The following is a 56,185-nucleotide window of genomic DNA, read 5'->3' on the forward strand; positions in this document are numbered from 1 at the left end:
CGGCAGGCTGCGCCATGATCGCGGTCGCGTACATGCTGGTGTCCCGCGTGGTGGACTGGCTCCAGGCCCGTGACGCCGCCCGCGAGGCGGCACGCGCCGCGGAGCGGGCACGGGAGATCCGCGAAGCCCACGAACGCGGCTGACCGCGAACGGGACGACCGAGAGCCGAGAACCGAGGAAGGACCGCAGCATGGCCAGAACGGACCGAGCCAGCCGAACGATCGCGGCGCCGCCGCCCGCCGTCTACGCGGCGCTCACGGACCGCGAGGCCCTGGAGAGCTGGCTCCCTCCGGACGACATGAGCGGCCGGATCGACCACTGGGACCTCCGCCCCGGCGGCGGATTCCGGATGACCCTCACTTACCTCGACCCCGCCGACAGCCCCGGCAAGACCTCGGACGCGACGGACGTCGTCGACATCGGCTTCGCCGCCCTGGTCCCGTCCGAACGCGTCGTCCAGCGCGCGGTCTTCGAGGCCGACGACCCCGCGTACGCGGGCACCATGACGATGACCTGGCACCTCGCCCCGGCCCCCGACGGCACCGAGGTGACGGTCACCGCCGAGGACGTCCCCCCGGGCATCGACCAGCCCACCCACGAATCCGGCCTCGCCTCGTCCCTGGCCAACCTGGCGGCGTACGTCACCGGCACACGCCCCTGACTCACTCCCGCTCGCGCACCCGCATCGCCCACATGCCCGCGAGGACGGGACCCACGCTGAACAGCACCGCTTTCGTGGCCGTCTCCGGCCACGAATCCCCGGTGACCCAGTGGTGCAGGCCCATCGCCCCCACCAACCCGACGCCGTACCCCACGACTTCCCCCACACGCTTCCCCACGAGCCCCGCCCCTGCCTCGTCCCCACCCAGCGTCCCGCGCCGATTCATGATCCCGTAATCCGACACGTCCGAGCACATCCCCCCGATATTGCTGTATCCCTTTGTGTCCGTCTCATCCCCCGATAGCATCCCGCTCTCATATCCCAGGGGGGACACCTGACATGAATCAGCACGGCCAGCCGTACCAGCCGCACCAGAACCAGCAGTACCCGCCGCAGCAGCAGTACCCGCCGCACCCTCAGTACGAGCAGCATCCGTACCAGCAGTACCCGCCGCAGCAGGGATACCGGCCGCACCCCCAGCAGATACCGCCCCAGCCGCCGAAGAAGAAGAGACGCGGCGTCTGGATCGCCCTCGGCATCGTCGCCGGGCTCGTCGTCATCGGTGCCGCCGTGGGCGGCCAGGGGGAATCGGACGCCGAGGCGAAGGACAAGGCACCCGCCGCGGAGGGGGCGAAGGAGGCCAAGGGCGGCGGGACCGAACAGAAGGCCGCGGACGAGAAGCCCGCCGCGGAACCGGAGTCCGAGCCCAAATCCAAGCCCAAGTCCAAGTCCAAGTCCAAACCCAAGGGTCCGAAGACCTACGGGGACGGGGACTACGTCGTGGGTGAGGACATCCCGGCGGGCACCTACCAGAGCGCCGGTGCGAGCAGCGACGTCTTCGACTTCTGCTCGGTCACCACCGAGCCCCCGAGCGAGACGAAGATGCCGCAGCTGAAGAGTGCCAACAAGGGCGAGCGGATCATCATCACCCTCACCAAGGCGGACGGCACCGTCACCGTCCAGGGCTGCAAGCCCCTCACCCGACGCTGACTCCCGACTCCGACAGGGGAACGGCCCCCGGACCGAGGGTCCAGGGGCCGTTCGCGAGGTTCATCCGTAAGGGATCCAGTGGGCACAACTGGGATCGAACCAGTGACATCCTGCTTGTAAGGCAGGCGCTCTACCGCTGAGCTATGCGCCCGGGAAGGGAGCTGACAGCGTACCTTGCCGCTGCTGCCCGTACGCAATCACCTCGTGAACTAACTAGCTCGTGTGTTCGTTGTCCCCGGGTGGGAGAATGACCACCGATCCACATGACGGCACACGGGAGAGGGTTCGTGACGGCGATGAACGGCGGCGGGACCCGCCGCTGGGGCTGGGGGAGCGGTCGTGCGGATAATCTGCGGGCCGACGCGCAGAGCGCCAAGGACGCCGCAGCCGCTGCCTTTTACGAGCTCGACACCGCCCAGCGCGATCTGCGGATCTCCATCGAGACGATCAGCGCGGTCGACAACTCGCCGGGCGCGCGGAAGGCCGTGAGCGACTTCGCCGAGTTCGGCACCCGTATCGACCGGGTCAGCCACGACTACATCACCGCGGTCGACGCGCACGACCTCGACAGGGACGACCTCGACTCCGGTACGGCCGCGCGGGCCCGCGCCGAGCTGGACCGGACGCGGCAGGACCTGGAGCGGGTCAAGGCGGAGCTGGACCGGTTCGGGCAGAGCCTGGGCCCGCTGCTGACCCAGGCGGAGAACCAGCTCGCGCGGCTCGCGCCCGCCGTGGAGCGCGCCCGGCAGGGCCTGCTCGCGGCCAGCGAGGCGCTGGACCGGGTGCGGGCGACGGGCCTGAAGGCCGACGATCTCGCGGCCCGCCTCGCCGCCCTCTCCCCCGACCTCACCAGGCTGAACGAGGGCGCGGGGCAGCACGGCGTGCAGGAGACCGTGCAGCGCGCCGACCGGGTCGTGCGGGAGGCCGAGGCCATCCGGGGCGAGGCCGACCGGCTGCCCGAGCGGGCCGCGGAGATCGACAAGCGCCTCTCCTCGCTCCGTACGCGGGCGCAGGCGCTGCACACGCGCGCCGGGCAGGTCGAGCCGGTCCTCAGCGAGCTGCGGCGCCGCTTCAGCGCCGCGTGCTGGCAGGACCTCCAGCCGGTGCCGCAGCAGGCCGAGCGTTCGGTGGCCCAGGCGGAGGAGAAGCTGCGCGAGGCCCGTACGGCACGTGAGGAGCAGCGCTGGGCGGACGCGACGGCCCTGCTGTCGACCGTACGGGCGCTGCTGAACCGGACGGACGAGGGCGTGAAGGCCGCGGGCGAGCGCCTCCAGCGGCTCAACGAGGTCTCCTTCGACCACACGAAGGAGGTCGAGCGGACGCGCTTCGCGATCCGGGACGCGCAGCGGCTGGCGATGGCCGGGCGCAGCACGCCCGACCCCCGCCACGCGACCCCGCTGGACAACGCCGTCGAGCGGGTGGACCGCGCGGTCGCCTCGCTCACGGGGCGCCACCCCGACTACTGGCACCTGCTGACCGAGCTGGACGCCGTGAAGGAGTCGGTGCAGCAGGTCGTGGAGCAGATCAGGCAGGACCGGGCGAGCGGGCGCTGAGCGCCGGAGCGCAGGGGGCGTACGGCCCCGGTTGAGGGGTCGCCCCGACGGGCGGATGCTGGAGGGGAGAGCTGGGCGCCTCCAGAACCGCACCCCTGGGAGGCCGGATCATGGCTGTCCTACACCACCCTCTCGACCACCACCCGAAACGGCATCGCTTCGTCCTCGACGAGCACCTGCCCGTGGATCACAAGCTGAGCCGGATCTACCGCGTCGGCGCGGGCCTCGTCGGGCTGCTGCTGCTCGCGTTCGGGGTCATGGGCCTGCTCGACAAGATCGGCTTCTTCGACACGAGGGGCGACACCGTCGCGGGCCTCAGCACCAACGGGGCCCTGAGCGTGCTGTCCATCGTCGTCGGGCTGCTGCTCTTCTCCGGCATGGTGCGCGGCGGGAACTTCGCCTCGTCGCTCAACATCGTGCTGGGCGCGCTCTTCCTGATCAGCGGTTTCGTCAATCTCGCCCTGCTGGACACGGGGCTCAACTTCCTCGCGTTCCGCATCCAGAACGTGCTCTTCAGCTTCGTCGTCGGCATCCTGCTGCTGATCTTCGGGATGTACGGGCGCGTGGGCAGCGCCCTGCCGCACGACAACCCGTACTGGCGCCAGCGCCACCCCGAGCAGGCCGAGCGTGAGCAGCGCGCCGTGGCCTCGGCCCGGGGCGAGGAGCTGCGGCAGCGCGCCTCGGTGCACGGCGGACGGCTGGAGGGCCCGGGACACGGCAGCGGCGGCTAGGCACCCGCGCGCAGCGCGCCCCTCACCTCGTGCAGGATGCGCTCGCCCGCGAGCACGCCGCGCTCGGGCAGCGCCCGTACGTGCGGCGCGTCCCAGCCGCTGTCGGCCAGCTCGCCGTGGCCGGGGCGCCAGCCCCGGTCGGCGGCGAGCAGCAGGTCGGCGTCGAGCAGCGCGTCACCGGCCGCGTACGTGTACGGCGCGTCCGTACGGCGCGCGACCTCGGCGACGGCGGCGCTCTTGGTGAGCGCGAGCGGCACGGCGTAGATCTTGCGGCCCTGGAGCGAGACGCCCCAGCCGCGCGGCTCCGCCCAGTCGGCCAGCTCCTTGAGCCAGGTGTCGGGGAGCAGCGCCCGGTCGACCACGAGGTAGGCGAACAGGTCGTCGGCCGTCCGCTCCTTCAGCAGCCAGTCGGGGTGCGCGGTGCGCCGCAGGTGGGCGCTGACCTCGGCGAGCGGGGCGCACTCGCCGAGCGAGCGGCGCACCCGCGCGTGCCAGTCCGCGTCGCTCTCGCCGTCGACCAGCAGGTGGCCGCCGTTCGCGCACACCGCGTAGCGCGGCGGCGGGCCTGGCAGCCGGACGCGCCCGTACTGCTCGCGGGTGCGGGTGGTCGTCGGGACCAGCAGGGCGTGGTCCGCGAGCCCGGCCAGCAGCCGCGCGGCGTCCTCGGTCATGAAGGAGAGCGGCTTGTGCTCGTACGTCTCGACGCACAGCAGCCGGGGCGCCACGGCGTCGGGCATCGTGAGCGCGAGGGCCGCCGCCGAGTAGATCAGCGTGCGGTCGAGATCGCTGGCCAGCAGAGGCAGAGGCAGGGGCAGGGGACGGGTCAACGGGCTGCCTTTCCGTCGGCGCCCGTGGCGCCTCTCGTGTAGCGGGGGTGGATCAGTCCGACGCAGGTGTACGGCAGCCCGTCGATCTCCTCGACCGGGACGCCGCGCTGCTCCGCGAGCAGCCGGACGTGGTCGAGGTCGGACCCGGCGCCGCGCCGCGCGAGGACCCGCCAGGGCACCCGGCGCAGCATCACGCGCGTGGTCTCGCCGACGCCGGGCTTGACGAGGTTGACGTCGCCGATGCCGTACTCCTCGCTGATGCGCTCGACGGCGCGCCAGCCCTCCCAGGTCGGGGTGCGGTCGGTGGCGCGCAGGGCGCGCACCTCGCCGTTGACCTCCTCGCGGACGGCGCCGAAGTGCTGCTCCACGGCCTCCAGGAAGAGCCCGGAGACGTCCGCGCCGGACAGCTCGCGGTAGAACTTCGCGCCGTGGAAGTCGTCGGGCCCGACCAGTCCGTCGCGCAGGACGGTGCGCGAGATCAGTCCCGACACCGTGGAGTTGAGGCAGGCGGAGGGGATGAGGAAGTCCTCGCGCGTGCCGAACGTACGGACGCAGGAGCCGGGGTCAGCGAGGACGGCCAGCTCCGGGTCGAAGCCGGGGAACTCCTCCACCGCCTCCGCCAGCTCGCGGGTGATGGCGCCCTTGCCGGTCCAGCCGTCGACGAACACGACGTCGGCGGGGTCGTGGTGCGCGGCGAGATAGCGCAGCGCCGTCGTGTCGATGCCCTTGCCGCGCACGATGGAGACCGCGTAGTGCGGCAGCCGCAGTCCGTGCGCCGCGCGCGCCCAGCGGCGCATCAGTACGCCGACGGGCGTACCGGCGCGCGCGAGGGAGACCAGCACCGGGCGCGGGCCGCGCTCGGCGAGCACCGTCTCGGTCACGGTGCCCACGGCCCGCGCGATACGGCGGGCCGAGGCGTCCAGGGCGCTGTGGAAGAGCCGCTGGTACTCCTCGCTGGGCTGGTACTCGACGGGCAGCGACTCGGCGTAGTGCGCGCCGCCGCTCTGGATCGCCTCCTCGCGCTCCTCCGTCGGCGCCTCCAGCTCGACCCCGGAGAGATCCTGGAGCAGCCAGGCGACGTCCTCCGCGGGGTACGAGGAGAAGGCGGGCCCGTACAGCGGGCGGGGCAGCGTGCCGCGAGGGTCGTGCGGCGTGCTCTCTTCGGGCTCCCCTTCGGCGGGGCACTGCGAGGCGTACGGCGGGACGTACGACGGGACGACCGCGAGGAGGACGCGCTCCGCGCAGCCCGTCAGCGCGTCCAGCAGGCCGCCCGGCGCGTGCAGCTCGTCCCGGTCGCCCTCGCTGTCGACGACGGCGATCACGGTGTCGAAGCCGCCGCCCGCGACGTTGTACGCGAACCGGTCCCCCGCGCCGTCGGCCGCGTCCCCCGCGCCGCCGGCCGCGTCCGCCGGGGCGTCGTGCGCGTCCGCCGGGGCGTCGTGCGCGGGGAAGCGCAGGGCCGTCCGTATCGCGTAGCCCGGGTCGTCCACGGGGAGCACGGGCGAGCGCGTCGTGGTGGAGAAGCGCACCTCGGCGCCCTCCCCGAGCCGCTGCTCCAGCTCGTGCGCGAGGCGCAGCGGGGCGTACATCAGCTCCTCGGTCCCGAGCACGAGCACACGCCGCGCGCCCTCGCCGCCACTTTCGGCCAGCCCGTCGAGGAGCCGCTCCGCCATGTCCGGGAGGGCCGCGTCGAGCGCCGCGCGGTGCTCGGGGCCGAAGCCGTGGCGCCCGCCGTCGGGGAGCCCGTCCGGCCAGCCGAGGTCCACGCGCAGGGCCGAAGCGCCGGAACCGTCCCCTCCGCGCGCGGGGGACGCGGCGACGGCCGCGCCGTACCGCTCCACCAGCTCCTGGCCGCGCTCCAGCACGTCGTCGGGCAGCTCCACGCGGCCCTCCGCCAGCGCCACCACGTCCAGCCGGGCCCCGAGCCCGGCCGCGAACTTCTCCATCCCGGCGATGTCGGCGGCCGAACGCATGTCCACCAGCGCGACCACCACGTACCGCTCACGGGGGTGGACGGCGTGCAGCGCGGCGATGGTGTTCCGCACGGTACGGCCCGTCGAGAACTCGTCGTCCACCAGCACCAGCGGCCCGTCCCCCGCGAGCAGACCCGGGTCCTCGGGCAGCAGCAGGTGCGAGCTCGCGTGGCTGTGCTCCTCCTCGAAGCCGCCGACCGGGGCGACCCCGGCCACCGGCCGCCGCGTGGAGTGGAGGTACGGCGCCGCGCCCCCGGGGCCTCTGCCGAGGCCGTCCGCGACGCTGTGGCCGAGCGCGGTCGCCGTCTCCGCGTACCCGAGGACCACCGCGCGGTCCGCCTCCGCGTCCCCGAGCAGGTCGCGCACCCGGCGCCCGAGCCTGGCCCCGGCGCCCAGCACCACCATGGGGCGCTGCGGCACGTGCTTGCCGAGGAGCGTGGAGACGAGCAGATGCGCGCGCTTGGGGTTACGGCGCAGGGCCAGCCCCAGGAGCCGGTCCGTCCCCTCGCCGCTCAGCCGGACGCCGAGCCTCTCGGTGACCCAGGCGCCGGACCAGACCCGGCCCCCGCCCGTACCGACGTCCGTACGATCCCTACCGCTCACTTGACTCCCGCCGCCAGCAGTTCCACGAAGCTCACGCCCTCGCGCGCCACCCCGAAGACCTCGCCGCGCAGCAGCGTGCGCTCGGCCCAGGCGCGGTGGGGCTTCACCTCGTTCATCTTGTTCGTGTAGGCGGAGCGCATCACTCCGCCTCCGTCGCGCTCGGGGCGGAGCACGTCGGTCGCGTCGCAGAACTCCTCGTGACTCACGACCGACAGCGCGTGCACCGCCGTGACGTGCGAGGGGTGGATGCAGGTCTTGCCCTGCAGCCCGTTGGCCCGGTCGAGCTCGATCTCGCGCAGCAGCCCGTCCATGGCGTGCTCGATCAGGGCGGTACGGATGCCCTCCGCGCGGCCGCTCAGGAACGGGCTCTGCCGGAGCTGGGGCTTGAACATCCGCTCCTGCGGCCGGAAATACTCCCACACGGGCCCCGTGACGGTGAATCCGGTGCCGTCGGCCCTGCCCAGCACGTTCACCACATCGGCGATGACGGAGGCGACGAGCTGCACGTCGTACGCCGTCATCTCGGGCGTACGCCGCAGGCCGTACGCGGAGCAGAAGTCGGTCACGCCCAGGCGCAGCGCGAGCACCCGGTCCCGGTACTTCTCCACGGTCCTGGCGATCCCCGCGAGGGTCTCGGTCCGCGACTCCAGGTGCAGCAGCTCGGGCGACTCCAGGACGGGCATCCCGAAGAGCCGCACCCCGTGCGCCGCCTCGGTCTCCGCGAGCACGTCGAGGAAGGGCACGCCGCGCTCCTCGGTGAACTTGGGCAGCACGAAGCCGGAGAGCAGCCGGGCCGCGTCGCCCATCCTGGCCACCAGCCCCGCGATCTGGGCGGGCTCGCGCACCCGTACGAAGAGCAGGGGCAGCTCTCCCGGCGGGCCGTGGTCGCCGCGCGCGAGCTGCTGGAACTGCCGGACGAGGTTCGTCTCGGCGCCGTCCACGTCGGCGTCGGCTATCGAGTCCTCCAGGCAGAGGACCATCGAGACCACGCCACGGGCGGCCTGCTTCACCACGTCGGCCGCGAGCCCGGGTCGGGTCGCGGGACTGTACAGCGTGGCGCCGAGCGCGACCGCGAGCGTCCGCGCGGGCGCGTCCGCCGTGAACTCGGCCGGCTCCCGGTGGAACAGCGCGCTCCGGCGCTCAGGCGCGAGGTGCCCGAAATGCCGCATGATTCTCCCCGTCTCGGCCCGTCTTGACTCGTCTTGACCCGTCTCACCGTCAGAAAACGGCCGCACGGACCCCTGTCTGGCCGAATCCGAACGCCGTAGGCCGTTCATCGTACGTACGGGAGCGGGTCAAGAGTTCCCCAAACCCCGAGAACCCGGCTCGTACGCCTTGTAGGAACGCCCCCTCCGGGCCCATCCGTGCGCCTCCCCGCGTTGTCGTGCCCCGCGCGCGGAAGGCAGGATGAATCCATGACGCACGCGATGACGAAGGGATCGAACATCCGGCTAGAGGCCACGGCGGTGCGTGCCGTGCTCTGCTGGACGCCGGGTGCGGGCGTGCCGGATGTCGACGCCTCGGCCCTGCTGCTCGGCGAGGACGGTCAGGTGCGGTCGGACGACGACTTCATCTTCTACAACCAGCCGCGCCACCCGTCCGGACTGGTCAGGCACCTCGCCAAGACCCGCGAGCCCGAGGGCCTGCGGGACACGGTCGAGGCCGACCTCACCGCGCTCGACGCCTCGGTGGACCGGGTGCTGCTGGCCGCCTCGGCCGACGGCGGCACCTTCGCGGACGTCCCGGAGCTGCGGCTGCTGCTGCACGACGGGGCGAACGGCTCGGGCGCGCCCGTCGCGCGCTTCGACATCGAGCCCGAGACCGGCTCAGAGACGGCGATGGTCTGCGGCGAGCTGTACCGGCGCGGCGACGGCTGGAAGTTCCGCGCCCTGGGCCAGGGGTACGACACGGGGCTGATCGGCCTCGCCACCGAGTACGGCATCTCGGTCGACGAGAGCGAGCCCAGCCAGGAGACGCCCCCGCCCGCCACGGACCCGGGCCCCGACCTGGACGCGACGATGGCCCACGTACCGGGCCCCGACACGCTCGACGCCGACGACTACGCGCTGCGCGCCCCCTCGGCGCCACCGTCGGCGCCGCCCCTGCCCACCGCTCCCCCGGCGGCTCCCGCGACCGCACCGGCGGCGGTAACCGCAGCTGCGGCCGCGGCCGCGCCTACGGCTTCGGTGCCCCAGCCGCCCTCGGAGCCCGACTTCCCGGAGCCGAGCCCGGTCCCGGACCCGCATCCGGGCCCGGCTCCCGGCCCCGGACCCGCGCCGGGCCCCGGTCCCGGACCCGGTCCTGGCCCCGAGCCGATGCCCGACCCGGGCCCGCTGCCGCCCTCGCCGCCGGAGCCGCAGCCGGACCCGGCGGGGGCCGGGGTGGCCGGGGCAGCCGGGGGGCCCGCAGGGGCCGCGCCGGGGTACGGGTATCCGCAGCCACCCCAGCCCCAGCAGCCCCCGACGACACAGCCCGCCTACGGATATCCGCAGCCCGCCTACGGCTACCCGCAGCCGGACCCCGCGTTCACGCTGCCGCCCCAGGGCCCGCAGTTCCTCAACCGCTGAGCCCTGAGGCGTACGGCGGGCGGGGTCCTCAGACCTTGCCCGCCTTGTAGCCCCGGCCCCACTGCAGGCCCCAGCCGTAGAGCCGGTCCAGCTCGGCCTGGAAGCCGTAGACGTACCGCACCTCGCGGCGGACGCTCAGCTCGCCCTTGTTGTTCTCCATCAGCAGCACCGCGCACGAGCGGGCCTGGGGCGCCCGCTCGTCCAGCGCGACCTCGACGCGCGGCCCGTTGCTCGGGAAGAGCGAGAGGATCGCGTGCGTACGGTCGAAGGCGGGCGTGCCGTCGTAGATGTAGACGAAGAAGAGCAGCCGCTTGATCTCGTCCTTGTGGTCGAGGTTCACATAGATCGTCTCGCCCGACGGCGAGCCGAACCTGTCGTCGCCGCTGAGCTTCACGTACGGCGGCGCGTTCATGTCGCCCATGAAGCCGCCCAGCGGCTGGACGACGCCCTTGCTGCCGTCCACCAGCTCGTACAGACAGGCGAGGTCCAGGTCGACGTTGACCACGCCCTGGGTGTGCGCCTGCACCACGTCCGGCTTGAACATCTGGAGCGGGTGCCGGAGCGAGCCGGTCCGCCTCCGCCGCCCCTCCAGGTCCGAACTCCTCATCCGCCAGGAGAGGTTCACCCGCATGCTGCCGGAGTCCGCGCTCTGCTTGGTCAGAGAGAGCTCGGAGTTCCGTTTCGTCAGCTCCACCGCGTACGTCGACGGACCGCCGACGGTGTCGAACTTGGGTCCGCGCCGCCCCATTCCCACGCCGCTCCGCCAGTTCTCCCACAGGGAGACCATCACGCACCCCCACTCAAGTGCTCCGGATACCCGCCGCGGGGCGGCGCCCGCTCCGGAACGGGCCTGAGCCCGCGCCGGGTACGGATGCCGCCCCGCTGGGAGCGTTCCTCATTCAGGAGACGGTCACACTCCGGACGTGACCTCTGATTCCTTGGATTCGTCCTCGCCGCCCCCGGAGTCCCCATCTCCCCCTTCAGCCTCCAGACGGCGGTTGCGCCGCACCGAGGACCAGAAGGAGAAGGCGATCAGGAGCACGCCGATGGAGCCCGTGATGACCTCGTGGATCTCGTACTTGATCGTGATGAGCAGGATCGCGGCGAGCGCGCCGATCGCGTAGTGCGCGCCGTGCTCCAGGTAGACGTAGTCGTCCAGCGTCCCCTGGCGGACCAGGTAGACCGTGAGCGAACGGACGTACATCGCGCCGATGCCGAGGCCGAGCGCCATCCAGAAGATGTGGTTCGTGATGGCGAAGGCGCCGATGACGCCGTCGAACGAGAAGGAGGCGTCCAGCACTTCCAGGTACAGGAACATGAAGAAGGCCGCCTTGCCCGCGAGGCCGACCATGCTCGGGTCCTTGCCGGCCCGCTTGGCCGCTTCCTCCTCCTCGTGCTCGCGCTCCTCCTCCTCTTCGAGCTTGTCCTCGAAGTGTCCGGAGAGACCGCCGACGATGAGATAGGTGATCAGTCCCGCGATGCCGGAGAGCATCACCGTGCCGGACTTGTCGGCGTGCATCCCGCCGTGCTGGTGGGCACCCGTGGCGATGGTCACCGCCACGACGAGCAGCACGATGAGCGCGAGGCAGACCGAGAGTCCGTTCACCTTGCCAAGCCGGGAGAGCGGGCGCTCCAGCCAGCCGATCCACTTGTGCTCACGCTCGTCGAAGATGAAGTCGAGGAAGATCATCAGCAGGAACATCCCGCCGAAGGCCGCGATGGCCGGGTGGGCGTCGGTGACGAGCTGCTCGTACCTGTCCGGATTGTCCAAAGCCACTTCGACGGCTTCGATCGGACCCACCTGGGCGGTGATGGCGACGATGACGACCGGGAAGACCAGTCGCATGCCGAATACCGCGATCAGAATGCCGATGGTGAGGAAGATCTTCTGCCAGAAGGCATTCATCTTCTTCAGCACGCCGGCGTTGACGACCGCGTTGTCGAAGGACAGCGAGATCTCCAGGATGGAGAGCATCAGCACGAGTACGAACGCTTCCCACCCCCAGAAGAACGCGGCGGCGGCGAGTCCGACGGCGGTGACGCCGAAGGACCAGCCGAAGGTTTTCAGGACCACTGGCTTCCCAATCAGGTATCCGGTCTACGCATGACGTTGATGTCGATGTCGTGACGCTGGCTTATGCGACATTGACGCCGAAGTCTAGGGCGATACCCCTCAGCCCCGACGCGTACCCCTGGCCGACTGCACGGAACTTCCACTCTCCGCCGTAGCGGTACAGCTCCCCGAAGATCATCGCAGTCTCCGACGAGGCGTCCTCGGTCAGGTCGTAACGCGCCAGTTCGGCACCGTCCGCCTGATTGATCACACGAATGTACGCATCGGTCACTTGGCCGAACGTCTGGTGGCGCGAGTCGGCGTCGTAGATGGAGACGGGGAAGACCACCTTCTCGATCTGCGTGGGGACCAGCGTGAGGTCCACGAGAACCGTTTCGTCGTCGCCCCCGGAGCCCCCGACCAGCTCGTCACCCATGTGCTCGACCGAGCCCTCGGGGCTCTTGAGGTTGTTGTAGAAGATGAAGTACTCGTCGCCGAGCACCCGGCCGTTCGCGCCGCAGAGCAGCACGCTCGCGTCCAGGTCGAAGTCGGCGCCCGTGGTGGAGCGGGCCTTCCAGCCCAGCCCGATCTGGACCTGTGTCAGATTCGGTGCGGCCTTCGAGAGGGAGACGTTTCCCCCCTTGGCGAGCGTCACGCTCATGTTCCTGGTTCCTCTCCCCGGTTCATGTCCCCGACCCGTGTCCCCGATACGTGCACTCACGGTGCCCCCAGTGTCCCCGCACCACCAAGCGCCGCACACCTCCAGGTGACGGAAGTCTGCGGCGCCCGTGATTGCCGGTCTGTGACAGCGCGAGGACGCGCACCGGCTGCTTGCTGGCGTGTACTGGCGGTGGAATCAGACGTTCACGCCGAAGTCCTGCGCGATGCCGCGCAGGCCCGAGGCGTAGCCCTGGCCGATGGCCCGGAACTTCCACTCCGCACCGTGCCGGTACAGCTCGCCGAAGACCATCGCGGTCTCGGTGGAGGCGTCCTCGCTGAGGTCGTAGCGCGCCAGCTCGTTGTTGTCGGCCTGGTTGACGACGCGGATGTACGCGTTCCGCACCTGGCCGAAGCTCTGCTGGCGGCTCTCCGCCTCATAGATGGAGACGGGGAAGACGATCTTCTCCACGTCGGCCGGCACCCCCGCGAGGTTCACCTTGATGACCTCGTCGTCGCCCTCGCCCTCACCGGTGAGGTTGTCACCGGTGTGCTCCACGGAGCCGTCGGGGCTCTTGAGGTTGTTGAAGAACACGAAGTTCTGGTCGTTGCCGACCTTCCCCTGCTCGTTCGTCAGCAGGGCGCTCGCGTCGAGGTCGAAGTCGCTCCCTGTGGTGGTGCGCGCGTCCCAGCCCAGACCGACGATCACGGCGGTCAGGTTCGGCGCCTCCTTGGTCAGAGAGACATTGCCGCCCTTGCTGAGGCTGACTCCCACGAGTCCTCCTGAATAATTGTTCGTAAGGAGCACTGCGTGCCCCCGTATTACGGATGCCGTCAGATCAACGATTCGATCCTAGTGAGCGGTTCCCTCCCCTACATCCCTCTGTCGGGAGTGACCGCAATTTTCTGTTACGCGGTTCGGCGCACGTTTCGGTGCGCGGCTCAGCGGGGCGGAGACTCAGAGGGTCCCGAGGGCCTTCACGTACTCATCGAGGTCCCGGGCGTCGGGCAGCCCGTTGACAACGGTCCAGCGCACGGTGCCCTCCTTGTCGATGATGAAGGTGCCGCGCAGCGCACAGCCCTTCTCCTCGTCGAAGACTCCGTACGCCCGCGAGGCTTCGCCGTGCGGCCAGAAGTCCGACAGCAGCGGGTACTCCAGCCCCTCCTGCTCCGCGAATACGCGCAGCGAGAACGGCGAGTCGTTGGAAACCGCGAGCAGCTGGACGTCGTCGTTCACGAACTTCGGCAGCTCGTCCCGGAGCGCGCACAGCTCGCCGGTGCACACACCGGTGAACGCGAAGGGGTAGAAGAGCAGCACGACGTTCTTCTCGCCCTTGAAGTCCGAGAGGCGGACGGTCTGGCCGTGGTGGTCCTTGAGCTCGAAGTCCGGGGCCTTGGTGCCGACCTCGATCGCCATGGCGGTGTTCCCTTCGGTGGGCGGGACTGGGTCGCTCCCACCCTATGCACCGAGCCCCCGCCGGCCGGGGCCGGGCGGGGGCTCGGGGGAACTCTCGGGGAACCCTGCGAAGGGCCCGCGATCAGTGCTTGCCGGAACGGGCCCCCTTGGGGGTGACCAGCCTGCTGCCCGTCCAGTCCTTGGCCGCGTTGAAGCTCTTGGTCTGGGACAGGCCGGCGGTCTGGGACGCCTCGCCGATCTCGCTGGGCTCGACATAGCCCTCACGGCCCGTCTTCGGGGTCAGCAGCCAGAGCGGGGCGCCTTCGTCGATCATCGTGGTGGCGTCCACCAGCGCGTCCGTCAGGTCGCCGTCGTCCTCTCGGAACCACAGCACCACGGCGTCGGCCACATCGCCGTAATCCTCGTCGACGAGCTCCTGGCCGGTGATTTCCTCAATGGACTCGCGGAGCTCCTGATCGACATCGTCGTCGTAGCCGATCTCTTGGACCACCTGCTCGGGCTGGAAACCCAGCCTCTCGGCGGGGTTGGTCCGCTCCTCCGCGTGGCCCGCGGTCGCGCTCACGGATTGCCTCCTGTCATGTTTCTCGAATATGGCTTGCGCCCCGCGCGCACGTGGGGCATTGGCCGTAGTCCACACGGGCGGGGCGGATCACGCAAGTACCCGGCCGCCGATCCCGCACAAACGTTGACGTGTCATCCCACAATGCCTGATCGAGAGTGATTCGCACCACATTGAGTCCGCCAGGATCCACCAGGTTTGCCCCGGCTGGACCGGGGGAGCCGTACGGGTGCACCTGGCAGCCGAACGGACGTTTGTCCAGCAATCCGGGATCCCCGGGGGCCGTCCGCCATGAGCGTAAAATTGCGGTTTGGGCATCTTTGCGGCGCGATCCGGGCGGCCATCCTCCGGCCCGCCTCAAGCAGGTCCGGGTTACCTCTCGGTAGAGATGACGTAATCGCGGCAGCGGTACACGATGGAGGCGGCGCGAGACCTGCCGAGACCGCTCCGCGACCGACAGAGACCGACCGCGACCGACAGAGCACGAATCCACCGGCGTGCGCTGCCTTCATTGCGCGCAGAGCACGACACGACCGAAACAGCGAAGGAACAGCGTGGCTTCCGGATCCGATCGCAATCCGATCATCATTGGCGGCCTTCCCAGCCAGGTCCCGGACTTCGATCCCGAAGAGACCCAGGAATGGCTCGACTCGCTCGACGCGGCTGTCGACGAGCGCGGAAGGGAACGAGCCCGTTACCTCATGCTCCGGCTGATCGAGCGCGCCCGCGAGAAGCGCGTCGCCGTCCCGGAGATGCGCAGCACGGATTACGTCAACACCATCGCGACCAAGGCCGAGCCCTTCTTCCCCGGCAACGAGGAGATCGAGCGCAAGGTCCTCAACGCGACCCGGTGGAACGCGGCCGTCATGGTCTCCCGCGCCCAGCGCCCGGGCATCGGCGTGGGCGGACACATCGCCACCTTCGCCTCCTCGGCCTCCCTCTACGACGTGGGCTTCAACCACTTCTTCCGCGGCAAGGACGAGGGCGACGGCGGCGACCAGGTCTTCTTCCAGGGCCACGCCTCCCCCGGCATCTACGCCCGTGCCTTCCTCCTCGACCGCCTGAGCGAGGCCCAGCTCGACGGCTTCCGCCAGGAGAAGAGCAAGGCCCCGCACGGCCTCTCCAGCTATCCGCACCCCCGGTCCATGCCGGACTTCTGGGAATTCCCGACGGTCTCCATGGGCCTCGGCCCGATCGGCGCGATCCACCAGGCCCGGATGAACCGCTACATGGAGGCCCGCGGCATCGCCGACACCTCCAAGTCCCGCGTCTGGGCCTTCCTCGGCGACGGTGAGATGGACGAGCCCGAGTCCCTCGGCCAGCTCTCCCTGGCGGCCCGCGAAGGGCTGGACAACCTCACCTTCGTCATCAACTGCAACCTCCAGCGCCTCGACGGCCCGGTGCGCGGCAACGGGAAGATCATCCAGGAGCTGGAGTCCTACTTCCGCGGCGCGGGCTGGAACGTGATCAAGCTCGTCTGGGACCGCTCCTGGGACCCGCTGCTGGCCCAGGACCGCGACGGCGTGCTGGTCAACAAGCTCAACACCACGCCCGACGGCCAGTTCCAGACCTACGCCACCGAGAGCGGCGACTACATCCGCGAGCACTTCTTCGGCGGCGACCAGCGGCTGCGGAAGATGGTCGAGGGGATGACCGACGACCAGCTCCTCCACCTGGGGCGCGGCGGCCACGACCACCGCAAGGTCTACGCGGCGTACAAGGCGGCGGCCGAGCACAAGGGCCAGCCGACCGTCATCCTGGCGCAGACCATCAAGGGCTGGACCCTGGGCCCCAACTTCGAGGGCCGCAACGCCACCCACCAGATGAAGAAGCTGACGGTCGACGACCTCAAGGGCTTCCGCGACCGGCTGCACCTCCCGATCCCGGACAAGGAGCTGGAGTCCGGCGTTCCGCCGTACTACCACCCGGGCCGGGACTCGGAGGAGATCCAGTACATGCACGACCGGCGCCAGGAGTGCGGCGGCTATGTGCCCACCCGGGTCAACCGGTCGAAGCCGCTGAACCTCCCCGACGACAAGGCCTACGCGGCGGTGAAGAAGGGCTCCGGGCAGCAGCAGATCGCCACCACCATGGCGTTCGTCCGGCTGCTCAAGGACCTCATGCGGGACAAGGAGATCGGCAAGCGCTTCGTGCCGATCGCGCCCGACGAGTACCGCACCTTCGGGATGGACTCCTTCTTCCCGTCCGCCAAGATCTACAACCCGCTGGGCCAGGCCTACGAGTCGGTGGACCGTGAACTCCTGCTCGCCTACAAGGAGTCGCCCACGGGCCAGATGCTCCACGACGGCATCTCCGAGGCGGGCTGCACCGCCGCGGCGATCGCCGCCGGGTCCGCCTATGCGACGCACGGCGAGCCGCTGATTCCGATCTACGTCTTCTACTCGATGTTCGGATTCCAGCGCACCGGCGACCAGTTCTGGCAGATGGCCGACCAGCTCTCCCGGGGCTTCGTGCTCGGCGCCACCGCGGGCCGCACGACGCTCACGGGCGAGGGGCTCCAGCACGCCGACGGCCACTCGCAGTTGCTCGCCTCGACCAACCCGGCCGCCGTCGCCTACGACCCGGCCTTCGGGTTCGAGATCGCGCACATCGTCCAGGACGGCCTGCGGCGGATGTACGGCTCCAGCCCCGAGCACCCGCAGGGCGAGGACGTCTTCTACTACCTGACCGTCTACAACGAGCCCATCCACCAGCCCGCCGAGCCGGAGAACGTCGACGTCGACGGCATCCTCAAGGGTCTCTACCGCTATCAGCAGGGCGAGAGGGGCACCCACCGGGCGCAGATCCTCGCGTCCGGCGTCGCCCTGCCGTGGGCCATGGAGGCCCAGCGGATCCTCGCCGACGACTGGGACGTCCGGGCCGACGTCTGGTCCGCGACCTCGTGGAACGAGCTGCGCCGCGAGGCCGTCGAGGTGGAGCGGCACAATCTGCTCCGCCCCGAGGAGGAGCAGCACGTCCCCTACGTCACGCGGAAGCTCCAGGACGCCGAGGGGCCGAAGGTGGCCGTCTCCGACTGGATGCGGGCGGTGCCGGACCAGATCGCCCGCTGGGTGCCGGGCGCCTACCAGTCGCTGGGCGCGGACGGCTTCGGCTTCGCCGACACCCGGGGCGCCGCGCGCCGCTTCTTCCACATCGACGCGCAGTCGATCGTCCTCGGCGTGCTGACCGAGCTGGCCAAGGAGGGCAAGGTCGACAGGTCCACGCTGAAGCAGGCTGTGGACCGCTACCAGCTGCTGGACGTGGCGGCGGCCGACCCGGGCGCCGCCGGCGGCGACGCGTAGCCGCCTGAGCGCCTCACGGCCGAGGTCCCGCACCTTCCGGATCCTCCGGCCGAGGTCCCGTGGCCGCCGCTCGCGGCGGCCACGGGCCGGGTCGCGGCCCCGCTCGCGGGCCGGGGCCATCTCAGTTCTCCCACACCTTGAACGCCCGTCCCCGGTATGCCGTCTCGGGCGTCCAGGAGCCGGTGGGGTGGGTGACGAACTCGCCCGTCTCCGCGCACTCGCGGCTCTGATACAGCGTGACGGGCCGTCCCGTCCTGTTCCCCAGCGAGGCGGCGGTCGTTCCCTTGGGGAGGGGCACGCAGCTCTCGATGTCGATCCCGCTCAGCTCATACGTCCTGCGCTCGCCGCGGAATCCCGTGCGGTCCCAGAGGCACAGTTCTCCCGCCGCGCACTTCCCCAGCTTCGGCTGCCCTGCCGCGTGCGCTGCTCCGGGTGCCGCCCCGGGTGCCGCCTCGGGTACGGAGCGGGGAGCCGACGCGGCGCCCGCAGGCGGGATCACGGCCGCCAGCGCGGCGACCGCCAGGACTCCGGCCGCCACCGAACCGAGCGCGACGGGCGAGCCCTTGGAACCTCGCGCGGACATGTGCTTGGGCATGCTGATCACAGCAGATCACTTCCCCCGATTCGGGCCGGACGTGAGGTCGACCGGCGTGTGATCAGCATGTCCAGCGCCGATGTGCCGCGCCAAGAGCAAACGGCCCGGTTCACCGGGACAGGTGGCGGAGTTGTCCACAACTGGCGCGTTGTCCACAGGAGTTCGCGCTTCCGCTTCTGTCCCGGTCAACCGGGCGTCAATATCGGAGGCTTCAGGCGCCCCTGCTGCCTCTCTTGTCCCTGCCGCCTCAGATGTGCACGGAGGGGCCCGCGTCGTTGCTGCCGCGGCTGGTGAAGAAGGCGACACCGGCGGCCAGGACCGCGACGATGCCCGCGCAGGTGAAGGCGAGCCCCATGCCGGACATGAAGGAGTCGTGCACGACGTCCCGCGTGGCCTCGATCATCTGGGAGGGGGTGCCCTTCGGCGCGGGCGGCGCCATGCCGACCTCCGCCGCGCTCTTGAGCCCGGCCTCCTGCTCCGGCGCGAGCGGCGGGAGCTTGGCCTCGTGCCACTTGTCGGAGAAGACGCCGTTGACCTTGGACGCCATGACGGCGCCGAGCACGGCCGTACCGAGGCTGCCGCCGACCTGCATGGCGGCCTGCTGGAGGCCGCCCGCGACGCCCGCGTGCTGTATCGGGGCGTTGCCGACGATGACTTCGGTGGCGCCGACCATCACGGGCGCCAGGCCGAGGCCCAGCAGGGCGAACCACACGGAGGTGATCCCGGCGCCGCTGTCGGTGCTCAGCGAGGAGAGCCCGAACATCGCGACCGCGGTCAGCACCATCGCGCCGACGAGCGGCACGCGCGGGCCGATCTTGGTGATCACGGCGCCCGCCAGCGGCGAGGCCACGATCATCATCGCGGTGAGCGGCAGCAGCCTCAGGCCGCTGTCGACGGGGCTCAGTCCGTTGACGTTCTGGAGGTAGAAGGTCACGAAGAAGAGGCCGCCCATGAAGCCGAAGGCCATCAGCACCATGAGCACGGTGCCTGCGCTCAGCGGCACGGAGCGGAACATGCTGAGCGGCAACAGCGGTTCCTTGGCCTTGGTCTCCCAGAACGCGAACCCGGCGAACGAGAGCAGCGAGACGGCGAGGAAGCCCAGCGTCTTGGGGTCGCCCCAGTGCCATTCGGGGGCCTTGATGATGGCCCAGACGAGGCAGAACATCGCGACCGAGAGCAGCACGATGCCGCCGAGGTCGAAGGAGCGCGGGGCGTTCTCCACCGGCTTGGCGAGGAGGATCACCAGGCCCATGCCCAGGGCCAGCGCCCCGACCGGGACGTTGATGAAGAAGACCGATTCCCAGTTCACGTGCTCGACGAGCAGGCCGCCGATGATCGGGCCGGCCGCCGTCGAGGCGCCGATGACCGCGCCCCACATGCCGATGGCGGCGTTGAGCTTCTCCGGCGGGAACGACGCCCTCAGCAGGCCGAGGGCAGCGGGCATCAGCAGCGCACCGCATATGCCCTGGAGCACCCGGAAGGTGATGACGAGGGAGACGGACCCGGCGAAGCCGATCGCCGCGGACGCGGCCGCGAAGCCGATGACGCCGACGAGGAAGGTCTGGCGGTGGCCGAAGCGGTCACCGAGCTTGCCCGCCGTGATCAGGGAGACCGCGAGGGCGAGCAGATAGCCGTTGGTGATCCATTGGACGTCGGCGAGCGAGGCGCCGAGGTCCTTCTGGATGGCGGGGTTGGCGATAGCGACAATCGTGCCGTCGAGCGCCACCATCGCGACGCCGAACGCGACGGTGACGAGCGTCAGCCAAGGGTGCCCGCGAACCCCCTTACGGGTGTCCGGTCCGGCATCCCGTGGACCTGACGGTTCCGGCGCGTCGTGCGCGACGGTGCTGGTCTGGGAACTCATGGCGCGAGAATAGTGACAGTCGCTGACAATTGACAAACCGAATTATTCGCCGGTAAATGTCAGCCCAGCACCGCCCCGACCAGTGAGAACTTGAGAGGTTCGGACGTTGACAGGTCTGCGTGAACGGAAGAAGCAGCGCACCAGGGACGCGCTCATCCTGGCCGCCCACGAACTCTTCGTCACGCAGGGTTATGACGCCACGACCGTCGACCAGATCACGGAGGCCGTCGAGGTCTCCCAGCGCACCTTCTTCCGCTATTTCTCCAACAAGGAGGACGTGGCCCTCGCCCTTCAGCAGATGTTCGCGGAGCGGTTCTTCGCGGCGCTCAGCGGACGCCCCCTGGACGAGGCCCCGATGGACGCGCTGCGCCACACACTGGAGGTGTCCTGGGGCGAGCTGGGCCCGGCGATCGAGGAGATCGTCCCGCTCGACCTCCACATGCGGATGTGGCAGGTCATCGAGGTGACGCCCGCCCTTCTCGCCGCCCACCTGCGGCAGTCGCTGGTCCTGGAGGAGCGGCTCGCCGCCGAGATCGCGCGCCGCACAGGGCTGGACCCCGAGAGCGACCCCAGGCCGCGCGTCCTGGTCGCCGCCTTCTGCGCCGTCATGGGCATCGCCGGGCGCCACTGGGCGATGCGGGGCAACGCCTCCCTGGAGGAGGCCCGGAGGGTCATCAAGTCCTACGTCGACCATCTGACGCCCGCACTGAGCGCCAACTGGGACGATCGCGGAGCGTGACGGGCGTACACATCCGCGCCCGGATTGCCACGAGTATCCAGTCCGAAACGTGAGATGACTCACGGGGACCTCGTGAGCGCGTGGATGCCCGTCGGCATCTCCTAGGGTGGCGCCCCAGTGACTTACTTCTCCGCTCTCGGCAACCCGTTGTCCGGTTCGGGCTCCCCATGGTCGGGGGTCCCCGGCACCACCGCGTGGCGCGCGCTGCTCGCGCTGGCGGTGGTGTTCGTGCTGCTGGTGACCACCGGATGGACAGCCGTCCGCAAGCACGAGCTGGCGGAGGGGCCACGCGACGCAGCGCTGCTCGCCTGGGAGAAGAGCACCTTCGCCGGGCGGCAGCTGCCCGACCCCGACTCCCGGCCCTCCGTGATCGCCCGTTTCTTCAGCTCCCTGAGCGCCGGACAGCAGCACCGTCTGGCCACGAGCCATCCCCTGGTCGTCGGAAACCTGGGAGGCACCCCGCTGAAGCTGCGTTACGAGGCCAACCGCGCGGCCCTGGTCGACGCCCGGGACGTCGAGCGCAAGAGGATGGTCGACGACAGGCTGACGGACGAGGGCCGCCAGGAGGCGGGGCGCCGCATGCACCGCTTCGAGGCGATGCTCCGTCCGGGCCGTCAGATCCTCGCGTTCGACCCGACGGCCCGTGGCCGTGCCGCCGAGGTCTTCGGGGACCTCGGCCGGGCCCAGCGGGTCTCCGTCGTCGTCCCCGGGGTCGACACGGACCTCCTCACCTTCCAGCGGACCTGGCGTCCGTACTCGGCGCCCGTCGGCATGGCCGGGGCGCTCCAGAAGGAGCAGCGCCGCACGGCGCCGTACGTGCACACGGCGACCATCGCCTGGGCCGACTACACGGCGCCCGTGGGGCTCGGGGTGGACGCGGCCTCCGGCGGTCCCGCCGAGGACGGCGCGAAGCGGCTCAACAAGCTGGTACGGAGCCTGCCTTCCACCGTGCGCGACCCCCAGGTGGAGGTCGCGCTCTTCTGCCACAGCTACGGCTCGGTCGTCTGCGGGGTCGCCGCCGACGACCTGCCGCGGCGGGTCACCGACATCGCCGTCGCGGGCAGCCCCGGGATGCGCGTGGACAGCGCCGGGGAACTCGGCACCGCGGCGCACATCTGGGCGATGCGCGACCGGGACGACTGGATCGCGGACGTGCCCCACATGAACTTCGGCGGACTCGGCCACGGGGCCGATCCGGTCTCGGACAGCTTCGGCTCGCGCCATCTGTCGGCGGGTGCCGCCGTGGGGCACACCGGATACTTTGTGCCACGTACTCGCAGTCTGACGAACTTCGCGGCTGTTGGTACCGGCTCGTACCGAAACGTCGACTGCGACTCGTCCGACCCGGGGTGCGCAGCCGTCACGGAATAACGCGCGTAGCGTTTCGGAGGGGGACGTGAAGGCGACCGCCGCATACGATGGCCCACATGGGTGACGTACTGGCTGGAATTCACTCCACCTGGGAGTTCGACACGGACTCCGTGCTCATCCGCTTCGAACGGGGGATCCGCACACCGAAGCTCTTCCACGTGCTCGGGGAGCGGCGCGTCCCGTACGAGGCGCTGAGCTCTGTCGAACTGGCACCGGGTGGACGACGCGGCACCGTGGCGCTGCGCGTCACTCCGCGGGAGGGCGCCGATCCTCTGCTGGAGGCTGCCGCGGGGCAGCTCAAGGAGGGCAACGACCCCTACCGGCTCGTCATACCCGCCGACCGCGAGACCCTGGCGGACTACTACGCGACGGAGCTGAGTTCCGCGCTCCCCGCGGACGCCGACAAGCCCGTCGAGGGCTACATGGTGGCCGCGCCCTCCGCCCCGCAGAGCTTCAAGGCGTACGACGGCAAGGCGTCGTTCGACGGGAAGGTCGTCACCTTCCGCTGGTTCTGGACCGGCGCGTCCTCCGCGAAATGGAAAGCGGGCGACCAGTTCTTCCCCGTGGGCGAGCTGGAGGACGTCGAATGGCGCTCGCCCGAGGTCTTCAACGGCCATCTGCGGCTCCGTCCGCGCGGTACGGAGGCCATGAGCGAGGCCGATCAGGACCCCGCCTCCGTGGTGTTCGGCCTCGGCTACGGGCCGGTCTACGAGTCGCTGCCGTTCGCGGCGGCCGTCCTGGAGGCGGTGCGCGGCGCCGAGCCGGTCCTCAAGCCCGAGACGCCCGTGTCGCCGCCCCCTTCCGCCGCCAAGAGGCGCTCCGACCCCGCCGATGTCGCCGAGCGCATCCGGCACTTGGGCGAGCTGCACGACGCGGGACTGCTGACGGACGACGAGTTCACGGCGAAGAAGGCGGAGCTGCTGGCGGAGCTGTGAGCCCGCCGCTCCGTACGCTGGGCACGCGATGTCTTCCTCCGGATCACCACCCTCGTCTCCCCCGCCGTCTCCCCCGCCCGGTTCCTCCCAGGCGCTGCGGACCGCCCGGCACGAACTGCGTGCCCTGGGGACCGCGCTGACCACTCCCGCACCGCCTTCCCCTCCGCCGCTCGCACGCGCCTCCTCGCGGAAGGTGCGGCTGATCCCGTACGTGCTCGCGTTCGGCTTCACCGTCGTGCTGCTGCCCTCCACCACCCAGATCCTCGTCAACGACTACGGGCTGGCGGGCGGCGTCGCGGGCGCCCTGGGCGTCGCGCAGGCGGCCCCGCTGCTGCTCGTGGTCACCAGGCCGCTGCTCGCCTGGTGGATCGTCCTCCTCGCCGATGTGGCCGGTGCCTTCGCGCTGCTGGGCGCCTCCGGTCTGTCCGACCGCTCCTGGCCGTGGACGCCCATGGTGATCGTCGGCTATCTGGTGGTCTGCCTCGGCCTGGCCCTGCGCGAGAGCCGTCGCACCCTGGTGGCCGTCTGGCTGGCCACGGTGGTCGCCTCGCTCGTCCTCGGCTTCGTCTCGACGGAGCACAGCGACGGCAGCAACGTCCTGCTGATCGTGCTGAGCGGCGCCGTTCTGCTGCTCGGCGCCGCCCTGCGCGAACGGTCGGAGGCACAGCGGCGGCTGGCCGAACAGGAGACGATCAGCGAGGCCGAACGCGCCCAGAGGACGCTCCTGGAAGAGCGCGCCCGTATCGCCAGGGAGCTGCACGACGTGGTCGCGCACCACATGTCCGTCATCACCGTGCAGGCCGACAGCGCTCCCTACCGGATCGAGGGCATCCCTGAGGAGGCACGGGAGGAGTTCGGCACCATCGCCGCCACGGCGCGCGAGTCCCTCTCCGAGATGCGCCGCCTGCTGGGCGTGCTGCGCAGCGAGGAGGCCCAGGGCGAACGCGCCCCGCAGCCCGGCCTCGACCGGCTGGGCCAGCTCGTCGAGGCGACCGTACGCGCGGGCGTACCCGCCGAGCTGACGGTCGAGGGGCCGCACGCCGAGGAGGCGGACGGGGACGGGTCGGCGCTCCCCCAGGCCGTCACCCTGTCCGCGTACCGCATCGTCCAGGAGGCGCTCGCGAACGTCGTACGGCACGCCCCCGGCGCGACCACACGGGTCTCGGTGACGGGCGGGCCGGACGAGCTGACGGTGCTCGTCGTCAACGGGCCCTCCCCCGAGCCGGAGGGTCAGCCCCTGGAGACGACGGGGACGGGGCACGGCCTGGTCGGCATGCGGGAGCGCGTACGGCTCGTCGGCGGCGAGCTGGACACCGGGCCGCTGCCGGACGGCGGGTTCCGCGTCGCCGCACGGCTGCCCCTCACGCCGTCCGAAGCACCTCAGGACCCCCAGGGCCAGCAGGCCCAGCAGGACGCGCAGGGCCCGCAGGACCCCGACCGTGACGGAAAGGACCCGACGACCGCATGAGCGGCACCGCTGCCTCCTCCTCGCCCCCCGGCGTGACCAAGGTGGTCATCGTCGACGACCAGGCCATGGTGCGCGCCGGTTTCGCCGCGCTGCTCGCCGCGCAGAGCGACATCGACGTCGTGGGCGAGGCACCGGACGGCGCCCAGGGCGTCGAACTGTGCCGCCGTACCCACCCGGACGTGGTCCTCATGGACGTCCGTATGCCCGAGATGGACGGCCTGGAGGCCGCCCGCCGGCTGCTCGACCCTCCCGCGGGCGTCACCCATGTGCCGAAGGTGCTCATGCTCACCACCTTCGACGTGGACGACTACGTGTACGAGGCGCTCCGCGCGGGCGCCAGCGGCTTCCTGCTGAAGGACGCGCCGCCCGCCGACCTGATCGCGGCGGTACGGGTGGTGGCCGAGGGAGAGGCGCTGCTGGCGCCCTCGGTGACACGGCGGCTCATCTCCGAGTTCGCCCGGCAGCGGGGCGGCACCGCTCCCCGCAGGTCACGTGAGAAGCCCGCGCTGCGCCTGAACGGGCTCACCGAGAGGGAGACCGAGGTACTGGAACTGCTGTCGCGGGGCCAGTCCAACGGGGAGATCGCCGAGTCGCTCTTCCTGGCCGAGCAGACGGTGAAGACCCATGTCAGCCGGATCTTCTCCAAGCTCGACCTGCGGGACAGGGCGCAGGCCGTGATCTTCGCGTACGAGTCGGGGCTCGTCGCACCCGGCGACCAGTAGCACGAGGAAAGCACCAGGGAAGCACGAGAAAACCGTGGGGCGCGCGGAACCATTCGGTACCGATCGGTTCCGTACGCGCCGCGCGCCCCGCTGACCTCCCCCACCCCCTACTCCGGTATCACCGCGCAGTTGGCTCCGTGGTGTGACGCCCGTGCACAAGGCGTCACCGCACTCTTCCTTCTGTCGCGCCGTCGGACCTCCCGGCGGCGCGGCGCGAGGAGGGAGAGCAGCCATGAAGCGCCGTCTCAAGCGCGCTCTGATCGCCGCGACGCTCGCCGCTGCCACCGTGGGCGGGACGACCGGCCTGGCCCTGGGCAACGAGCAGACCCCGGTGACGGGCCCCGCGCCCGGCGCCGCCGCGTGGCGGGCCGACGGCTCCCTGGGCGAACCGCTCCCCGACCCGGCGACGGCGAGCCCGAAGCGGATCGCCTCCTTCTTCGCCGGTCTCACCCCGCACGAGCGCCGGACGCTCGCCCACCGCCACCCGCTCACCGTCGGGAACCTCGACGGCGCACCCGTGAAGCTCCGCTACGACGCCAACCGGCGCGCGCTGAAGGCCGAACGCGCCTCCGCGCTGCGCACGGCCACCGATCCCGCGCGCACCGTCCAGGACCACCGCCGGGCCGACGAGAAGGCCGAACGGTACGGACAGTTGCTCGCCCCGGGGCGGCAGATCCTGGCGTTCGACCCGCGCGGCAGGGGCCAGGTCGCCGAGGTCTTCGGCGACCTGCCGCACGCCGACCGTACGGCCGTGATGGTGCCGGGCTCCGACATCGACCTGGCGACCTTCGACGGCGGGGGCAAGAACCGGTACGGCAAGCCCGTCGGGATGGCGAAGTCCCTCCGGGCCGGGATGGCGGAACGGCAGCCCGGCACGCGGACCGCCGTCATCGCGTGGGTGGGCTACACGACGCCCGTGGGCCTCGGCCCGGACGCGGCCACCGGGCGGCTCGCCGAGGCGGGCGCTCCGCGCCTGGAGCGCTTCCTGCACGGCCTGGCACGGACCGGGGCACCCGCGCCCACCGTCTTCTGCCACAGCTACGGCTCGGTCGTCTGCGGCGGGGCGGCCGACGGGCTCACCCGGCGCGATGCCGCGAACCTCGTGGTCCTCGGCTCCCCCGGGATGCGCGCGGAGTCGGTCTCGGCGCTCCGTACGCCCGTACCGGTGTGGGCGACGCGCGACCCCGGCGACTGGATCGGCAAGGTGCCGAACGTCCAGGTCCTGGGCCTGGGCCACGGCACCGACCCGGCCTCCCCCGGCTTCGGCGCCCGCGTCGTCACCTCCGCCAAGGCAGACGGGCACGCGGGCTACTTCGCGCCCGGCACCGACTCGCTCGCCAACTTCTCGTCCATCGCGCTCGGTTCGTACGGCTCCGTCCACTGCTCCGCCGCCTCCGAGGAGTGCAGCCATGCCCATGCCCACTGAGACACGGCCCCGGCCCGGGACCGGGACCGGGATCCGGCGGAAGGCCAGTGCCGCCGTCGCGGCGATCGAGGAGCGCACCCCCGCGCACCGTGACCGCGCCGTCGACGGGCTGCGCGCCCTGGCGCTGCTCGCCGTGCCGACCGGGCACTGGCTGCTCGGCGGCTTCACACGGGACGCGGACGGCACGCTGCACAACGCGAGCCCCCTCGCCACGCTCGACTACTTCGCGCCCATGAGCTGGGTGCTGCAGATGCTCGGAATCTTCTTCCTGGTGGGCGGCTACTCGTCGGTGCTCTCCTACCGGCGCTCGGCCGCGCGGGGCGAGTCCACGGGCCGCTGGCTCCGTGGGCGGCTGGTCCGGCTGGGCCGTCCCGTCCTGGGCGTGACCGCCGTATGGGCGGCGCTCGTCCCCTTGCTGTCGGCCATGGGTGTTCCGGGCGGGACGGTGCGTACGGCCGCCGTACTGGTCGTCCAGCCCCTGTGGTTCGTCGGGATCTACGCGGGCGTCACCGCGCTCACCCCGTACTGCGTCAGGGCCTGCCAGAAGCTCGGCGCATGGGCGGCGGCGCCGCTCTTCGGCACGGTCGCCGTGGTCGACCTCCTGCGCTACGGGCCGTACGCGGAGGCCATGCCGTCCTGGCTCGGCATGGTCAATCTCGTGCCCGGCTGGCTCTTCGCGTACCAGATCGGTGTCTGCTGGGGTGAGGGAAAGCTGCGCAAGAGAGGCGGCGCTTTTCTGCTCGGCGCGGGTGCCGCCCTGTTCGCGCTCCTGCTGCTCGTCTTCCACTACCCGGCGTCGATGGTCGGAGTTCCCGGGGAGGCGCGGACGAACTCGCATCCCCCGTCCCTCCTGGTGCTCGCCCTGGCCTCGGTCCAGTGCGGCGCGGCCGTACTGTTGCGCGACCGTCTGGCGAGGGCGCTGCGCCGCCCCGCGCTGTGGGCGCCCGTCGTGGTCGTCAACCTGTCGGCGATGACCATCTTCTGCTGGCACCAGTCGGCGATGCTGACGGCCGCCGTGCCGAGTTCGTTCCTGGGGACGTTCGCCGGGCTGACGACGGCGCCGGACTCCCTGGGCTGGCTGCTCGCCCGGCTCGCCTGGATGCCGCTCTTCGCCCTCGCGCTCGTCGCGATCGGGAGCGTCGCGCGCCGTTTCGACGCTCCCTGGAAGGGCGTGAACCGGGGGCGGAGGGCCGTGGCGGCCGTCCTGGCCGGGGCCTTCGCGTGCTACGCGTTCGCCGTCGTATAGATGTCGATCTTGTGGTTGAGGACCGCGAGGGTGTCCTGGAGCTCCGTGATGCGGCGCAGGACGTCCTCGCGGGTGGCCAGGAGCAATTCCTTGCGCTCCCCGAAGGTGCTCTCGCCCTCCCGCACGAGCTCGGCGTAGCGCACCATGTCGGCGACCGGCATGCCGGTCAGGCGCAGCTTGCCAACCAGCCGGAGCCAGTCCAGGTCCTTGTTGCTGAAGCGCCGCTGGCCCGTGTGGGACCGGTCGACGTGCGGCATCAGCCCGATGCGCTCGTACCAGCGCAGCGTGTGCGCGCTGAGGCCGCTGATGGCGGCCACCTCACTGATCGTGTATCGGTCGTCACCATCCGGACGGGGGTGAGCTCCGGCGTCGCAGTTCAGTGGCTCCGTGTCCGCGCCCGTGTCCGCGCTCGCTGTTTCCATCACGGTCATAAGTGAACGCTACGAAGTTCGAGCGCACTCCAAGCAAGGGCAAAAACGGTGTGAAATCCCGGACGTTAGGCTCGGGGACATGGACAGCCTGCGGATGATCGAGACCTGGCCGGTGCCCACCGCCGCCGCTGCCGTCGTACGTGCGGACGGCACGGTGGCCGGTACCCACGGCCCCATGGAGCGCCGTTTCGAGCTGGCTTCCGTCACCAAACCGCTGGCCGCCTACGCGGTGCTGGTCGCCCTGGAGGAGGGCGCGGTCGAGCTGGACGAGCCCGCGGGGCCCGAGGGCGCCACCGTCCGGCACCTGCTGGCCCACACCTCCGGGCTGGCCTTCGACGAGCACCGCGCGATGGCGGCGCCCGGCACCCGGCGGATCTACTCCAACGCGGGCTTCGAGACGCTGGCCGACCATGTGGCGAAGGCGACGGAGATCCCCTTTCCGCAGTACCTGCGTGAGGCGGTCCTCGATCCGCTGGGCATGGCGGACACCGAGCTGCCGGGTTCGGCCGCCAAGGACGCCGTCTCGACCGCGGCCGACCTCGTGCGCTTCGCGGCCGAGCTCCAGGCGCCGCGCCTGCTGCACCGTACGACGCTCGACGAGGCGACCTCCGTGGTCTTCCCCGGGCTCGGCGGGGTGCTGCCGGGGTACGGCAACCAGAAGCCGAACGACTGGGGGCTGGGCTTCGAGATCCGGGACTCCAAGTCGCCGCACTGGACGGGCGCTTCCTCGTCCCCCAGGACGTTCGGGCACTTCGGCCAGTCGGGCACGTTCCTGTGGGTGGACCCCGACGCGGGCGCGGCCTGCGTGGCGCTGACGGACCGCGCGTTCGGCCCGTGGGCGGTGGAGGTCTGGCCGGTGTTCACGGACGCGGTGCTGAGGGACCTCGGGGCGGTACGCCCGTAGCCGCACCCCGGGCGGAACCGGACGGTACCGGTCGGTGCCGTCTTCAGCCGTAGCTCGGCTCGGCGTGCATCTCCCAGATCAGCAGCTCCGCCGAGCCCTGCCCGCGCACCTCCAGGTCCCTCGCGTCGGCGATCCGCGCGGCGTCCCCGGTCCGCAGGGTCGCTCCGTCCAGTTCGGCCTGTCCTCGCACCATGTGGACGTAGGTCCAGGCCGCGTCCGGCACGGCTGTCCGTTCCCCGTCGCCGAGCCGCCGTAGGTGCAGGACAGCCTCCGTACGGGGCAGCGCGAAGGGCGTGCCGTCGGCGATGCCCCGGACGATCTCGTACTCCGGCTCGGTCCCGAACGTGCCCGGGACGAGCCACATCTGCACGAAGCGCAGCGGCTCGTCCCCCGCGTTCCGCTCGACGTGCCGTACGCCGCTGCCCGCGCCGAGGCGCTGCACGTCCCCGGGGCGTACGAGCGAGACCTCTCCCGTGGAGTCCCGGTGCTCCAGCAGTCCTTCAGCGACCCATGTCACGATCTCGACGTCCCGGTGCGGATGGAGCGGGAATCCGGCGCCGGGGGCGAGCCGTTCCTCGTTGCAGGCCACCAGCAGGCCGAAGTTCACGTTGTCCGGGTCGTAGTGACCCGAGAAGGAGAAGGCGTGCCGGGTGTCGATCCCGGCGTCCGCGTCCCCGCCCCGGTACCGGTCGTCCGCTCGCCACACCTGCGTCATGGCCCCACCGTAGACCGCGGCCGGGGGCCGCTGTCCGCCCCAGCGCCCTGCCGCGCCTTCCGATAAGGCAGGCTTGTCCCGTGCCAGAACCCACAGACCCCTCTCAGCATCCGCATACCGCCACACTCCGCAGACTGGAGCAGTCCTCCGGCAAACTCGCCGCCGCCGCCATCGCGCGCATGGACGAGCAGCTCCCCTGGTACCGCGCGATGCCCCCGGAGAACCGTTCGTGGATCGGGCTGGTCGCGCAGGCGGGCATCGCCGCGTTCACCGAGTGGTTCCGGCACCCCGAGACGCCGCAGGCGATCAGCACGGACGTGTTCGGCACGGCGCCCCGCGAGCTGACCCGCGCGATCACCCTGCGGCAGACCGTCGAGATGGTGCGTACGACGATCGAGGTCGTCGAGACCGCCATCGACGAAGTCGCGGCCCCCGGGGACGAGTCGGTGCTGCGCGAGGCCCTGCTCGTCTACGCACGCGAGATCGCCTTCGCCACCGCCCAGGTCTACGCGCAGGCGGCCGAGGCGCGGGGCGCGTGGGACGCCCGGCTGGAGTCCCTGGTCGTCAACGCGGTGCTGTCCGGCGAGGCCGACGAGGGCGCCGTCTCCCGCGCCGCGGCGCTGGGCTGGAACTCCCCGGAGCATGTCGCCGTGGTGCTCGGCACCGCACCGGACGGCGACAGCGAGCTGACCGTCGAGGCGATCCGCAGGGCCGCGCGGCACGCCAAGCTCCAGGTCCTGACGGGCGTGCTCGGCAGCCGTCTGGTGGTGATCGCGGGCGGCTCGGACGATCCGCTGCGCTCCGCGAAGTCCCTGATCGGCCCGTTCGCGGCCGGTCCCGTGGTGGCGGGCCCCGTGGTGGGCGACCTGCTCGCGGCGACGCGCTCGGCGCAGGCGGCGATGGCCGGGCTGAAGGCGTGCGCGGCGTGGCCGGACGCGCCCCGTCCGGTCCTCGCGGACGATCTCCTGCCGGAGCGCGCGATGGCGGGCGACCCCGTCGCCCGCGAGCTGCTGGTGGAGGAGATCTACAGACCGCTCGAGGAAGCCGGGTCGGCGCTGCTGGAGACACTCAGCGTCTATCTGGAGCAGGCGAGTAGCCTGGAAGGCGCCGCACGGATGCTCTTTGTGCACCCCAACACCGTGCGCTACCGGCTGCGACGTGTGACAGACGTCACGGGCTGGTCGCCCTCGGATGTGCGCTCCGCCTTCACACTGCGTATCGCGCTCATCCTGGGACGTCTCGCGGACTTCGGGAGCCGCCCGTAGGCTTACGCCCGCCTTTTGTCGAGGGCCCACAATTCCCCTCACCGTTCTTCGTCCCGGTCCTCACCGGCGGGGACCACAGCTCACAAGAGAGAGTGAGAGAGTGCTCGTACTCGTCGCTCCCGGCCAAGGCGCCCAGAAGCCTGGCCTTCTGACCCCCTGGCTCGAACTCCCCGGTTCTGCGGACCGGCTCGCGGAGTGGTCGGCCGCGATCGACCTCGACCTGGCCCACTACGGCACCGAGGGCGACGCGGACCAGATCCGCGACACAGCCGTGGCGCAGCCGCTGCTCGTCGCCGCGAGCCTGCTGTCCGCCGAGGCGCTGCTCGACTGGCGCCCGGGACAGGAGTCCCCCGGTTCGCTGGACGCCGCGGGCGCGCTCGCCGGCCACAGCGTCGGTGAGCTGGCCGCCGCGGCCCTGGCGGGCGTGCTGACGCCCCTGGACGCCATGAAGGTCGTCCGGGCCCGTGGCAAGGCCATGGCGGAGGCGGCGGCCGTCACCGAGACCGGCATGGCAGCGGTCCTCGGGGGCGACTCCGAGGCCGTCGTCGCGCACCTGGAGAAGCTGGGCCTGACCCCGGCGAACATGAACGGCGCGGGCCAGATCGTCGCCGCGGGCACAGCCGAGCAGATCGCGGCCCTCGGGCAGGACAAGCCCGAGAAGGCCCGCGTGATGCCGCTCAAGGTCGCCGGCGCCTTCCACACGGAGCACATGGCCCCGGCCGAGCCCGCGATGAGCGAGGCCGTCAAGGACATCGAGCCCGGCGACCCCGCCGTGCGCTACGTGTCCAACCTCGACGGACAGGTCGTCGACACGGGCCCCGAGGTCGTTCGACGGCTGGTCCACCAGATCTCGGCCCCCGTGCGCTGGGATCTGTGCATGGAGACCTTCCAGGAACTGGGTGTCACCACCCTCATCGAGCTGTGCCCGGGTGGCACGCTCACCGGGATCGCCAAGCGTGCCCTCCCGGGTGTCCGCACGCTGGCGCTGAAATCCCCCGACGATCTCGAAGCGGCTCGTGCGCTCATCGCCGAGCACGCGTCGTCCTGAACCCGAGGAGTCCCTGAGTAGCATGACCGCGAAGATCAAGCCCGCACAGGGCTCCCCGTACGCCCGTATCCTCGGCGTCGGCGGCTACCGGCCGACCCGCGTCGTGCCGAACGAGGAGATCCTCAAGCACATCGACTCCTCGGACGAATGGATCCGCTCCCGCTCCGGGATCGCCACCCGGCACTGGGCGGGCCCGGAGGAGACGCTCGCGGAGATGACTCTGACCGCCGCGGGCAAGGCCGTGGCGGACGCGGGCATCACCGCGGACCAGATCGACGGGGTCATCATCGCGACGGTCTCGCACTTCAAGCAGACCCCGGCCATCGCCACCGAGATCGCGGACCGTATGGGCGCGGGCAAGGCCGCGGCCTTCGACGTCAACGCGGGTTGCGCGGGCTTCGGCTACGGCCTGACGCTCGCCAAGGGCATGGTCGTCGAGGGCAGCTCGAAGTACGTGCTGGTGGTCGGCGCCGAGCGGCTCTCGGACCTCACGGACCTCACGGACCGCTCCACCGCGTTCCTGTTCGGCGACGGCGTGGGCGCCGTCGTCGTCGGCCCCTCGGAGGAGCCGGCCATAGGGCCGACCGTCTGGGGCTCGGAGGGCGACAAGGCGGACGTCATCTCGCAGACCGTCCCGTGGGACGACTACCGCGTGGGCGACGTCTCCGAACTCCCGGTCGACGAGAACGGCGAACTGAAGTTCCCCGCGCTCCGGCAGGAGGGCCAGACGGTCTTCCGCTGGGCCGTCTTCGAGATGGCGAAGGTCGCGCAGCAGGCCCTCGACGCCGCCGGACTGGCGCCGGAGGACCTGGACGTCTTCATCCCGCACCAGGCGAACATGCGGATCATCGACTCGATGGTGAAGACCCTCAAGCTGCCGGAGCACGTCACGGTCGCCCGTGACGTGGAGACCACCGGCAACACCTCGGCCGCCTCCATTCCGCTCGCCATGGAGCGGCTGCTGGCGACCGGGCAGGCGAAGAGCGGCGACACCGCCCTCGTCATCGGATTCGGGGCGGGTCTCGTTTACGCGGCTACGGTCGTTACTCTCCCTTAGTCAAGATCCAAGCAGCCCCGTACAAAGGCGTCGGGCGCTGCGGAATCACCCGCACATACCGAAGGAGCGCCGAATGGCCGCCACGCAGGAAGAGATCGTCGAGGGTCTCGCCGAGATCGTCAACGAGATCGCCGGAATCCCGACCGAGGACGTGAAGCTCGACAAGTCCTTCACCGACGACCTGGACGTCGACTCGCTGTCCATGGTCGAGGTGGTCGTCGCCGCCGAGGAGCGTTTCGGCGTGAAGATTCCGGACGACGACGTCAAGAACCTGAAGACCGTCGGGGACGCGACCAACTACATCCTCGACCACCAGAACTGAGACATCCGTTGACGCGTTTGTCGCCACCCGGCCGACGGGTGGCTCAAACGAGGTCACCCCTACCAGTGGAGAAAGAATTCCAGTGAACGCGACCAATCGCACCGTGGTCGTCACCGGTATCGGCGCAACCACACCGCTGGGTGGCGACAGCGCATCGACCTGGGAAGGTCTCGTCGCGGGGCGCTCCGGCGTCCGTCTCCTGGACGAGGAGTGGGCTGCCGACCTTCCCGTGCGGATCGCGGCCCGGGTCGCGGTCGAGCCGACCGAGACCATCCCGCGCGCGCAGGCGAGGAAGCTGGACCGCTCGGCCCAGTTCGCGCTGGTGGCGGCCCGTGAAGCGTGGGCCGACGCGGGCTTCAGCGGCCGTGCCGGTGAGGACACCTCGGTCGATCCGGACCGGCTCGGCACCGTCGTGGCGTCCGGTATCGGCGGTGTCACCACTCTGCTCAACCAGTACGACACGCTGCTGCAGAAGGGTTTCCGCAGGGTCTCCCCGCACACGGTGCCGATGCTCATGCCGAACGGCCCGGCCGCCAACGTCGGCCTGGAGGTCAACGCCCGCGCGGGCGTGCACACTCCGGTCAGCGCCTGCGCCTCGGGCTCCGAGGCCGTGGGCTACGGCATCGAGATGATCCGCACCGGCCGTGCCGACGTGGTCGTCGCGGGCGGTACGGAGGCGGCGCTCCACCCGCTGCCCGTCGCGGCCTTCGCCAACATGATGGCGATGTCCAAGAACAACGACGACCCGCAGGGCGCTTCGCGCCCGTTCGACGTCGACCGCAACGGCTTCGTGCTCGGTGAGGGCGCGGGTGTGATCGTCCTGGAGTCGGAGGAGCACGCACGGCGGCGCGGCGCCCGGGTCTACGCGGAGGCGATCGGCCAGGGCATCTCCGCCGACAGCCACGACATCGTGCAGCCCGAGCCCTCCGGCAACGGCATCGCGCACGCGCTCCAGAACCTCATGTCGAACACCGACACCGACCCGTCGGAGATCGCGCACATCAACGCGCACGCGACCTCGACCCCGCAGGGCGACCTCGCCGAGCTCAAGGCGCTGCGCAAGGTCTTCGGCGAGGACGTGGACCACATGGTCATCTCCGGCACCAAGTCGATGACCGGTCATCTGCTGGGCGGCGCGGGCGGCGTGGAGACCGTGGCCACGGTGCTGGCGCTGCACCACCGCACGGCTCCGCCGACGATCAACATCGACAACCTGGACCCCGAGGTGGACGCCGACATCGTGCGCGGCGAGGCGCGCGCCCTCCCGTCGGAGGGCCGCATCACCGCGCTGAACAACTCGTTCGGCTTCGGTGGCCACAACGTCGTGCTGGCGTTCCGCAGCGCCTGATCGCTCCGGTCGCGTACGCACGTCAGCGTGTGCGCGCGTAAGCGCATGTGTAAGGGGCGTCCTCCCTTGGAGGGCGCCCCTTACACATGCGCGGGATGGCTGGACGGTGTCGTCAGTCGAAGCTGGCGAAGTACGAGGCAGCCGCGTCCTCCCTGCCGTGCCCCTGCTCCTCCGCCCGGCGCAGCCGTTCGGCACCCGCGGGGGCGAGGTCCAGGCGGACACCGGCCTCCTCGGCGGCACGGGTGATCAGTTCGGCGTCCTTGCGCGCCCCGGCCAGCGGGAAACTGGCGGCGTAGTCGCCGTCGAGGATCAGCCCAGCCTTGAGCCGCAGGTACGGCAGGTCGAGCGGGCCTCCCCCGACGGCGTCCAGGAACGCACGCGGGTCGAAGCCGAACCCCTCGGCGAGGGCGAGAGTTTCCGCCGTCCCGTTGATGACGGTGAGCACCCAGTTGTTGACGACCAGCTTGAAACGGCTGGCGGCGCCCGGTTCGGTGCCGAGCCAGAGCGTCTTCTGCCCGATCGCGTCGAACACCGGCTCCGCATCGGCCCGTACGTCCTCCGGGGCGGCGGCGAGCACGGTGAGCTGACCGGCCTCGGCGGGCGCCTTGGTGCCCAGCACCGGGGAGTCGACGAAACGGAGCCCGTGCTCCCCGGCGAAGTCCGTCAGCGGCGGGACGCCGTCCGGCCCGACGGTGCTGGCCTGCGTCCAGAGCGCGCCCTCGGCGAGGCCGGGCGCGGCGGCCCGCATCGCGTCCAGGACGGAGGGCGCGTCGAACAGCACGGTGAGCACCACGTCGGCGCCGCGCACCGCGTCGGCCACGTCCTCCGTGACACGGATCCCGTCACCCGCGAGGGGCAGGGCCTTGGCGTGGGTACGGTTCCAGGCGCGGACGTCGAGCCCGGCGCGCGCGAGGTTGCGCGCCATGGCGGCACCCATGGTCCCGGTGCCGAGGACGGCTACTGAAGTTCGGTCAGACATGTCCGGCACGGTACGGCTTGGAGCACGCTCCAGGGCAAGAGCGACGCCCCGCGGGCCCGCCCCTGGGCCCAGGCCTCGCACGGGGCCGTGAACCGTCCCGTACGGGCCTCTGAGCCGCCTATACGACCTGGTGCAGCCAGCGCACGGGGGCACCCTCCCCCGCGTACCGGAACGGCTCCAGCTCGTCGTCCCAGGGCTTGCCGAGCAGCCGGGAGATCTCGGCCTCCAGGTCGCCCTCCCCGCGCGCGGCACGGGCCAGCGCGGCTTTGAGGCGGTCCTCCGGGATGAGGATGTCGCCGTGCATGCCGGTCACGGCGTGGAAGATCCCCAGCCCGGGCGTCGAGCTGTACCGCTCGCCCTCGGCCGTCGGGCAGGGCTCGGCGGTGACCTCGAAGCGCAGCAGGTGCCAACCGCGCAGCGCGGAGGCGAGCTTGGAGGCGGTGCCGGGATCGCCCTGCCAGGAGAACTCGGCACGCCAGGTGCCCGGGGAGGCGGGCTGTCTGATCCAGTCGAGGTTCACGCGCGCGCCGAGGACACCCGCCACGGCCCATTCGACGTGGGGGCACAGCGCGCGGGGCGCCGAGTGGACGTACAGAACTCCACGTGTCGTCACCGGGACCTCCAGTGCGGTCCGAGGGTCGCCTCGCCGAGCGGCCTCGATCACCTACCGGTCATGCGCCGGTTCAGCGCCTGACATTTTTGCACCATCGGTCACTTCCCTACCAGCTCCCGAGGTTACGAATAGTAAACACCACTGCGCTCAAATATCCCCGAAAGGGACAGGAAGTGACGCGAGGTAATATTTACCAGCCGCTGTGCGCCCCCGCGTCAGCCAGTCACGGCCAAGCTACCGTGCGACGGCGCACGGTGCGTGACGTACCGTCGGATGGGGACCAGCGAACAGGGGGCCGGATGACGGACAGCCGCAGCGAGACCGACGACCCGTCCCACCGGCCTACCCGCTCCTCCGGCCGGACACGCGCCCGTACCGTCACCATCTGCGCCTTCGCCGCGATGATCGCGGGAGGGCTGGGGCTCGCCGCCGCCTGCGGGGATCCCGGCGGCGGAGGCAGCGACAGAGCCGCACAGCGCGCCGACGCCTCCGGGCGCCCCAAGCCGTCGCCGTCCCCCACCCCGATCTGGGACAGAAAACCCGAGTCCATGGCCGCCGTGGGCGACTCCATCACGCGCGGCTTCGACGCCTGCTCGGTGCTCTCCGACTGCGTGAAGGTGTCCTGGGCCACAGGATCCGAGCCGCAGGTCGACAGCCTCGCCAACCGTCTCCTCGGCGACTCGCGGGGCAAGAGCTGGAACCACGCGGTGAGCGGCGCCGTCATCGCCGACCTGCCCGGGCAGATGCGCAAGGCCGCCGCCACGGGCCCTGACATGATCACCGTGATGAGCGGCGGCAACGACGCGTGCAGGAAGACCGTCGGGGAGATGACGTCCGTCGAGGACTTCCGCGCGAGCTTCCGCGAGTCCCTGCGCGTCCTGCGCGCGGACCGGCCCAAGACGCAGGTCTACGTCTCCAGCGTGCCCAACCTCAAGCGGCTGTGGGAGCAGGGCCGGAAGAACCCCATAGGCCAGCGGATATGGAACCTCGGGATCTGCCAGTCGATGCTCAAGGATCCCAACGCGATGGACAAGGCCGCCCAGGACCGCCGGCAGCAGGTGTACGACCGGGTGGTCGCGTACAACTCCGTGCTGAAGGAGGAGTGCGCCAAGGACCTGCGCTGCCGGTACGACAACGGTGCCGTTTTCCGCTACCGCTTCACCGGTGACGAACTGAGCAACTGGGACTGGTTCCACCCGAGCAAAAAGGGGCAGCACAGTCTCGCGGAGCTGGCCTATCGGGAGATCACCTCTCCTCGCACCGCGCGCTGAGTGGGTGAAGGGAGCCGTCAGTGACCACTGCCGCAGGACCGGCCGGGACGACCGGCCGGGCGGGAGCGCCGGCGTCCGGGAGCGCCCGCGCCGTCGTCGTCGACCGTCCGGGAGAGCACCGGATCGTGAGCGGGCCGCAGCCCCTTCCGGGGCCCGGCGAGGTGCGGATCGCCGTGCACGCGGCCGGGATCTGCGCCAGCGACCGGGAGTTGTACGACGGCACCCGGCACCCGGACTTCGTGCGCTATCCCGTGACACCCGGACATGAGTGGGCGGGCACCGTGGACGCCGTGGGCGAGGGCGTGGACCCGGCGCTGACGGGGCGGAAGACCGTCGCGGAGGGCTTCCGCGCGTGCCTGTCCTGCGAGCGGTGCCGGGAGGGCGCCACCAATCTGTGCGCGAGCGGGTACGACGAGACGGGCTTCACCCAGCCGGGCGCCTTCGCCGACCGGCTGGTGCTGCCCACGCGGCTGCTCCACCTCCTGCCCGACAGGGCCGATCTGCGCGCCGCCGCGCTGCTGGAGCCCGCGGCCGTCGCCGCCGCCGCGGTGCTCGCGGGCGCGCCCCGGCCCGGCGACAGGGTGGCCGTCGTCGGCGGGGGAACGCTCGGCCTGCTCGCCGTCCAGCTCCTTGCCGCCTCGTCCCCCGCCGCCCTCCTCACGGTGGAGCCGCGGTCGGCCCGCGCCGAGCAGGCGCTGAGCCTGGGCTCCGACCGTGCCTGCGCGCCGGAGGAGACGGGCAAGGAGGCGGGCGGCTACGACGTCGTCCTGGAGACGGCGGGTGCGGACGGGTCGGCCCAGGACGCCTGCCTGCTGGCGCGGCGCGGCGGCCGTGTCGTCCTCACCGGCATGTTCGACCCGGGAGCGCTCGGCGTCGACCCGCTGCACCTGGTCCTCAACCAGCTCACCGTCGGCTCCGTGTTCGGCGCCTCGTCCGCCGCCTGGTCCTTCGCCGTACGGGCGTTCACCGGCGGGCTGTTGGACCCCGCGCCCCTGATCACCCACGAGTTTCCCCTGCCGTCCTTCGGCGAGGCGATGGCGGCGGTCGGCGGCCCCGAGGGCGCGGACGCGGGCAAGGTGCTGCTGCGGCCCTGACGCACCGACGCCCTGAGGCTGAGGCGCCGTGGTGCCGTGGTGCCGTGGTGCCGGACAGCCCGTGGGGGCCGCTCCGCCGATCCGGCGGGGTGGCCCCCACGGTTGGTCCTGCCGCGTCGGTTACTTGACGCTGAGCGTGACCTCGATGTTTCCCCGGGTGGCGTTGGAGTACGGGCAGACCTGGTGGGCCTTCTCCAGAAGGGACTTGGCGGTGTCCGCGTCCACGTTCGGGATGGAGGCCGAGAGGGCGACGGTGAGACCGAAGCCGCCTTCGGGGGTGCTGCCGATGCCGACCTCCGCCGTCACGGTGGAGCCGGAGATGTCGGCGCCCTCCTTGCGCGCCACGACGCCGAGCGCGCCCTGGAAGCAGGCGCTGTAACCGGCGGCGAAGAGCTGCTCGGGGTTGGTGCCCGCGCCGCTGCCGCCCATCTCCTTGGGCGGGTTGACGACAACGTCGAGCTTGCCGTCGTCGGTCGCGACGCGGCCGTCCCGGCCGTTCTCCGCGGTGGCGACGGCCGTGTACTTGACGTCTATGGGCTGGATTGCCATGGATCCTCCTGTCGGTGGCACGACCGGGGGACTCGCGCCCAAATCCCACCGGCCGATGCCGAGCCTAATGGCCTCCGACGAGGGCGTGCCCGGGTGGTCAGTCCGCGAGACTGACGATCATCTTGCCCGTGTTCTCCCCCTTGAGGACGCCGAGGAAGGCGTCCACCCCGCTCTCGATCCCCTCGACGATCGTCTCGCGGTACTTCAGCTCGCCGGAGCGGACCCAGGCGGAGACCTCCTCGAAGAACTGCGGCTGGAGCGCGGTCTCATCGCTCACGAGCATCCCCTGGAGGCGCAGGCGCTTCCCGATGATGAGCGCGAGGTTGCGCGGCGCGGGGGTCGGCTCCGTCGCGTTGTACTGCGAGATCATGCCGCAGATGGTGGCGCGGCCGAAGGTGTTGAACGAGGAGAGGGCGGCCTCCAGATGGTCGCCGCCGACATTGTCGAAATAGACATCGATGCCGTCAGGAGCGGCCTCGCGGAGCTGCTCTGCCACGGGAGCCGACTTGTAGTTGAACGCGGCGTCGAATCCGTACTCCTCCTTGAGGACGCGGACCTTCTCGTCGGAGCCCGCGCTGCCGATGACACGGGCGGCGCCCTTGAGCTTGGCGATCTGGCCGACCTGGCTGCCGACCGCGCCCGCGGCGCCGGAGACGAAGACGGTGTCGCCCTCCTTGAAGGAGGCGGACTTCAGCAGCCCGGCGTAGGCCGTGAGGCCCGTCGCGCCGAGGACGCTGAGGAAGGCGGTGAGCGGAGCCACCTCTTCCGAGATCTTGGTGGCGTGCTTCGCGGGCAGCGTCGCGTACTCCCGCCAGCCCACGAAGTGCGCCACATGGTCGCCCGGCGCGAAGCCCTCGGCGCGGGAGGCGACCACGACGCCGACCGCGCCGCCGTCCATCGGCTCGTCGAGCTTGAAGGGGGCGATGTAACTCTTCACATCGTTCATCCGCCCGCGCATGTACGGGTCCACGGAGAAGTGGAGATTCCGCACGGCGATCTCGCCCTCGGCGGGCTCGGCGACGGGCACCTCGCGCAGCGCGAAGTCCTCGGGGGTGGGCCAGCCCGAGGGGCGGGCGACGAGATGCCAGGCCCGGGCGGTGGCCGGAAGGGACGCGTCGGCGGCGTGGGGCGATGCGGATGCGCTCATGATGACGATGCTGCCTCTCAGAACATTTCAGTTACTGAAACAACCATGCACCTCGATATTTCACCTTGTCAAGCATTCGAGTACCCTGGAGGCATGGCAGACCGCTCTTCAGCCCGCACCCGTCCCGCCGACGCGCTCACCCTCGAAGTCCTCGAGCTGGTCGGCACGGTCGTCGCGCGCTATCACGAGGAGTACGAACTGGCCGCGGCGGAGCACTCGTTGACCGGCTCCCAGGCGCGCGTGCTGGCGCTGATCTCCCGCGAGCCCACCCCCATGCGCAAGCTGGCCCAGCGGCTCAAGTGCGAGCCGTCGAACGTGACGGGGATGGTCGACCGGCTGGAGCAGCGCGGCCTGGTGGAGCGGCGGGCCGACCCCGCCGACCGCCGGGTCAAGGTCGCCGCCGCGACCGACGAGGGCCGCACCACCGCGTCCCGTCTCCGCAGCGCTCTCGACTTCGCCGGTGAGCCCCTGGCCGAGCTGACGCCCCTGGAGCGCACCCTGCTGCGCGATCTGCTCAAGCGGATGCTCGGACAGGCGCCGGAAGAGGAGGGCACCCCGCAGGGCGTCGGTACCGGGGCTGGCACCGGTACCGGCCCCGGGGCCGCTCAGCCCGCGAAGGCGGACTGAGCCACCCCCTCGCCCGCGCCGGGCAGCACCAGCAGGGCGCCCGCCAGGGGCTCCGCCGCCGGTTCGACGCCCACCCTCGCCGAGGTGACGTACAGGTCGGTGAGATCCGCGCCGCCGAAGGCGCACGAGGTGGGCCGCCGCACAGGAAGCCGCAGCTCCCGGTCGAGCGTGCCCTCGGGCGTGTAGCGCCGCACGGCGCCACCGTTCCAGAGCGCGACCCATACGCAGCCCTCGGCGTCGACGGTGAGCCCGTCGGGGCGCCCCTCCCCCTCGGCCATCCTCACGAGGGTGCGCCGCCCGGCGACGTCGACGCCTCCGCAGCCGCCGCCGTCACCGCACACGTCGAAGACGTCGATCCCCTCGGTCTCCGTGTCGACGAAGTACATGAACCGTCCGTCGGGGCTCCAGCCGATCCCGTTGCTGAGGGAGACCTCCGGCAGCACCGTGACCGCCGTCCCGTCGCCGCTCACGCGCGTGAGCGTCCCGGCGCCCGGAGCGTCGGCGTCGGTGATCGTGCCTGCCCAGAGGGCCCCGTCGGGCGCCACGGCCGCGTCGTTGCCGCGCCTCCAGGGCCGCGGGTCGTGGTGCAGCCAGGCGAAGGAGCGGCCGTCCGGCCCGTAGAGCCCGACGCCGTCGCGCAGGTTGACCACCAGGCCGCCGCCCTTGCGCGGTTTGGCCGCGCCCACGCGCTGTTCGGCCACCATGACCGTACGGGCGCCGCTCGCGGGGTCGTAGGTGTGGATGCGCGCCTGGGGGATGTCCACCCAGAGCAGTCGCCGTTCCACGGGGTCCCAGGTCGGGGCCTCGCCGAGCAGCGCCCCCGGGTGGGCCGCCACCTCCGGTACGACTCGTTCCGCCCGCACCGGCAACGCCCTCCCCTGGTCGATGGATCCGTACGGCCACGCCTCCACCCGTACGGGGACGTTATCCCAGCTCGCCGCGGAGCCTCATCGAGCGCAGGACCAGCTCCAGTTCGAAACGGCTGTCCGGGTCGTCGATGTCGTCGCCCCACAGCTCACGGATCTGGCGCAGCCGGTAGCGCACCGTCTGCGGGTGGACTCCCAGCCGCCCCGCGACCTCGGGGGCGCCGCCCCGGGTCTCCAGCCAGGCGAGCAGGGTCTCCGCCAGGCGGCGGCTGTGCGTGGGCCCGCATTCGGCGAGAGGGGCGAGCCGGTGCCGGGTCAGCCCGGCGATGAGTTCCTCCGGGGGCAGCAGGACGAGCGCCTCGGTGTGCTCCGTGCAGTACAGGAGCTCGCCTCCGGGCAGCAGTCCTCGCTCCATCAGGGCGACGGCGGTCTGGGCCCACCGGAGCGACTTGACCGCGTCGGCGAGCGGTACGGGCGGACCGACCGCCCCGGCCCATCCGGTCGTCGCCCTGCGCAGCAGTTCCGTGCGGCCCGGGGCCTCGGGTTCGGGCACCACCATGCGGGGCTGTTCGCAGTCCATGTCGAGCAGGACCTCGTCGCCGACGGCGGGCGGTACGGCCGACCGCGCGGGCCGTACGAGCACGGCGACGGCGACCGTACGGGGCACGCGCCAGCCGATGCGTGCCGCGCGGTCGGCGAGCAGGTCGGAGGGCTCACCGGCGGAACGGTGGTGATGGTGCTCGGAGAGCAGCAGGTCGAGCAGGCGCCGCTGGAGGCGCAGCCGCTCCCCCGCCTGCCGGGCCGCCGCCTCGGCGTAGCCCCGTACGGACTCGGCGACGAGCCCGTCGAGGTACTGGAAGCCCGACTCGGCCAGTTCGTACATCGCGGGCGGCGGGATCTCCATCTGGGTGCCGATCTCGGCGAGCCTGCGCCAGGCGAGGCGGATGCCGAGGCGGTAGATGGCCTGGAGGGAGTCCAGACTGCGCCCCTGGAGCACCTCTCCGCGCCCGAACTCCTGGAAGACCTGCGGCGGCACGTGCGGGGCCTCCAGGCCCGTCGCCAGGTGCTCGACGAAGTGCTCCAGGGCGCGGCGGATGCCGATGAGGGCCATCGGTTCGCCCGAGTCGTCCAGGACCAGCGGGAGCCCGGGGTACTCGCGCCGGATGGCGCTCAGGATGTCCTCGGCGAGCACGGGCACCTCGGCCATCGCGCGCTCGGAGAACTTGCGCACGCGCAGGGGCGGGACGTCCTGCCAGGCCGATCGGACCGGAGCGGCCTTCACGGATCACTCCCCCGGTTCGGGCGAGGAGCCGGAGCCGGATGCTCCGCCTCCGGGCTCATCCGGGGAGCCGCTCCCCGAGGGGTCCGCCGAGTCTCCGGCCGCCCCGCCGGGCGAGCTCTTCGGCGAGCCGCCGGGAGACGCGCCGGGGGAGCCGCTCGGCGACGCACTGGGCGACCCGCTCCGCGACGGCGAGGCCGACGGCAGCGCGGACTCCAGCCCGGGCACCTCGTCCGGCGACGAGTGGAACTGCACCAGGGGAACATTGGGCTGGTCGGGAGTCGCGTTCAGCGCGGCGACTATGCCGAGGCCCGCGCCGACGGCCAAGGCCGCGGCGACCACACTCGTGAGTGTGGCGGCGAGGAGTCTGTGCATGGCGGCGGCGAACCTCTCTTCGTGAGTGCCGTGTGTGCCGTGACGGCCGTGTCGGTCGTGCTGGCCAATGCGGGCCGCGCGCACACGGCCCTGCGACTCCGCCCCCGGAGCCAACCCCTCTTGAGTTGCCGAGTGTCGGTAACCATTGACTCCGTGTCAAGGGACGGCCTACGGTTTCCCGCCCATAAGGACCGTACCCACGAGTACCCCACGCTCTCCACGGCCCGTCCTTCGTTCGCGCACTTCTCTGCCGCAGCACCGCACCTGCCCCAGGACCACCCCTGACGCAGGACAAGACCACCCTCGGAGTGCCCCGCCATGCGCCGTCACGCTTCGCCCCTCGCCCTGGTTCTGCTGGGCCTGGGTGTCTTTCTGCTCGTGCTCGCACCGATGCTCGCCTACTACGTCGAGCCACGTGCCAAGCGGAATCCCACGGACATCAACATCACCTCGATCTTCAAGGGCAAGGGGAAGTACTTCGACCAGGGTGAGCTGAAGACCAAGAACGACCAGAAGCTCACCGTCACGCGGCGGGTGCTCGGCAACGTCTCGGAGAGCGAGAAGAGCGGCCACGCGGTGTGGGACGTCTCACAGACGATCGACAACCCGAAGACGGTCAAACTGGATGATCCACGCAAGTCGTTCCAGTGGACGACGGAGCGCTGGGTGACCGACCGGAAGACCAACCTCCCGGTGCGCTGCTGCAAGGCGAAGCCCGCCGAGGGCAAGGAGTTCAGCGGCGAGGCGTACCTGAAGTGGCCCTTCGACGTCGAGAAGCGCGACTACACCTGGTGGGACAGCACCCTGGGCGGCACCGTCCCCCTGCACTACAAGGGCAAGGCCAAGGTCCGCGGACGTGAGGGCCTGCGCTTCACCGGGACCGTCAAGGCCAAGCGGGCGGGCTCCCGGCAGGTGCCCGGGATGCTGGTGGACCGCCCCAAGAGCGGCCAGGTCTTCGCCGAGCAGTGGTACTCGAACTCCGGGCTGGACTTCGTCGTGGACGAGCGCACGGGCCGCATCCTGTACGCCGCGACGGGCCCCCGGATGACGCTCCGCGCGCCGGGCGGCAAGAAGGACAAAGTGACCCTGCTCGACAGTGACAAGCTCGCGTTCACGGCCAAGACCCAGCAGGAGGCGGTGGACCTCGCGAAGGACGACAACGACCGCCTGGAGCTGGTCAGCAGCACAGCCCCGCTGGGCGCCGTCATCGCTGGTGGCCTGTGTGCCGTGGCCGGTGCGGTGCTGGTGATCAGGGGCAGGCCGGCCCGTGGCACGGCCCCCGCTCCCACGGGCCAGATGTGACGGGGACATGTGCGCGGAGCACTCCGTGAACCACGAGGAGAACCACGGAGAACCGAACATGTCGCTTACACGGACATCCCTCGGAGCGCGAAGTGATGAAGTATCAGTCCAATTCCGCGCCAAAATTGTCACTCCGGTGAGTAGCCACCCGCGAACGGCGCGACCAACACTGAGCCATCCAACGTGCACCGCCCCCGCACACCCCCTGCGCACAGCCCCCGCACCGCGCACGCAAGGACTGGTCCCTACCGCACCCTGAGAACGAGTTGGAGCACGCATGCCCCAGCACGTACGACACTCCCTGGTCCCCCCACACGGCCCCCACGCCGCCTCCGCGCCCGTCGCGTCCGTCCCCACCGGCGCGTCCCACCGCAGGCAGCGTGCGGCCGATCCAGGGTCCCCGCGCCGCATCGTGTTCCTGGCACGGCGTGATCTCGGCAATCCGGCCGCAGGCGGCTCCGAGCTGCTCATCGACCGGATAGCCGACGGACTCACCGCTCACGGCCATCAGGTCACCCTCCTGTGCGGCGGACCCGCCGCCTACCGCGACTACCGCGTCGTCTCCGCAGGGAGCGACGCGGGTCACTTCCTGCGTGCCCGCAAGGCGTTCGCCCGGCAGATCGGCGACTGCGACCTGCTGGTCGAGGTCTGCAACGGCATGCCGTACCTGGCGCCCCTGTGGCACCGGGGGCCGACGCTCTGCTTCGTCAACCATGTGCACACCGACCTGTGGGGGATGCGCTATCCCGCACCGGCCGCCCGCCTGGGGCGCCAGCTGGAGCACTGGGCCCTGGCGCACAACCACCGCGACAACCTCAAGGTCGCCGTCTCCGGGTCCACCGCCGAGGCGCTGAACCATCTCGGCGTCCCCTCGGACGAGATACGCATCGTCCACAACGGCGTCGAGGATCCGGGCCCGCTGCACCCCAAGTCGTCCGAGCCGCTGTTCCTCGCCATGGGCAGGCTCGTCGAGTACAAGCGCATAGACCTGCTCCTGCGGCTCTGGGAGCGCGTCAGGCCCGTCACGGGCGGCCGCCTGGTCATCGTCGGCGACGGGCCCGAGAGAAGCCGTCTGGAGGCCATGGCGGGCCCCGACGTGACCTTCACGGGGCACATCAGCGAGGGCGAGAAGCATCAGCTCCTGTGCCAGGCGTGGATGCTCCTGCACCCCTCGCTCGTGGAGGGCTGGGGCCTGGTCGTGACCGAGGCCGCCGCGCGGGGCACACCCGCGATCGGCTTCGACATCCCCGGGCTGCGCGACTCCATCGAGGACGGGGCCACCGGGCTGCTCGCCCGGGGCGAGAGCTCCTTCGCCGCGCACTGGTGCGCGCTCGCCCTGTCCACCGAGCGGCGCGAGGCCCTGGGCCGCGCCGCCGAGCGCAGAGCCGAGCGCTACCGCTGGGCGAACACGGTACGGAGCTTCCGTGCCGTCGCCGCCGAGGCGTACGCTCGTGCCTCGTCGGCCAAGGCGTCCCCCCACGCTTCCCCCCAACCGATCTCCGTTGGGCGGTGATACGACCGTGCGGGACCCCTCTATCCGAAGATCTGTCGCGCTGTTCCGTGCCTTCATGCAGGAACAAGCCGACCCGGAACACTGCTACGGCCTGCTCGCGCGTGACGCCGCGCAGCAGGTCGAGAAGTACGTACCGCTGAAGGACGCCACAGTCGTGGACATCGGCGGCGGCAGCGGGCACTTCACCCAGGAGTTCCGCCGCAGGGGCGCGCAGTCGTTCCTGTTCGAACCGGACCCGGACGAGCTGTACGGGCACGGGCGTACACCCGAGGGCGCGGTGGTGGCCGACGGCTATCTGCTGCCCCTCGCCGACGGCACGGCGGACGTGACCTTCTCGTCCAACGTGCTGGAGCACGTGGCCGACCCGCAGACGTTCCTGTCCGAGATGGTGCGCGTGACGCGCCCGGGCGGGCTCATCTACGTGTCGTTCACCAACTGGTACTCCCCCTGGGGCGGTCACGAGACCGCTCCCTGGCACTATCTCGGCGCCGAGCGCGCCCGTGACCGCTACGAGCGGCGCACGGGCCGCGCGGCCAAGCACACCCTGGGCGAGAACCTCTTCGCCGTGCACATCGGGCCCACACTCCGCCACGTCCGCTCGCGTGACGACGTGCAGATCGTCTCGGCCCGCTCCCGTTACTGGCCCTTCCTCGCCGGTGCCATCACCCGCGTACCGGGGCTTCGGGAGTTCGCCACCTGGAACCTCCTTCTCATCCTCCGGCGGTGTCCCTCATGACCACGACCGTCCAGGCGCCTCCCCAGGCCCCGGCTCCCGCCCCCGAGCCCGCTCCCCCTCCGGAGCGGCCGCGGAGCCGACGCTGGCTGATCGGCTTCTGGGCGGTCGTCCTCGTCGCCTTCCTGGCCAAGTCGCCGGGGAAGATGACGTTCGAGACCAAGCTGGGGGTCGCCACCGACCCCTGGCAGTTTCTGGGCGACCTGGGGCAGCTCTGGCACGACAGGGGCGGCTTCGGCGGGATCGCCGACCAGTACGTCGGCTATCTCTTCCCGTCCCTGCCGTACTACGCCCTGACGGACCTGCTCCAGATACCCACCTGGCTGGCGGAGCGGCTGTGGATGTCGCTCATCGTCGCCGCCGCCTTCTGGGGCGCGCTGCGGCTCGCCGAGCGGCTCGGTGTGGGCACGGCCCAGACCCGGCTGTTCGGCGCCGTGGTGTACGCCCTGTGGCCGACGTACACCATCGTCGTCGGCTCGACCTCCGCGGCCGCGCTGCCCGGCGCCGTGCTGCCGTGGGTGCTCCTGCCGCTGACCTCCGTCGTGCTCTCGCCCCGTGTGGCCGCCGCCCGTTCGGCACTGGCCATCCCGTTCATGGGCGGCGTCAACGCGGCCTCGACGCTCGCCGCGCTGCTGCCCGCGCTGCTCTACGTCGCCAGCCGTACGGGCCGCAGGCGCAAGACCCTGCTCGCCTGGTGGCTGCCCGGCGTGATCCTGGCGACCGTCTGGTGGTGGGTGCCGCTGCTCCTGCTCGGCGCGTACGGCGAGGACTTCATGCCGTACGTCGAGAACGCCCAGACCACCACGGGCACCATGTCGGCCACGGAGATGCTCCGCGGCGGCGGCAACTGGACCGCCTACCTGCACTTCGGCGAGCCCTGGCTGCCCGCGGGCTGGACGGTGGCCGCGAGCTGGCTCGCGATCCTGGGCGGCGCGATCGCCGCGGCCATAGGACTGGCCGGGCTCGCCCGCCGCGACCTGCCCGAGCGGCGCTGGCTGGTGCTGACCGTCGTCACCGTCACCGGCATCATGCTGGCGGGCTACGCCGGGGCCCTCGGCGCCCCGTTCTCCGAGGACGTCCAGGGCTGGCTGGACGGCTGGCTGCGGCCCTTCCGGAACATCTACAAGTTCCAGCCCGGACTCGCCCTGGCGCTCGTCCTCGGGCTCATCCATCTGACAGGGGTCGCGCTCAGCACAAGAGGCACGAGACCGCTGCCCGGACGGCGCGCGATCCTGTGGGTCGCGGTGCTGGCCGTCCTGCCCGGACTCTGCCTGCCCTACGCGAACGGTGACATCCTCCAGACCGGTGCCTTCAAGAAGCTGCCCAAGCACTGGGAGCAGACGGCCGACTGGCTGGAGGAGAACTCGCCCCACACCCGCGCCTACGTGACCCCCGCGACGGCGCACGGCATCTACACCTGGGGCGCCCCCATCGACCAGCCGCTGGACGTGCTGGCCAAATCGCCCTGGGCGCAGCGCGACTACGTGCCCTTCGGCACGCCCGGCAACCGCAGGGCCACCGACGCGGTCGAGCAGGCCCTGATGAGCGGCGGCGAAGTGCCGGGCCTGGCCGACTTCCTGGCCCGCGCGGGCCTGTACGACGTGGTCGTCCGCAACGACCTCGACCCCGACCAGATGGGCTATGTGCCGCCCCAGACGGTCAAGCAGACCCTGGAAGCGTCCGGCTACAAGAAGGTCAAGTCCTTCGGCCCGGAGCTCACGGGCGGCCGCATCCCCTCCAACACGCCCCTCCAGGTCGCCGGTTTCTACCCGCGCCAGCGGGCGGTCGACATCTACGAGCCGACGAAGACGGAGCGGCCCAAGGACGTCGCCCTGAACCCCGTGTCGAAGACCGCCCAGGTGAGCGGCGGGCCCGAGTCCCTGCTGCCCCTGGCGGGCGACGACCGGCTCAAGGGCCGTCCGACCGTGCTGACGGGTGACAACCACCCGGGTGTCGCCAAGCCGGACCTCCAGGTCAACGCGGACGGACTGCGCCGCGCGGACACCCGTTTCGGCCTGCCGAACACCAACACCTCGTACACGTACACCGCGAACGAGAAGAACCATCCGGACAGCCTTCAGGATCCCGGGAAGAAGCCGAAGCAGATCCTGCCCACGGAGGGCAAGGGGCACCAGACGGTGTCCGTGCTGCGCGGCGCCAAGTCCGTGACGGCCTCCAGCAGCGGCAACTGGCTCTTCCATCTGCCCCAGTTCGACCCGGTGGGCGCCTTCGACGGCAACCCGGACACCGCCTGGGCCGAGGGTTCCGCGGGCGATCCGGTCGGACAGTGGGTCCGTGCCGACTTCAAGGGGACGGTCGACATTCCGTCCACCCTGAACGTCACGCCCCTTCCGGCCGACCAGACGCGCGCCGCACCCACGCGCGTACGGATCGAGACGAACCACGGCAGCAAGACGAGCGCCCTCCAGACCACCGGCAAGCAGCAGCAGGTCGCGGCGCCCAAGGGCGCGGCACGCTGGCTGAAGCTCACCATCGTCGGCTCGCAGAACCCGCGGCCCGGACTCTCCGGTGCGGGCTTCTCCGAGATCTCCATCCCCGACACGCAGGTGACGCGGCTGCTCAAGCTGCCGACCGACGCGCCGCGCGGTGCCTCGGACAGCGAGCTGATCTCGCTGCACCGGGGCGACGACCCGGGCGGCCTCTCGCCGGTCTCCGCCGAGGTCGGGCTGCACCGCCAGTTCACGACGGAGGAGTCGACCGACTACGACGTACGGGCGCGCGCCCTTCCGGTGCCCAGCGACGAACTGGACGACCTGCTGGACGAGGTGTCCCCCGGCTCCCGCGACAGGGTGAGGGCCACCGTCGACTCCACCGCCAAGACCGGCCGTTCGCTCGGCGGGCGCAACCTGGTGGACGGCAACCTGTCCACCGCCTGGATCGCCGGGGAGAAGCCGACGATCCGGCTGCGCTGGCCGGAGAAGAAGGAGGTCGACGAGGTCGTCCTCGCCGCGGCCGGAGGCATCTCGGCGGCGGCGGAGGAGGTCCGGATCACCTCTCCCGACGGTGCGACCACGGCCGCCGTGGACAAGAACGGGCAGGCCCGGTTCGAGGGGATCGAGACCGACCGGATGACCATCACGGTCACCAAGACGAAGCCCCTGACCGTGCACAACCCGATCGCCGACAAGAACCTCCAGCTCCCCGTCGGCCTCAGCGAGGTCTACGTGCCCGCGCTGGAGGAGTACCGGGTGCTCGCGCCCGACCCGGACGAGAAGTTCGAGCTCCCCTGCGGCAAGGGCCCGATGCTCGCCGTCGACGGCACGCTGCACGCCACCAAGGCCGAGGGCAAGGTCCGCGACCTGACGCAGCGGCGTCCCGTCGACATCGAGATGTGCGCGGGCGAGGCACGGAACGGCAGCCTGGAGCTGGACGCGGGCACGCACACCGTCGAGGCCGGCGACAGCGGCCCCCTGGCGCTCACCGACGTGACGCTCGGCCGGGGCGACAGCGGAACGGCCACGGACGCCTCGTCCGCGGGCACCGACGCCGAGCAGGCCGCGGCCGCCGACGAGCGCGAGGTCACCACGCACGACTGGCGGGGCGACGAGCGCACCGTCGAGGTCGGCGACGGCCCGGCCTCGTACCTCCAGACGCACGAGAACGCCAACGAGGGCTGGAAGGCCACTCTGAACGGCAAGGAGCTGACCTCGCTCCGTCTGGACGGCTGGCAGCAGGGCTTCCTCGTCCCGGCGGGCGAGACGGGCACCGTCAAGCTGGAGTACGAGCCCGCGGGCCTGTACGAGGGCGGGCTGTTCGCCGGTGGCGCCGGGATCCTGGCGCTGCTCGGGCTCGCGTTCGTCAAGAGGCGCGGCGGCAGGCCCCTGGGCGACGACGACACCGAGGTGCCGCCGCCCGGCCTGGTGCTCGGCACCGTCGTGCTCACCCTGGTCGTCGCGCTGGTGGCGGGCCCGTACGCGCTGGTGGTGCCCGCGCTCGCGGTGCTGGCCAGGTTCAAGCCCTGGGTGCTGGTGCCTGTGGCCCTCGTGACCATGACCGGCGCCGGGGTCCTCGCCGCGATCAGCGCCGGTACGGCCATCGACGAGGGCAAGGGCGCCTTCGGGCACGCCGCGCAGGCGCTGGCGCTGCTCGCGCTGGCCGCGGCGCTGGTGACGCTCCCGTGGCGGGAGCGCGAGCCGGACCTCGTGGCCCAGCCCGCGCCGACGACGCCCGTCTTCGGGCCTCGTCCGCCGGAGTTCGGCGGGCCGCAGCTGCCGCAGCCGCCCGTGCCGCCTCAGACGCCCGCGCAGGCCCCCGCGCCGCCGCCACCCGCCGCGCCCCCTGCCGGGACGCCCACGGCGCCCCCTGGGCCGCCCACGGCCCCTCCGGGGACGGGTGCGGGGACGCCCGGCGCGACCGGTGACGATCCGTCGACGACGCGGCTCGGCAAGGTCACCCCGCCGCCGGGGAGCCCGGACCTGAGCAAGCCCGACCGCGGGGACGGGTCGGACGACGCGAACTACTCGCCGGACCAGGGGGAGGAACCCACTCCATGACGGCACCGCATCGAGGCATCGGGGACAGAGCCGCCGGGGAGCCGGAGACACCGGGCTCCCGGGACGGCGGCCTGTCCGGCGTGCCGGACGACGGCGCGCACGGCGGCGGGAAGGGCGGGGACGGCCACGACGGTCCGCGCCCCTCCCCCGCCGCCCCGGCCCCGCGCGGTCCCGAACGGCGCATCCCCTTCCCGACGGTCGACGAGATCACCCGGCACTGCCTCACGGACGACGAGCCGGAGACGGTGCACGTGGAGATCCACCTGCCGTCCCGGCCCGAACCCGACCGGCTGCGCGCCGCGTTCGCCGAGGCGATGCGGCGCCATCCGCGCATCCTGATGCGCGAGGCGCCCACCCGCTGGTGGCGCTCCCGGTACGAATGGGTGCTCACCGGCGAACCGGACCGCGACCCCGTCTCGTACCCGGGCGGCACCCTGGAGGAGGCGCGGAAGCGGGCCATCGCCGACTGCCCGTCCCTCGACGCCTCGCCCCCGTTCCGCGCGGAGGTCATCGAGCACGAGGGCCGCTGGGTGCTGCTGGTCACCATCAACCACACCGCGCTGGACGGGCCCGCCTGTCTGCGCGTGGTCGCCACGGCGGCCGAACTGTACGGCGGCGCGGACAACTCCCCCGCGCCGCCGCCCGTACGGAAGCCCGCCCGTGCCGACGGCACGGAGGGCAAGCACGCGGACCCCGAGCCGTCGACGTCCCACTGGACGCGTCCGGCACGGGTCGCCGCGGACACGCTGCACCCGGGAGCGCCGGGCAACGGCATGCTCATCGCCGACCTGCCGGTCCCGGCCCGGCCGCCGCGCGAGCCCGGGAAGCCCAGCCCGTACACGGTCAACGACCAGCTCCTGGTCGCCACTTGGATCATGGTCGCCCGCTGGAACCGGCTGCACGAGGAGCCGCAGCGGCCGGTGCGCATCACCATGCCGGTCGACGACCGTCCGCGCACCATGGAGATGCCCATCGGGAACGGGACGCGCCTGGTGGAGGTCACGTTCGGCGCGGAGGAGCGCGAGCTGCACGACACGCTGACCGCTCCCGGCGCCCCGGACCGCGCGGCCATCGCGCGCATGCTCCGCGTGACCTCGGCCCGTACGCGCGCCCTGAAGGCGGCCAACAGGCCCCAGCTCGGCTTCAGCGGCGACCTGCTGACGGCTCCGGTGCTGCCCATCGGGCTGCGCGCGTGGGGCATCCGGACGCTCCGGAACTCCGCGGGTCCCTGGGCCTCCAGCACGCTGCTGTCCAACATCGGACGCATCCCCTATCCGCTCGACTTCGGGGACGCGGGCCGCGCGGAGGCCGTCTGGTTCTCCGCTCCGGGGCGCATGCCGCGCGGCCTGTCGGTCACCACGGTCTCCACGGGAGGACGGCTCCAGCTCGCGCTGCGCTGGTCGCACGCCCGCCTCGACGACGCCGCGGGCAACCGTCTGGGGGCGCTCTTCTCGCGCGCCCTGGACTCCACGGCGTACATACCGGACGAGCAGGAGGGAGAGGGCCGATGACCGGAACGGCGACGAACGACTCGTCTCAGACCGAGACCGATGCCACGACCGGAACCGGTGCTGATGGCGGGACAGGTGCTGATGGCGGGACAGGTGCCGACGCCGGGGCCCGCCCCAGCAGTCTCCAGCAGCTGTACGAGGACCCGCAGACGCCCGTCGCCTCCGGGCCCGACAGGTCGCGCCGTCAGGCGGCGATCCTCGCGCGGGCCCTGGGCAGCACTCCCGGCACCATCCTGGACATCGGCTGCGGGGACGGCACCGCGGCGGCGACCGCGTCCCGTACGCTCCACCGCCACCGCATCGTCGGCGTCGACTGGTCGCAGGACGCGCTGCGGCGTGCCTCGGACCATTTGACGGCCGTGCGGGGCGAACTGTCCGAGCCGGGGCTGCCGTTCCGTACGGGCTCGGCCGACGCGGTGCTCTTCTCCGAGGTCATCGAGCACCTGGTGGACCCGGACGCGGCACTGGACGAGCTGCACCGTGTGCTCCGTCCAGGCGGCCATCTGCTGCTGTCCACGCCGAACCTGGCCGCCTGGTACAACAGGGCGCTCCTCCTGTTCGGCACACAGCCCGTCTTCTCCGAGGTGTCCCTGCGCGGCATCCACGGCCGTCCCGGCTCCCAGGTGGTCGGCCATCTGCGGCTGTTCACCGCGCGGGCGCTCCGGTCGATGCTCCCGGCCGCCGGGTTCGAGGTCGTCCGTATCACCGGCGCCCCGTACCACGACGTGCCCCGTCCGTTCCGTCCGCTGGACAGGGCCGCGTGCCACGCGCCGTCCCTGGCCTCCATCCTGCTCGTGCACGCGAGAGCGGTAAGCCGACCAGGCCCCGCGGAGGGCGCCCTCTGATGCTGTGGGGCGTCGCGGCGGCCCTGGTCGCCAATCTGCTCTTCAGCGCGGGCTTCGTCATCGAGAAGCGGGCGCTGTCCTCCCTGCCGCCCCTGTCCGCGGGACGTCCCGCGCGACTGGTGCTGCACCTGCTGCGCAGCCCCCTGTGGATCGTCGGGGCCGCGTCCCTGCTGCTGGGGTTCGCCGCGCAGCTCGCGGTCTACCGGACGCTGCCTCTGGTCGCCGCGCAGGGGCTGTTCGTCACCGGCCTGGTGATGCTGCTGCTCCTGTCGACGTTCTTCCTCGGGGAGCGCGCGAGCGGCCGCGAACGGCAGGGCATGGTGGCGATCCTGGGCGCCCTGCTGATGATCGTCTTCTCCCTGCACAACAGCAAGGAGACGATCAGCCGGATCGCGCCCGTCCCTGTCCTGCTCATCATCTGCCTTCCCTCGCTCGCGCTGGGCGTAGGGCTGTTCCTCTCTGCGGAGCGCCGTTCCAAACGGCGGCACCGTCTGCCGACGGCCGGGGTTCCGTACGGCGTCGCCGTCGGGTTCCTCTACGGAGTCAGTTCGCTCGCCATCAAGGGCGTGGCCGGGATGCTCGACTTCGCCGACCTGACCGGTACCGCCAAGGCGCTGCTGACCTCGCCGTATCCGTACATCCTGCTCTTCACCGGCTCGACGGGGCTCGTCCTGTCGCAGACGGCGCTCCAGCGCTGCCGCGCCTCCCTGATCGTCCCGGTGTGCACCACCGTGAACTTCCTCTACGCCACGGTCAGCGGCACCGTCGCCTTCGACGAACCGCTGCCCTCCGAGCCCCTGCGGCTCGGCCTGCGGCTCGGCGGCGCGGCGCTCGCCATCTCCGTCCTGGTCTCCCTGCCCCGCCACGAGCCGGAGGCGGTGCCGAACCCGGACGGGAGCGGTTCCGGTGACAGCAGTGGCAGCGACAGCGGGGGCGGCGAAGGCGACGGGGGCGGCGGAGAACCTCGCGCCGGGGACGCGCCGGAGGACGCACTGGAGGACGGCTCCAGGGCCGGTCCGGACGCGGTCGACGGGCCGTCGGAAGGGAGCTCGGAAACCCGCGACGTTCCCGAGCCCGAGGCCGAGCCGGAGCCGGAACTCGGGCATGAGCCCGGGAACGAGCCCGAGCCCTCGGTGCCGGGCGCACGGGGCCCCCAGGACTCAAAGGACCCAACGGACCGCACGGACCGAACGGGCCCAACGGACCGAACGGGCCCAACGGACCCAACGGACCCTCTCAAGGCCGGGAAACAGCGGCAGAGCGCCCGGGAGAGGAAGACCGGGGCCGCCGACCCCGGCGAGGGGCCGCAGCGCCCCAGGAAGGCCAGGCCGCACGAACCCCCGGCCCTCCCGCCAGCCGGCCGCCCGCTCTCCGCGACCCTGCCACCAGTCCAGCCCGAGAAAGGCACTGACCATGCCCCGCATGTCCGCTGACGATCCCCTCCTCAAGATCCTCGCCTGTCCCCTCGACAAGGGCCCGCTCACTCTGCTCCAGCCCGAAGAGGCGCTCTACAACCCCCGCCTGCGCCGCCGTTACCCGATCGTGGACGGAATACCGCAGCTCCTCCCGTCCTCCGGCGAACAGGTCGGGGACGAGGAGCACGCCCAGTTCCTCAAGC

52 protein-coding genes and 1 tRNA gene (2 of these 53 running past the window's edge) are annotated in these 56,185 nt (G+C 71.5%); 31 read left to right on the plus strand and 22 right to left on the minus strand.

What is annotated here, in order from left to right:
* Nucleotides 1-143 carry the 3' portion of a hypothetical protein gene (locus tag ACGF3A_RS29690; RefSeq protein WP_393733457.1) on the plus strand. The gene continues 118 nt to the left of window position 1, outside the view, so the window shows 143 of its 261 coding nt (coding positions 119-261); its start codon lies beyond the left edge, outside the window; it ends in the stop codon at nt 141-143.
* A 47-nt stretch (nt 144-190) separates the two neighbouring features.
* On the plus strand, nt 191-661 hold the full coding sequence (locus tag ACGF3A_RS29695; RefSeq protein WP_393733458.1) for an SRPBCC domain-containing protein: 471 nt from the start codon (nt 191-193) through the stop codon (nt 659-661).
* A 1-nt stretch (nt 662) separates the two neighbouring features.
* Here the strand turns inward: ACGF3A_RS29695 and ACGF3A_RS29700 are convergent, their stop codons facing one another.
* Entirely contained in the window at nt 663-827 is a 165-nt protein-coding gene (locus ACGF3A_RS29700) for a hypothetical protein (protein ID WP_393733459.1), read from the minus strand.
* A gap of 173 nt (nt 828-1,000) precedes the next feature.
* Here ACGF3A_RS29700 and ACGF3A_RS29705 point away from each other — a divergent pair, with 173 nt between their 5' ends.
* Complete coding sequence (locus ACGF3A_RS29705; RefSeq protein ID WP_393733460.1) at nt 1,001-1,651, plus strand: hypothetical protein; 651 nt, start codon at nt 1,001-1,003, stop codon at nt 1,649-1,651.
* Nucleotides 1,652-1,730: 79 nt separating this feature from the next.
* On the opposite strand, the gene ACGF3A_RS29710 is transcribed toward ACGF3A_RS29705, so the two are convergent.
* Nucleotides 1,731-1,802 (minus strand) — tRNA-Val (locus ACGF3A_RS29710).
* 145 nt (nt 1,803-1,947) lie between these two features.
* Between ACGF3A_RS29710 and ACGF3A_RS29715 the strand changes: the two genes are divergently transcribed.
* Both ACGF3A_RS29715 and ACGF3A_RS29720 read left to right on the plus strand, forming a co-directional pair.
* Nucleotides 1,948-3,204 carry a hypothetical protein gene (locus ACGF3A_RS29715; RefSeq protein WP_393733839.1) on the plus strand — a complete coding sequence of 419 codons (1,257 nt, stop codon included), beginning with the start codon at nt 1,948-1,950 and terminating at the stop codon, nt 3,202-3,204.
* A gap of 110 nt (nt 3,205-3,314) precedes the next feature.
* On the plus strand, nt 3,315-3,935 hold the full coding sequence (locus ACGF3A_RS29720) for a DUF4383 domain-containing protein (RefSeq protein ID WP_393733461.1): 621 nt from the start codon (nt 3,315-3,317) through the stop codon (nt 3,933-3,935).
* Here ACGF3A_RS29720 and ACGF3A_RS29725 read toward each other — a convergent pair.
* The 3 genes from ACGF3A_RS29725 to ACGF3A_RS29735 all read right to left on the minus strand — a co-directional run bounded on the left by ACGF3A_RS29725 (nt 3,932) and on the right by ACGF3A_RS29735 (nt 8,507).
* Nucleotides 3,932-4,672 carry an HAD family hydrolase gene (locus tag ACGF3A_RS29725; RefSeq protein ID WP_393733840.1) on the minus strand — a complete coding sequence of 247 codons (741 nt, stop codon included), beginning with the start codon at nt 4,670-4,672 and terminating at the stop codon, nt 3,932-3,934. The genes ACGF3A_RS29720 and ACGF3A_RS29725 overlap by 4 nt on opposite strands.
* An 86-nt stretch (nt 4,673-4,758) precedes the next feature.
* Nucleotides 4,759-7,338 carry a phosphoribosyltransferase gene (locus ACGF3A_RS29730; protein ID WP_393733462.1) on the minus strand — a complete coding sequence of 860 codons (2,580 nt, stop codon included), beginning with the start codon at nt 7,336-7,338 and terminating at the stop codon, nt 4,759-4,761.
* Complete coding sequence (locus ACGF3A_RS29735; protein WP_393733463.1) at nt 7,335-8,507, minus strand: HpcH/HpaI aldolase/citrate lyase family protein; 1,173 nt, start codon at nt 8,505-8,507, stop codon at nt 7,335-7,337. Before ACGF3A_RS29735 ends, ACGF3A_RS29730 begins: the two co-directional genes overlap by 4 nt.
* Nucleotides 8,508-8,753: 246 nt before the next feature.
* On the opposite strand from ACGF3A_RS29735, the gene ACGF3A_RS29740 reads away from it, so the two are divergent.
* A complete protein-coding gene (locus ACGF3A_RS29740; RefSeq protein ID WP_393733464.1) occupies nt 8,754-9,905 on the plus strand; it encodes a TerD family protein in 1,152 nt (383 codons plus the stop codon).
* Nucleotides 9,906-9,933: 28 nt separating this feature from the next.
* Here the strand turns inward: ACGF3A_RS29740 and ACGF3A_RS29745 are convergent, their stop codons facing one another.
* The 6 genes from ACGF3A_RS29745 to ACGF3A_RS29770 form a co-directional block, all read right to left on the minus strand.
* Nucleotides 9,934-10,692, minus strand: coding sequence for a Tellurium resistance (locus tag ACGF3A_RS29745; protein WP_393733465.1), 759 nt, complete (start codon nt 10,690-10,692; stop codon nt 9,934-9,936).
* A 123-nt stretch (nt 10,693-10,815) separates the two neighbouring features.
* Complete coding sequence (locus tag ACGF3A_RS29750) at nt 10,816-11,979, minus strand: DUF475 domain-containing protein (protein ID WP_393733466.1); 1,164 nt, start codon at nt 11,977-11,979, stop codon at nt 10,816-10,818.
* A 61-nt stretch (nt 11,980-12,040) separates the two neighbouring features.
* The gene (locus tag ACGF3A_RS29755) at nt 12,041-12,619 is read right to left on the minus strand and encodes a TerD family protein (protein WP_393733467.1); all 579 of its coding nucleotides are present in this window, start codon (nt 12,617-12,619) and stop codon (nt 12,041-12,043) included.
* A 195-nt stretch (nt 12,620-12,814) separates the two neighbouring features.
* The gene (locus tag ACGF3A_RS29760) at nt 12,815-13,390 is read right to left on the minus strand and encodes a TerD family protein (protein ID WP_393733468.1); all 576 of its coding nucleotides are present in this window, start codon (nt 13,388-13,390) and stop codon (nt 12,815-12,817) included.
* 183 nt (nt 13,391-13,573) lie between these two features.
* Complete coding sequence (locus ACGF3A_RS29765) at nt 13,574-14,032, minus strand: peroxiredoxin (RefSeq protein WP_393733469.1); 459 nt, start codon at nt 14,030-14,032, stop codon at nt 13,574-13,576.
* Between the two features lie 121 nt (nt 14,033-14,153).
* Nucleotides 14,154-14,594, minus strand: coding sequence for a DUF3052 domain-containing protein (locus tag ACGF3A_RS29770; RefSeq protein WP_393733470.1), 441 nt, complete (start codon nt 14,592-14,594; stop codon nt 14,154-14,156).
* Between the two features lie 551 nt (nt 14,595-15,145).
* Here ACGF3A_RS29770 and aceE point away from each other — a divergent pair.
* Complete coding sequence (gene aceE / locus ACGF3A_RS29775) at nt 15,146-17,893, plus strand: pyruvate dehydrogenase (acetyl-transferring), homodimeric type (protein WP_393733471.1); 2,748 nt, start codon at nt 15,146-15,148, stop codon at nt 17,891-17,893.
* 121 nt (nt 17,894-18,014) lie between these two features.
* Here the strand turns inward: aceE and ACGF3A_RS29780 are convergent, their stop codons facing one another.
* Together ACGF3A_RS29780 and ACGF3A_RS29785 are read right to left on the minus strand one after the other, a co-directional pair.
* A complete protein-coding gene (locus ACGF3A_RS29780; protein WP_393733472.1) occupies nt 18,015-18,488 on the minus strand; it encodes a peptidase inhibitor family I36 protein in 474 nt (157 codons plus the stop codon).
* A gap of 247 nt (nt 18,489-18,735) precedes the next feature.
* Nucleotides 18,736-20,352, minus strand: a complete 1,617-nt coding sequence (locus ACGF3A_RS29785) for an MFS transporter (RefSeq protein WP_393733473.1) — start codon at nt 20,350-20,352, stop codon at nt 18,736-18,738.
* 106 nt (nt 20,353-20,458) lie between these two features.
* Here ACGF3A_RS29785 and ACGF3A_RS29790 point away from each other — a divergent pair, with 106 nt between their 5' ends.
* From ACGF3A_RS29790 to ACGF3A_RS29820, 7 genes are all read left to right on the plus strand, one after another.
* Entirely contained in the window at nt 20,459-21,091 is a 633-nt protein-coding gene (locus ACGF3A_RS29790) for a TetR/AcrR family transcriptional regulator (protein ID WP_393733474.1), read from the plus strand.
* A 117-nt stretch (nt 21,092-21,208) separates the two neighbouring features.
* The gene (locus tag ACGF3A_RS29795; RefSeq protein WP_393733475.1) at nt 21,209-22,462 is read left to right on the plus strand and encodes an alpha/beta hydrolase; all 1,254 of its coding nucleotides are present in this window, start codon (nt 21,209-21,211) and stop codon (nt 22,460-22,462) included.
* 56 nt (nt 22,463-22,518) lie between these two features.
* Nucleotides 22,519-23,397 carry a DUF4429 domain-containing protein gene (locus ACGF3A_RS29800; RefSeq protein ID WP_393733476.1) on the plus strand — a complete coding sequence of 293 codons (879 nt, stop codon included), beginning with the start codon at nt 22,519-22,521 and terminating at the stop codon, nt 23,395-23,397.
* Between the two features lie 28 nt (nt 23,398-23,425).
* A complete protein-coding gene (locus tag ACGF3A_RS29805; RefSeq protein WP_393733477.1) occupies nt 23,426-24,865 on the plus strand; it encodes a histidine kinase in 1,440 nt (479 codons plus the stop codon).
* Nucleotides 24,862-25,587 (plus strand): response regulator, encoded by a 726-nt coding sequence (locus ACGF3A_RS29810; RefSeq protein WP_393733478.1) that lies wholly within the window; start codon nt 24,862-24,864, stop codon nt 25,585-25,587. The genes ACGF3A_RS29805 and ACGF3A_RS29810 overlap by 4 nt, the downstream gene beginning before the upstream one ends.
* 232 nt (nt 25,588-25,819) lie before the next feature.
* Nucleotides 25,820-27,013, plus strand: a complete 1,194-nt coding sequence (locus tag ACGF3A_RS29815; RefSeq protein WP_393733479.1) for an alpha/beta hydrolase — start codon at nt 25,820-25,822, stop codon at nt 27,011-27,013.
* The gene (locus tag ACGF3A_RS29820; RefSeq protein ID WP_393733841.1) at nt 27,003-28,259 is read left to right on the plus strand and encodes an acyltransferase; all 1,257 of its coding nucleotides are present in this window, start codon (nt 27,003-27,005) and stop codon (nt 28,257-28,259) included. Before ACGF3A_RS29815 ends, ACGF3A_RS29820 begins: the two co-directional genes overlap by 11 nt.
* On the opposite strand, the gene ACGF3A_RS29825 is transcribed toward ACGF3A_RS29820, so the two are convergent.
* The gene (locus ACGF3A_RS29825) at nt 28,238-28,690 is read right to left on the minus strand and encodes a MerR family transcriptional regulator (RefSeq protein ID WP_393733480.1); all 453 of its coding nucleotides are present in this window, start codon (nt 28,688-28,690) and stop codon (nt 28,238-28,240) included. The genes ACGF3A_RS29820 and ACGF3A_RS29825 overlap by 22 nt on opposite strands.
* 79 nt (nt 28,691-28,769) lie before the next feature.
* Between ACGF3A_RS29825 and ACGF3A_RS29830 the strand changes: the two genes are divergently transcribed.
* Entirely contained in the window at nt 28,770-29,594 is an 825-nt protein-coding gene (locus ACGF3A_RS29830) for a serine hydrolase domain-containing protein (protein ID WP_393733481.1), read from the plus strand.
* A gap of 43 nt (nt 29,595-29,637) precedes the next feature.
* Here the strand turns inward: ACGF3A_RS29830 and ACGF3A_RS29835 are convergent, their stop codons facing one another.
* Nucleotides 29,638-30,309 (minus strand): pirin family protein, encoded by a 672-nt coding sequence (locus ACGF3A_RS29835; RefSeq protein ID WP_393733482.1) that lies wholly within the window; start codon nt 30,307-30,309, stop codon nt 29,638-29,640.
* Nucleotides 30,310-30,371: 62 nt separating this feature from the next.
* Here ACGF3A_RS29835 and ACGF3A_RS29840 point away from each other — a divergent pair, with 62 nt between their 5' ends.
* From ACGF3A_RS29840 to ACGF3A_RS29860, 5 genes are all read left to right on the plus strand, one after another.
* The gene (locus ACGF3A_RS29840) at nt 30,372-31,574 is read left to right on the plus strand and encodes a PucR family transcriptional regulator (protein WP_393733842.1); all 1,203 of its coding nucleotides are present in this window, start codon (nt 30,372-30,374) and stop codon (nt 31,572-31,574) included.
* 100 nt (nt 31,575-31,674) lie between these two features.
* The gene (locus ACGF3A_RS29845) at nt 31,675-32,622 is read left to right on the plus strand and encodes an ACP S-malonyltransferase (protein WP_393733483.1); all 948 of its coding nucleotides are present in this window, start codon (nt 31,675-31,677) and stop codon (nt 32,620-32,622) included.
* Between the two features lie 22 nt (nt 32,623-32,644).
* The gene (locus ACGF3A_RS29850) at nt 32,645-33,679 is read left to right on the plus strand and encodes a ketoacyl-ACP synthase III (RefSeq protein WP_393733484.1); all 1,035 of its coding nucleotides are present in this window, start codon (nt 32,645-32,647) and stop codon (nt 33,677-33,679) included.
* Between the two features lie 73 nt (nt 33,680-33,752).
* Nucleotides 33,753-34,001 (plus strand): acyl carrier protein, encoded by a 249-nt coding sequence (locus tag ACGF3A_RS29855; protein ID WP_393733485.1) that lies wholly within the window; start codon nt 33,753-33,755, stop codon nt 33,999-34,001.
* Nucleotides 34,002-34,083: 82 nt separating this feature from the next.
* Nucleotides 34,084-35,349, plus strand: a complete 1,266-nt coding sequence (locus ACGF3A_RS29860) for a beta-ketoacyl-[acyl-carrier-protein] synthase family protein (protein WP_393733486.1) — start codon at nt 34,084-34,086, stop codon at nt 35,347-35,349.
* A gap of 112 nt (nt 35,350-35,461) precedes the next feature.
* Here ACGF3A_RS29860 and ACGF3A_RS29865 read toward each other — a convergent pair whose 3' ends face one another.
* Nucleotides 35,462-36,328, minus strand: a complete 867-nt coding sequence (locus ACGF3A_RS29865) for an NAD(P)-dependent oxidoreductase (RefSeq protein ID WP_393733487.1) — start codon at nt 36,326-36,328, stop codon at nt 35,462-35,464.
* Nucleotides 36,329-36,446: 118 nt separating this feature from the next.
* On the minus strand, nt 36,447-36,941 hold the full coding sequence (locus tag ACGF3A_RS29870) for a DUF3145 domain-containing protein (protein ID WP_393733488.1): 495 nt from the start codon (nt 36,939-36,941) through the stop codon (nt 36,447-36,449).
* A 299-nt stretch (nt 36,942-37,240) separates the two neighbouring features.
* On the opposite strand from ACGF3A_RS29870, the gene ACGF3A_RS29875 reads away from it, so the two are divergent.
* Both ACGF3A_RS29875 and ACGF3A_RS29880 read left to right on the plus strand, forming a co-directional pair.
* Nucleotides 37,241-38,212 carry an SGNH/GDSL hydrolase family protein gene (locus ACGF3A_RS29875; protein WP_393733489.1) on the plus strand — a complete coding sequence of 324 codons (972 nt, stop codon included), beginning with the start codon at nt 37,241-37,243 and terminating at the stop codon, nt 38,210-38,212.
* Between the two features lie 20 nt (nt 38,213-38,232).
* Nucleotides 38,233-39,306: a zinc-binding dehydrogenase gene (locus ACGF3A_RS29880; RefSeq protein WP_393733490.1), complete on the plus strand. Its 1,074-nt coding sequence runs from the start codon at nt 38,233-38,235 to the stop codon at nt 39,304-39,306.
* 120 nt (nt 39,307-39,426) lie between these two features.
* Here ACGF3A_RS29880 and ACGF3A_RS29885 read toward each other — a convergent pair whose 3' ends face one another.
* Together ACGF3A_RS29885 and ACGF3A_RS29890 are read right to left on the minus strand one after the other, a co-directional pair.
* Nucleotides 39,427-39,855 (minus strand): organic hydroperoxide resistance protein, encoded by a 429-nt coding sequence (locus tag ACGF3A_RS29885; protein WP_393733491.1) that lies wholly within the window; start codon nt 39,853-39,855, stop codon nt 39,427-39,429.
* 97 nt (nt 39,856-39,952) lie between these two features.
* Nucleotides 39,953-41,002, minus strand: coding sequence for an NADP-dependent oxidoreductase (locus tag ACGF3A_RS29890; protein WP_393733492.1), 1,050 nt, complete (start codon nt 41,000-41,002; stop codon nt 39,953-39,955).
* Between the two features lie 93 nt (nt 41,003-41,095).
* Between ACGF3A_RS29890 and ACGF3A_RS29895 the strand changes: the two genes are divergently transcribed.
* The gene (locus ACGF3A_RS29895; RefSeq protein ID WP_393733493.1) at nt 41,096-41,629 is read left to right on the plus strand and encodes a MarR family winged helix-turn-helix transcriptional regulator; all 534 of its coding nucleotides are present in this window, start codon (nt 41,096-41,098) and stop codon (nt 41,627-41,629) included.
* On the opposite strand, the gene ACGF3A_RS29900 is transcribed toward ACGF3A_RS29895, so the two are convergent.
* From ACGF3A_RS29900 to ACGF3A_RS29910, 3 genes are all read right to left on the minus strand, one after another.
* The gene (locus tag ACGF3A_RS29900; RefSeq protein ID WP_393733494.1) at nt 41,608-42,492 is read right to left on the minus strand and encodes an SMP-30/gluconolactonase/LRE family protein; all 885 of its coding nucleotides are present in this window, start codon (nt 42,490-42,492) and stop codon (nt 41,608-41,610) included. The genes ACGF3A_RS29895 and ACGF3A_RS29900 overlap by 22 nt on opposite strands.
* 61 nt (nt 42,493-42,553) lie before the next feature.
* Nucleotides 42,554-43,777: a helix-turn-helix domain-containing protein gene (locus ACGF3A_RS29905; protein ID WP_393733495.1), complete on the minus strand. Its 1,224-nt coding sequence runs from the start codon at nt 43,775-43,777 to the stop codon at nt 42,554-42,556.
* Nucleotides 43,778-43,780: 3 nt separating this feature from the next.
* Entirely contained in the window at nt 43,781-44,149 is a 369-nt protein-coding gene (locus ACGF3A_RS29910) for a hypothetical protein (protein ID WP_393733866.1), read from the minus strand.
* Between the two features lie 318 nt (nt 44,150-44,467).
* On the opposite strand from ACGF3A_RS29910, the gene ACGF3A_RS29915 reads away from it, so the two are divergent.
* From ACGF3A_RS29915 to ACGF3A_RS29950, 8 genes are all read left to right on the plus strand, one after another.
* The gene (locus ACGF3A_RS29915) at nt 44,468-45,451 is read left to right on the plus strand and encodes a DUF3068 domain-containing protein (RefSeq protein ID WP_393733496.1); all 984 of its coding nucleotides are present in this window, start codon (nt 44,468-44,470) and stop codon (nt 45,449-45,451) included.
* Between the two features lie 277 nt (nt 45,452-45,728).
* Nucleotides 45,729-46,964, plus strand: coding sequence for a glycosyltransferase family 4 protein (locus ACGF3A_RS29920; protein ID WP_393733497.1), 1,236 nt, complete (start codon nt 45,729-45,731; stop codon nt 46,962-46,964).
* Between the two features lie 7 nt (nt 46,965-46,971).
* A complete protein-coding gene (locus ACGF3A_RS29925; RefSeq protein ID WP_393733498.1) occupies nt 46,972-47,700 on the plus strand; it encodes a class I SAM-dependent methyltransferase in 729 nt (242 codons plus the stop codon).
* Nucleotides 47,697-52,211 (plus strand): alpha-(1->3)-arabinofuranosyltransferase family protein, encoded by a 4,515-nt coding sequence (locus ACGF3A_RS29930; protein WP_393733499.1) that lies wholly within the window; start codon nt 47,697-47,699, stop codon nt 52,209-52,211. The genes ACGF3A_RS29925 and ACGF3A_RS29930 overlap by 4 nt, the downstream gene beginning before the upstream one ends.
* Complete coding sequence (locus tag ACGF3A_RS29935; protein ID WP_393733500.1) at nt 52,208-53,722, plus strand: condensation protein; 1,515 nt, start codon at nt 52,208-52,210, stop codon at nt 53,720-53,722. Before ACGF3A_RS29930 ends, ACGF3A_RS29935 begins: the two co-directional genes overlap by 4 nt.
* Complete coding sequence (locus ACGF3A_RS29940) at nt 53,719-54,567, plus strand: methyltransferase domain-containing protein (protein WP_393733501.1); 849 nt, start codon at nt 53,719-53,721, stop codon at nt 54,565-54,567. Before ACGF3A_RS29935 ends, ACGF3A_RS29940 begins: the two co-directional genes overlap by 4 nt.
* Nucleotides 54,567-56,000, plus strand: coding sequence for a DMT family transporter (locus tag ACGF3A_RS29945; protein ID WP_393733502.1), 1,434 nt, complete (start codon nt 54,567-54,569; stop codon nt 55,998-56,000). Before ACGF3A_RS29940 ends, ACGF3A_RS29945 begins: the two co-directional genes overlap by 1 nt.
* A protein-coding gene (locus ACGF3A_RS29950; RefSeq protein ID WP_393733503.1) for a Trm112 family protein crosses the window boundary here: on the plus strand, nt 55,990-56,185 show its 5' portion. It continues 50 nt past the right edge of the window; only the first 196 of its 246 coding nucleotides appear in the window; it begins with the start codon at nt 55,990-55,992; its stop codon lies off the right edge, out of view. The genes ACGF3A_RS29945 and ACGF3A_RS29950 overlap by 11 nt, the downstream gene beginning before the upstream one ends.

It is taken from the genome of Streptomyces sp. NPDC048172 (genome assembly GCF_043202595.1).
Taxonomy (GTDB): domain Bacteria; phylum Actinomycetota; class Actinomycetes; order Streptomycetales; family Streptomycetaceae; genus Streptomyces.

Coding starts and splice junctions, on each gene's coding strand:
- ACGF3A_RS29695 (WP_393733458.1), top strand. CDS start 191: ATGGCCAGAACGGACCGAGCCAGCCGAACGATCGCGGCGCCGCCGCCC.
- ACGF3A_RS29705 (WP_393733460.1), top strand. CDS start 1,001: ATGAATCAGCACGGCCAGCCGTACCAGCCGCACCAGAACCAGCAGTAC.
- ACGF3A_RS29715 (WP_393733839.1), top strand. CDS start 1,948: ATGAACGGCGGCGGGACCCGCCGCTGGGGCTGGGGGAGCGGTCGTGCG.
- ACGF3A_RS29720 (WP_393733461.1), top strand. CDS start 3,315: ATGGCTGTCCTACACCACCCTCTCGACCACCACCCGAAACGGCATCGC.
- ACGF3A_RS29725 (WP_393733840.1), bottom strand. CDS start 4,672: ATGCCCGACGCCGTGGCGCCCCGGCTGCTGTGCGTCGAGACGTACGAG.
- ACGF3A_RS29735 (WP_393733463.1), bottom strand. CDS start 8,507: ATGCGGCATTTCGGGCACCTCGCGCCTGAGCGCCGGAGCGCGCTGTTC.
- ACGF3A_RS29740 (WP_393733464.1), top strand. CDS start 8,754: ATGACGCACGCGATGACGAAGGGATCGAACATCCGGCTAGAGGCCACG.
- ACGF3A_RS29745 (WP_393733465.1), bottom strand. CDS start 10,692: ATGGTCTCCCTGTGGGAGAACTGGCGGAGCGGCGTGGGAATGGGGCGG.
- ACGF3A_RS29755 (WP_393733467.1), bottom strand. CDS start 12,619: ATGAGCGTGACGCTCGCCAAGGGGGGAAACGTCTCCCTCTCGAAGGCC.
- ACGF3A_RS29765 (WP_393733469.1), bottom strand. CDS start 14,032: ATGGCGATCGAGGTCGGCACCAAGGCCCCGGACTTCGAGCTCAAGGAC.
- ACGF3A_RS29780 (WP_393733472.1), bottom strand. CDS start 18,488: ATGCCCAAGCACATGTCCGCGCGAGGTTCCAAGGGCTCGCCCGTCGCG.
- ACGF3A_RS29785 (WP_393733473.1), bottom strand. CDS start 20,352: ATGAGTTCCCAGACCAGCACCGTCGCGCACGACGCGCCGGAACCGTCA.
- ACGF3A_RS29800 (WP_393733476.1), top strand. CDS start 22,519: ATGGGTGACGTACTGGCTGGAATTCACTCCACCTGGGAGTTCGACACG.
- ACGF3A_RS29805 (WP_393733477.1), top strand. CDS start 23,426: ATGTCTTCCTCCGGATCACCACCCTCGTCTCCCCCGCCGTCTCCCCCG.
- ACGF3A_RS29810 (WP_393733478.1), top strand. CDS start 24,862: ATGAGCGGCACCGCTGCCTCCTCCTCGCCCCCCGGCGTGACCAAGGTG.
- ACGF3A_RS29815 (WP_393733479.1), top strand. CDS start 25,820: ATGAAGCGCCGTCTCAAGCGCGCTCTGATCGCCGCGACGCTCGCCGCT.
- ACGF3A_RS29820 (WP_393733841.1), top strand. CDS start 27,003: ATGCCCACTGAGACACGGCCCCGGCCCGGGACCGGGACCGGGATCCGG.
- ACGF3A_RS29825 (WP_393733480.1), bottom strand. CDS start 28,690: ATGACCGTGATGGAAACAGCGAGCGCGGACACGGGCGCGGACACGGAG.
- ACGF3A_RS29830 (WP_393733481.1), top strand. CDS start 28,770: ATGGACAGCCTGCGGATGATCGAGACCTGGCCGGTGCCCACCGCCGCC.
- ACGF3A_RS29835 (WP_393733482.1), bottom strand. CDS start 30,309: ATGACGCAGGTGTGGCGAGCGGACGACCGGTACCGGGGCGGGGACGCG.
- ACGF3A_RS29850 (WP_393733484.1), top strand. CDS start 32,645: ATGACCGCGAAGATCAAGCCCGCACAGGGCTCCCCGTACGCCCGTATC.
- ACGF3A_RS29855 (WP_393733485.1), top strand. CDS start 33,753: ATGGCCGCCACGCAGGAAGAGATCGTCGAGGGTCTCGCCGAGATCGTC.
- ACGF3A_RS29865 (WP_393733487.1), bottom strand. CDS start 36,328: ATGTCTGACCGAACTTCAGTAGCCGTCCTCGGCACCGGGACCATGGGT.
- ACGF3A_RS29875 (WP_393733489.1), top strand. CDS start 37,241: ATGACGGACAGCCGCAGCGAGACCGACGACCCGTCCCACCGGCCTACC.
- ACGF3A_RS29885 (WP_393733491.1), bottom strand. CDS start 39,855: ATGGCAATCCAGCCCATAGACGTCAAGTACACGGCCGTCGCCACCGCG.
- ACGF3A_RS29890 (WP_393733492.1), bottom strand. CDS start 41,002: ATGAGCGCATCCGCATCGCCCCACGCCGCCGACGCGTCCCTTCCGGCC.
- ACGF3A_RS29895 (WP_393733493.1), top strand. CDS start 41,096: ATGGCAGACCGCTCTTCAGCCCGCACCCGTCCCGCCGACGCGCTCACC.
- ACGF3A_RS29910 (WP_393733866.1), bottom strand. CDS start 44,149: ATGCACAGACTCCTCGCCGCCACACTCACGAGTGTGGTCGCCGCGGCC.
- ACGF3A_RS29915 (WP_393733496.1), top strand. CDS start 44,468: ATGCGCCGTCACGCTTCGCCCCTCGCCCTGGTTCTGCTGGGCCTGGGT.
- ACGF3A_RS29920 (WP_393733497.1), top strand. CDS start 45,729: ATGCCCCAGCACGTACGACACTCCCTGGTCCCCCCACACGGCCCCCAC.
- ACGF3A_RS29930 (WP_393733499.1), top strand. CDS start 47,697: ATGACCACGACCGTCCAGGCGCCTCCCCAGGCCCCGGCTCCCGCCCCC.
- ACGF3A_RS29935 (WP_393733500.1), top strand. CDS start 52,208: ATGACGGCACCGCATCGAGGCATCGGGGACAGAGCCGCCGGGGAGCCG.
- ACGF3A_RS29940 (WP_393733501.1), top strand. CDS start 53,719: ATGACCGGAACGGCGACGAACGACTCGTCTCAGACCGAGACCGATGCC.
- ACGF3A_RS29945 (WP_393733502.1), top strand. CDS start 54,567: ATGCTGTGGGGCGTCGCGGCGGCCCTGGTCGCCAATCTGCTCTTCAGC.